This window comes from Streptomyces sp. NPDC048290 (genome assembly GCF_040652095.1).
Classification (GTDB): Bacteria; Actinomycetota; Actinomycetes; order Streptomycetales; family Streptomycetaceae; genus Streptomyces.
In genome coordinates this window covers 14274-71057 of sequence record NZ_JBEZLM010000032.1, presented here as the reverse complement: position 1 = coordinate 71057, position 56784 = coordinate 14274, and the positions used below count along the sequence as shown (strand labels likewise).

Genomic DNA, 56784 nt, shown 5'->3' with positions numbered 1-56784 from the left:
CGTTCCAGGGCACCACGGCCGCGACCACGCCGACCGGTTCCCGCCGCACCAGGATGCGGCCGAGCACCCCGGCGCGGGCCTCCTCGTGGGGGAAGCCGCGGGCGACGGTGATCGCCGTGTCCCAGACCATCATCGCGCCGAGCGCCTGCGCGAGGACGCTCCAGGAGTACGGGGAGCCGTTCTCGGACGAGATCACCCGGGCGATCTCGTCATGGCGGGCGGCGATGCCGTCCTTGATCCGGCCGACGACCTCGATCCGCTCGTCCAGGGTCAGCCGGGGCCAGGGGCCCTCGTCGAAGGCGCGCCGGGCCGCCGCGACCGCCCGGTCCACGTCCGCCGCCGAGGCGTGCGGCACCCGCCCGATGACCTGCTCGGTGTGCGGGGAGACCACCTCGATGACGTCCTCGCCGTGCGGATCGGTCAACTCCCCGCCGATGTACAGCTGTCGGTACTCCACTGGCCCGGTCCCGGTCATGCCGACCGCCTCCCCGGGGCCGTCCGCCGACCCCACCTGAGAACCTGAGAACCTGAACATCAGAACCTGACGCTCTGTCAGATCACTGACTACGAAGACTGATACCAGCAAGCCCGGCAGGAGTCCACGGGCAGGGACGCGGTGGAGCGACCCGGCCCGGTCGCCCGCCGCCCGGCGGACCACATGATGGATGACCGGGGCTCCCATAGGAACCCGTTCTAGTTATAGTGGCCGGAACGCGGCGATGGGGGAGTCATGGCGCAGACGCACGATCACGGCGGCGGCGTCCGCTCCCTCCAGGTCCCCATCCCGGACAACCCCCTCGGCCACACCCTCGTCTACGTGGTGGACACCGACCGCGGCCCGGTGCTGATCGACACCGGCTGGGACGACCCGGCGTCCTGGGACACCCTCACCGACGGGCTGATCGCCTGCGGCACCGCCGTGTCCGAGATCCACGGGATCGTCGTCACCCACCACCACCCCGACCACCACGGACTGTCCGGCCGGGTGCGCGAGGCGTCCGGCGCCTGGATCGCGCTGCACGAGGCGGACACGGCCGTGGTCCGCCGCACCCGCACCGCCCGCCCCGAGCAGTGGTTCACGTACATGGCGGCCAAGCTCGCCGCGGCCGGTGCCCCCGAGGAGCACATCGCCCCGCTGCGCACCCCGTACACCCGCCGCCCCTACTCCCCCGCGCTCCCGGACCGGCCGATCGTGCCCGGTGAACTCCTCGATCTGCCGGGGCGGCGGCTGCGCGCGGTCTGGACGCCCGGCCACACCCCCGGCCATGTCTGTCTGCATCTGGAGGAGGAGCACCCCGCCCGGCTCCCCGGCCACGGCCGGCTCTTCTCCGGCGACCATCTGCTGCCCGGGATCACCCCGCACATCGGGCTGTACGAGGACCCTGCCGACCCCACGCCCACCGACCCGCTCGGCGACTACCTGGCCTCCCTGGAACGGGTCGCCGCCCTCGCGCCCGCCGAGATCCTCCCGGCCCACCAGCACGCCTTCACCGACCCCGGCGACCGGGTCCGCGCACTGCTCGACCACCACGAGACACGGCTGCGCGAGCTGCTCGCCCTGCTCGCCGAGCCGCTCACCGCCTGGCAGCTGGCCACCCGGATGACCTGGAACCGGCCCTGGGACCGCATCCCCTACGCCTCCCGCACCATCGCCGTCTCCGAGGCGGAGGCCCATCTGCGGCGGCTGGTGAAGCAGGGCCGCGCGGAGCCGGTGACGGGCAGCGACCCGGTGACGTATGTCGCGGTGTGAGGCGGGATGGGCCGTTCGGGGCGCCCGGTAGAGTGAGCGGGTCGTCAACACATCCGCACCACATCCGTACGCGAGGAAGCCGGTCGGCATCCACCGCCGACCCGCGACCGTACGAGCCCCCCGCCGGGCTCCCCGCCGGACCGCCTCCTACGGACTCCCCGCAGGAAAGGGCATCCGCCGATCATGTTCGTCCGCCGCAGTGCCGCGGTCGTCGCCGCCGCCGTCGGGATCGGCGCCGTCGCCGCCCCGCTCGCCCAGGCCGCCGATCCGACGCCGTCCCCCTCCGTGACCGTCCCGGAGGGGCTGTACGGCACGGCCGACCCGACCTACGACGGGGTCTGGCGGCAGTCGCTCGCCCTGCTCGCCCAGCGGTCGGTGGGTGTGACCCCGGCCGGACAGGCCCAGGACTGGCTGGCCCGGCAGCAGTGCGAGAACGGCGGCTTCGCCGCCTTCCGCCCCGACCCCCGGGTGAACTGCGACCCCAAGACCGCGCTCGACTCCAACAGCACGGCCGCCGCCGTCCAGGCCCTCGCCGCGCTCGACGGGTACGAGGCCGCCACCGGCAAGGCCGTCGGCTGGCTGAAGTCCGTGCAGAACCCGGACGGCGGCTGGGGCTACACCCCCGGCGGGCCCAGCGACACCAACTCCACGGGACTGGTGATCGGCGCGCTGGCCGCCACCGGGCAGCAGCCCGCCGAGGTCCGCAAGAACGGCGAGTCCCCCTACGACGCCCTCCTCGCCCTGAGCGTCCCCTGCACCGCGGACGGCGGCGGCGCCTTCGCCTACCAGCCCGAGAAGAACGGCGACCTGGTCGCCAACGCCGACGCCACCGCGGCCGGGGTGCTGGGCGCGCTCGGCGCCGGACTCAACGCGAACACCGGCACCCCGGGCGGCCCGGCCGCGGCCGAGTGCGCCGACGCCACCAGCCCCGCGCAGGCCGCCGCCAACGGCACCGCCTGGCTGACCGCCGCCCTCGCCGGGAACGACGACCACCTCGTCTCCAGCCTGCCGGGCGCCGAGGACCAGCCGGACTACGGCAACACCGCCGACGCCGTGGTCGCGCTCGCCGCGCGGGGCGAGCAGAAGCAGGCCCGCGCCTCCATGGGCTGGCTGGAGGCCAACGCCGCCGACTGGGCGAAGCAGTCCGGCCCCGCCGCCTACGCCCAGCTCGTGCTGGCCGCGCACGCGGCGGGCGACGACCCCCGGGAGTTCGGCGCCACGAACCTGATCAACCAGCTCAACGCCACCGGCCCGGTGCCGGAGTCCATCGAGGACCTCGTCGACAAGCGGCTGGTGGAGAAGGACACCACGGCCGCGAAGGACGAGGACTCCCCGTTCGGCGTGTGGTGGTACGTCGGGGTCTTCGGTGTCGTCGGCGTCGGCATCGGCTTCCTGGTCAGCGGCCGTCGCCGGGGCGGCGGGCAGTGACGCTCCGCGGGCTGCCCGTCCTGCTCCTCGCGGCCGTGGTGCTGGCCCTCACCGGCCTGGCGGGCCCGGCCCACGCCACCGGCTACCGCTACTGGTCCTTCTGGGAGCGCGCGGGCGGACAGTGGAGCTACGCCGACCGGGGTCCGTCGCTGGCCCGCCCCGCCGACGGTGCCGTCCAGGGCTTCCGGTTCGCGGTGAGCGAGAACTCCCAGGACGCCGCCAAGCCGCGCGGCGATGCCTCCTTCGCGGGCATCTGCGCCGGGACCGAGCCGCGTCCGGACACCAAGCGGGTCGCCCTCGTCCTCGACTTCGGCACCCGCCCGGACGCCCCCTCCGGCGAGACCCCGCCCGCACCTCGGACGGCCTGCGCCCAGGTCGCCCCGGACGCCACCACGGCCGAGGCGCTCGCCGCCGTCGCCAAGCCACTGCGCTACGACTCCAACGCGCTGCTGTGCGCGATCGCCGGGTACCCGGCGAAGGGCTGCGGCGAACAGGTCGCGGCGGGCGCGGCCGACCAGGCCCCCCACGGCCCGAACGCCTCCGACGCCTCCGGCGACAGCGGCCCGGCGCTGGGCGTCTGGGCGGGCGCGGCGGCGGTCCTCGCCCTGGGCGGCGCGGCGGTGTGGCAGACCCGGCGCCGACGACGTGCGTGAGCGGAGCGACGGTCCCGGGGCGGACGACGTGCGTGACCAGGACGGCCGTACCGGCGCGGACGACGTACGTCACCAGGACCGCCGTACCGGCGCTGACGACGTGCGCCGCAGAGACCGCCGCCCCCGCGCAGGGGCGACCGTGCGACCCGCGACGGTGGCGCCGCACGCCTCCGTCCATCCCGGCGCCTGGTGGCTGTGGTCGCTGGCGCTGGGCGTCGCCGCCACCCGTACCACCAATCCGCTGCTGCTGGCCCTGCTGATCGCGGTCTCCGCGTATGTCGTGGCGGTCCGTCGCCCGGACGCCCCCTGGGCCCGCTCCTACGGCGCCTTCCTGAAGCTGGCGCTGGTCGTCGTCGCCGTACGGCTCCTCTTCGCGGTGCTGCTCGGCAGTCCGCTGCCCGGTACGCAGGTGCTGCTCACGCTGCCCGAGGTGCCGCTGCCCGACTGGGCGCAGGGCATCCGGCTCGGCGGCGAGGTGACCCTGGAGTCGCTGCTCGCCGCGTTCTACGACGGACTGCGGCTGGCGGCCATGCTGATCTGCGTCGGCGCGGCGAACGCGCTGGCGAACCCGTCCCGGCTCCTGAAGTCCCTGCCGGGCGCGCTGTACGAGATGGGCGTGGCGGTCGTCGTCGCCCTCACCTTCGCCCCGCATCTGATCGCCGACGTCCGGCGGCTGCGCGCGGCGCGCCGGCTGCGGGGCCGACCGGACCGGGGCGTCCGGGGTCTCGCCCAGGTCGGGCTGCCGGTGCTGGAGGGCGCCCTGGAGCGGTCGGTGGCGCTGGCCGCCGCGATGGACGCACGGGGCTACGGCCGCACCGCCGAGGTCGCGCCCGCCGTGCGCCGGACCACCGCCGCGCTCACCCTCGCCGGGCTCCTCGGAGTCTGCGCCGGGACGTACGGGCTGCTCACCGCGGCGGGCGGCACCTACGGGCTGCCGGTGCTGCTGCTGGGGCTGGCCGCCGCGGTGGCCGGGCTGTGGCTCGGCGGGAAGCGCTCGCCCCGCACCCGCTACCGCCCCGACCGCTGGGACCGGCGCGCCTGGCTGGTGACCGCGTCGGGGGCGGCGGTCGCCGCCGCGCTGGTGGCCGCGGGCGCGCTGGACCCGGCGGCGCTGAGCCCCTCGGTCATCCCGCCGGTCGCGCCCGAGCTGCCGGTGTGGCCGGCCGCGGCGATCCTGCTGGGGCTGGTACCGGCGTTCGCGACCCCGCCGCCGAGCCCGCCCGTTTCCTCGAAGGAGCCGTCATGATCCGCTTCGACGATGTCTCCGTGGTGTACGCGGGGGCGTCCGGACCGGCCGTCCAGGGCATCGACTTCACGGTGCCGGAGGGCGAACTCGTGCTGCTCGCGGGCCCGTCCGGGGTCGGCAAGTCGACGGTGCTGGGCGCGGTCGGCGGTCTCGTCCCGCACTTCACCGGCGGGACCCTGCGCGGCCGGGTCACGGTGGCGGGCCGGGACACCCGCACCCACAAGCCGCGCGAACTGGCGGACGTGGTCGGCACGGTGGGCCAGGACCCGCTGGCGCACTTCGTCACCGACACCGTCGAGGACGAGCTGGCGTACGGCATGGAGTCGCTCGGGGTCGCCCCGGACGTGATGCGCCGCCGGGTCGAGGAGACCCTCGATCTGCTGGGCCTGACCGAGCTGCGGCACCGCGCCCTCGCCACGCTCTCCGGTGGACAGCGGCAGCGGGTCGCCATCGGGTCCGTGCTCACCCCGCACCCCCGGGTGCTGGTGCTGGACGAGCCGACGTCCGCGCTGGACCCGGCGGCGGCCGAGGAGGTCCTCGCCGTCCTCCAGCGTCTGGTGCACGACCTGGGGACGACCGTGCTGCTGGCAGAACACCGGCTGGAACGGGTGGTGCAGTACGCCGACCAGGTCGTACTGCTCCCGGCGCCGGGCGCGGCGCCGGTGCGGGGCACCCCGGCCGAGGTGATGGCCGTGTCGCCGGTGTTCCCGCCGGTGGTGGAGCTGGGGCGGCTGGCGGGCTGGTCGCCGCTGCCGCTGACGATCCGCGACGCGCGGCGCCGGGCGGGGACGGACGGGGGGCTGCGGGAACGGCTGGCGGACCGGGCGCCGAGGCCGGTGAAGGACTCGCCCGGCGACTCCGGTGTGCTCGCCGAGGTCCGTGCCCTCTCCGTCCGGCGGGACCGCGTCCCCGCCCTGCGCGCGGTCGATCTGACCGTGCGGCCCGGCGAGACGGTCGCGCTGATGGGCCGCAACGGCGCCGGGAAGTCGACGCTGCTGTCCGCGCTGGTCGGGCTGGTGCCGCCCGCGTCGGGCGCGGTGCTGGTCGGGGGCGTGGTCCCGGCGAAGACACCGCCGCGCGAACTGGTCCGCCGGGTCGGTCTGGTCCCGCAGGAGCCGCGGGACCTGCTGTACGCGGACACGGTCGCCGGGGAGTGCGTGGCGGCGGACCGGGACGCCGGGGCGGCGGCGGGCACCTGCCGGGCGCTGGTGACGGAGCTGCTCCCGGGCGTCGGGGACGGCGTCCATCCGCGTGATCTCTCCGAGGGCCAGCGGCTCGCGCTCGCGCTGGCCGTCGTGCTGACCGCCCGGCCGCCGCTGCTCCTGCTGGACGAGCCGACGCGCGGACTGGACTACGCGGCGAAGGCCCGGCTGGTGGCGCGGTTGCGGGCGCTGGCGGCCGGGGGGCACGCGATCGTGCTGGCCACGCATGATGTGGAGCTGGCGGCGGAGCTGGCGCACCGGGTGGTGCTGCTGGCGGACGGCGAGGTGATCGCCGACGGTCCGACCGCCGAGGTGGTGGTGTCGTCGCCGTCGTTCGCGCCGCAGGTGGCGAAGGTGCTGGCGCCGGGGCGCTGGCTGACCGTGACGCAGGTACGGGAGGCCCTCGCGTGAGCGGCGGTGCGCCGATGGCGCAGACACAGGTGCAGGCACAGGTACAGGCACAGGCGCGGGCCGTCCGGCTGGGCCCCCGCTCGGTGCTGGCGCTGCTGCTGGTGAGCGCGGTCGGGGTGGCGGCGCTGGGCTGGCCGTTCCTGGCGCCGCCGGAGTCGAGCGTGGCCGCGCACGCGCAGGACGCGCCCTGGCTGTTCGCGGGGCTGCTGGTGCTGCTGGTGGCGGTGGTCGGGGCGACGATCTCGGAGTCCGGGCTCGGTCCCAAGGCGGTGGCGATGGTCGGGGTGCTGGCGGCGGCGGGCGCGGCGCTGCGGCCGATCGGTGCCGGGACGGCCGGGATCGAGCCGATGTTCTTCCTGATGGTGCTGAGCGGGCGGGTGCTGGGGCCGGGGTTCGGCTTCGTGCTGGGCTCGCTGACCATGTTCGCGTCGGCGCTGCTGACCGGCGGGGTGGGGCCGTGGCTGCCGTTCCAGATGCTGTCGATGGGCTGGTTCGCGATGGGCGCGGGCCTGCTGCCGGGCCCGGACCGGCTCCGGGGCCGGGGCGAACTGCTGCTGCTGGCCGGTTACGGCTTCGTGGGGGCGTTCGCGTACGGGACGGCCATGAATCTGGCGGGCTGGCCGTTCATGGGCGAGAACAGCACGTCGATCGCGTTCGACGCGGACGCGCCGGTGGCGGTGAATCTGGCCCGTTTCACGGCGTACTGCCTGGCCACCTCGCTGGGCTGGGATCTGGGGCGGGCGCTGGTGACGGTGGTGCTGACGTGTCTGCTGGGCCCGGCGGTGCTGCGGGCGCTACGGCGGGCGACACGGAGGGCGGCGTTCGAGGCGCCAGTCGCCTTCGAGGCGGCCTCGCGGTGAGGCCGGTCGCTTTCGAGACGCCCGCGCGGTGAGGCGCCGGTCACCTCGGACGCACCTCGCTGGGCTGGGATCTGGGGCGGGCGCTGGTGACGGTGGTGCTGACGTGTCTGCTGGGCCCGGCGGTGCTGCGGGCGCTACGGCGGGCGACACGGAGGGCGGCGTTCGAGGCGCCAGTCGCCTTCGAGGCGGCCTCGCGGTGAGGCCGGTCGCTTTCGAGACGCCCGCGCGGTGAGGCGCCGGTCACCTCGGACGCACCCGCACGGTGAGCCGCCGTGCGCCACGGGTGACGGGGACGGGTGCCCGGCGGTGAAGCACCCCACGTGACCGGGGTCACCCACGATCCCGCTTCGTAGCCCCGAAGGCTGTCATGCACGCGCCTTTACCCCCTCCGACCTGCGGTTTGAGACCCAGGTCACACCACACCAGGTACCCCCTTATGCGACCACAACTAGTAAAAGGGGTCATTGCGGTCGTATCGCAAGCCTGCTTCTGTGGACGACGTCGCAAGGCGCCGATGTGCCCCCAGGGGCCCGGCGCCGAGCCATGCCCCCGCCGCGCACCACGCGGTCGGCAGGGCGGGCCGCGACCCACCGTCCCCGAAGAAAAGGTTCACTGTGTCCGTCTCGCTCATCCGCCGTATCGCGTCCCCCAAGAAGGCCGTCACCGCCGCCGCCCTGGCCGCCACCGCCGCGGGTCTGGCGTTCACCGCCGCCCCCGCCCAGGCCGCGCCCATGGCGTCGCCCGCCTCGGCCCAGGCGATCGCGCAGCAGATGATCCCGAACTCCGAGCACTACACCGCCTTCTCCAACATCGTCCAGCGCGAGAGCGGCTGGAACGTGACCGCGACCAACGCCTCCTCCGGCGCCTACGGCCTGGTCCAGGCCCTCCCGGCGTCCAAGATGGCCTCGGCCGGTTCCGACTGGAAGACCAACCCCGCCACCCAGATCGAGTGGGGCATCGACTACATGAACTCGCGCTACGGCAGCCCCGTCGGCGCGTGGAACTTCTGGCAGGCGAACGGCTGGTACTGAGCCGTCCCCCTCAGCCCACCTGGCTGACCGCGTACGAAGGCGGCGGCCCCGGACGATCTCCGGGACCGCCGCCTTCGGCGTACCCGGGGTCCGTCCGCCTCAGGCGGTGACGGCCAGCAGCGGGAGCTGGACCAGCAGATACGCGGCGGGCGCGAGCGCTACGGCGGTCAGCAGGGCACGCACCCGCTCCTCGCCCCGGCGCGCCAGACCAAGCGTCACTCCGGCGAGCACGGCGAGACAGCCCCACGCCTGGGCGGCGTAGCCCAGTTCCCAGGCGAAGTACATGGCCTCCATGCCGAAGACGCCGCCGAGCGCGCCGAGCCCCAGGGTCCGCCGCCGTACGCTCTCCCCGGTCCGCCACCAGTGCCCGGCCACCCCGAACAGCGGCCCGCCGATCACCGCCATCACCGCCCACAGCAGGGGGTAGGCGAGCGCGCCGACGCCGTCGCGGCCGAGCGCGGCATACCCGTAGTACCCGGCGACCAGCCCGAGCGCGGCGACACCTCCGGCGACGGCGGCGGCCCGGACGGTCACCCGGGGCGCGAGCGCGGCGGCGACCCCGAAGGCGGGGAGGCACCAGACGGCGCCGGAGTTGGCGACCTGGTTCCAGGCGCCCGGCAGCCATCCCTGGGCCAGATTGGTCAGCACGCCGAGGAGCAGCCCCACAAGGAGCGCGACCCCGGTCCGCACGGCGGCGGCACGCATCCGGCTCCCCCTTCTCCCCGGTCTTCTCCGGCCCACGACCCGACAGACGCCGACTATACACAGAAGCTATACACAGGAGTTATACACGCCGAACATAGCTCAGCCGTACCCGGCACCGCGGGCTCCGCCGTACCCGGCGCCGAAGGCCCTCCCATGCTCCACTGATCCCATGCCCGAGGAGATCGAGAAGCCCGCCGTCTCCCGACGCGACCGGCGAGAGGCGCACCGCCTCCGGCTGACCTACGTCCTGCTCCTCCTGACCGTGAGCAGCGGCATGGTAGACGCGATCAGCTACCTAGCCCTCGAACATGTCTTCACCGCCAATATGACCGGCAATGTGGTGGTGCTCGGCTTCGCGACCGCGGGCGCCGACGGCTTCTCGGTGACGCACACCCTGACCTCGATCGTCCTGTTCCTGGTGGGCGCGGTAGGCGGCGGCCGGCTGGCGGGCAGGCTGGCCCGGCACGCGCGGGGCACCTGGGCCAGGATCGCGCTGGCCATCGAGGCGGCGCTGCTGCTGGCGTCGGCGGTGGTGGCGTTCACCGTGCCGCCCGGCAACCCGGCGTTCCCGTTCGTCCTGCTGGCGGTCACCGCGCTGGCGATGGGCCTGCGCAACGCGACGGTCCGCAAGCTGGGGGTGCCCGGGATCAGTACGACGACGGTGGTGACGACGACCCTGACGGCCCTGGTCTCGGAGTCACCGCTCGGCGGCGGCACCGGCGATCACGGGGCGCTGCGCGCGGCGGCGGTGGTCGCCCTGTTCTGCGGCGCGCTGCTGGGCGCGTGGCTGGTCCTGAACCATGGTCTGGGGGTCCCGCTGCTGGTGGTGGCGGTACTGGCGGCGCTGCTGGCGGCCCTGTCCTCGGGCCGCGACTGAGAACACCTCCGGACGGGCGGGAACGGGCCGACGGCGCCGGGAGGCCGTCGGCCCGAGCAACGGACGGGACGAGCGCCGTCAGACGGCGCTGACCCGCAGCTCCTTCACCCCGTTGATCCAGGCGGACCGCAGCCGCCGGGGATCGCCGACCATCCGGAGCCCCGGCATGGCGTCGGCGACGGCGTTGAAGATGAGGTCGATCTCCAGCACGGCGAGCGACTTGCCCAGACAGTAATGGGGCCCGCCGCCCCCGAACCCGAGATGGGGATTAGGATCACGGGTGATGTCGAAGCGCTGGGGCTCGCTGAAGACCTCCGGATCATGGTTGGCGGAGGCGTAGAAGATCCCGACCCGCTGGCCCTTCCTGATCCGCTTGCCGCCCAGTTCGGTGTCCTCGGTGGCGGTGCGCTGGAAGGAGACGACGGGGGTGGCCCAGCGGACGATCTCCTCGGCGGTGGTGGAAGGCCGCTCGCGCTTGAACAGCTCCCACTGCTCGGGGTGGGTGAGGAAGGCGTGCATCCCGTGGGTGATGGCGTTGCGGGTGGTCTCGTTCCCGGCGACGGCGAGCAGGAGCACGAAGAACCCGAACTCGTCGGAGGCGAGATTGCCCTCGTCCTCGGCGGCGACCAAGGTGCTGACGATGTCCTGGGCCGGACACTGCTTGCGATCGGCGGCCATGTTCATGGCGTAGGCGAGGATCTCGGCGGCGGACTCGGTGCCGACCTCCTCGGTGATGGCGTACTCGGGATCGTCGTAGGCGATCATCTTGTTGGACCAGTCGAAGATCTTGGACCGGTCCTCCTGCGGTACGCCGATCAGCTCGGCGATGGCCTGGAGGGGCAGTTCGCAGGCCACTTCGGTGACGAAGTCGAAGGGCCCGGAGCGGGCGAGGGCGCCCCGCACGATGGAGTGGGCGCGGTCGCGGAGCCGCCGCTCCAGCGTGCGGATGGCCCGGGGAGTGAACCCGCGCTGCACGATCTGCCGTACCCGGGTGTGCTCGGGCGGGTCCATGTTGAGCATGATCAGCCGCTGGGCGTCGATCGCGGCCCGCTCGATGCGCTCGTTGAACCGGATGATCGCGGTATTGACGGAGGACGAGAAGATCTCCGGATGCGTGGAAACGTACTTGACGTCGGCGTGCCGGGTGACGGCCCAGTACCCGTCGTCCTGGAACCCGGCCACGTTGCCGGACTGGGCGACCCAGCGCACCGGCTCGGCCTGGCGCAGCACGGCGAACTCGGGCAGGGGCAGGCGCTGGTGCAGCACATCGGGGTCGGTGAAGTCGAACCCTTCGGGCAGCGGATCGGGAAGCGCGGGACATGACATGGCAGCTCAGCTCCAGCCGCTCGCGTTGACGGTCACATCCGATGGCCATATCTGACGGTCCATCAGTCATCGAGTTGCGGTGAACGTAGTAACGAGTTCTACAAGTGGCAAGACCCATGACCCGCCGACTTGAACCCGTGCACGACCCTTGCGGTGATGGACATCACGTCAGCAGACTGCACAGCAGAACTAGAACGCGTACTAGTTCTGCGTGGCGGGCGGGCCGGGACTCCCGCGCCGCGCGGGTACCGGAGGAGAGGACCACCCCCATGGCCGCCGAACCCGTGATAGTCGAAGCCGTACGCACTCCGATCGGCAAGCGCGGCGGAGCGCTCGCCAACCTGCATCCCGCCTACCTCCTGGGCGAGACCTACCGGGAACTCCTGGGCCGCACCGCGATCCCCGCCGACTGCGTGGAGCAGATCATCGGCGGTACGGTCACCCACGCCGGCGAGCAGTCGATGAACCCCGCGCGCACGGCGTGGCTGACGATGGGCCTGCCGTACGAGACGGCGGCGACGACGGTGGACTGCCAGTGCGGTTCGTCGCAGCAGGCGTCGCACATGACGGCGAACCTGATCGCGGCGGGCGTGATCGACGTCGGGATCAGCTGCGGAGTGGAGGCCATGTCAAGGGTCCCGCTCGGCTCAGGCTCGAAACACGGCCCCGGGAAGCCCTTCCCCGACGAATGGAACGTCGACCTCCCCAACCAGTTCGAGGCGGCGGAACGCATAGCCCGCCACCGGAACCTGACCCGAGCGGACGTGGACGCCCTCGGCCTCCTCTCCCAGCGAAGGGCGGCGACGGCCTGGGCGGAGGAACGCTTCAAACGCGAGACCTTCGCCGTCCAGGTGCCGACGACGGAGGAGGAGCAGCACGCGGGCCAGGGCATGTGGCGCCTGGTGGACCGCGACGAGGGCCTACGGGACACGTCCCCGGAGGCCCTCGCGGGCCTGAAGCCGGTGATGCCGAAGGCGGTCCACACGGCGGGCAACTCGTCCCAGATCAGCGATGGCGCGGCGGCGATCATGTGGGCGTCGAAACGGATGGCCCGCGCGCTGAAGCTGAAGCCGAGGGCGAGGATCGTGGCCCAGGCCCTGGTGGGCTCGGACCCCCACTACCACCTGGACGGCCCCATCGACGCGACCCGCGCGGTCCTGGGCAAGTCAGGCATGACCCTGAAGGACATCGACCTGATCGAGATCAACGAGGCGTTCGCGTCAGTGGTGCTGAGCTGGTCACGGGTCTTCGACCAGACGTTGGAGAAGGTGAACGTGAACGGCGGCGCGATAGCGCTGGGCCACCCGGTCGGCGCGACGGGCGCCCGCCTGATCACAACCGCCCTTCACGAACTGGAGCGGACGGACAAGGAATTCGCGCTGGTGACGATGTGCGCGGGGGGTGGGCTGGCGACGGGCACGATCATTCAGCGCTTGTAGCACCGGCCCAGGAGAGGAAACGGGAGAAGGCGGCGGGACCGAGGGTGAGAACCGGTCCCGCCGGGGTCTTGGAGTCGCGGACGGCGATGGCGGGGGTGGGGCAGGGGGTGTCGGCGACTTCTAGGCAGTTGCCGCCCTGGTCACTGCTGTACGACGATTTCCACCAGCCGAGTTGCCCGAGCGGCGCACATTCGACGCACTCGCCACCCTGGTCACCGCTGAACGAGGACTTCCGCCAAGCGAGTTGCCCGAGAGGGGCGCACTCGACGCACGAGCCACCCTGGTCACCGCTGTAGCTGGACTTACGCCAGGTACTGCCTTCCATAGCGGTCCTCCATCACGAGCCCTTATCCGACTGCCGCGCTGGACGCCCAACCCACGAAAGCAGAGAAGACAGCGGGCCGAAAGCCAAGTACCGGCCCGTCAGGCGCCTTGGAGTCGCGAACAGCGATGATTGGGGTGACGCAAGGGGTATCGGCGACCTCTACGCAGTCGCCACCCTGGTCACCGCTGAACGAGGATTTACGCCAGGTGAGTTGCCCGAGCGGCGTGCACTCGACGCACGAGCCGCCCGTGTCTCCGCTGTAGCTGGACTTACGCCAGTTGCTGCTCTCCATAGCGGTCCTCCATCACGGATCGGATCAGCTCCGCCGAGTCCTCGATGGACAGGGCGGCGGCTCGCAGATGATCGTAACGGAGCGATCGGGACTCAACTGCGTCTGGATTGGCCGTTGGATGCCCTGTCTCGTAGTCCTCGCTGTAGACGATGGTCGGGTCGGTGGCAAAGCGGAAGATGTCGAATGAGCCCAGCAGTCCCGCGTGAATACCCGTGTCGAACGGCAGTATCTGGATGTTCACGCGAGGATTCCGCTCGAAGGACAACAGCTTCAGCAGTTGCTCTCGCATGACGTTCGCGCCGCTGACCTTGTGGTACAGCACGGCCTCGCCGAACACGGCCCAAAACACCGGGGGCTGGACCTTCTGGAAGACGCGCTGTCGAGCCAGGCGAGCGGCCGTCCGATTGTTCAGATCGTCGTCCTCCACGGCACCGAGCACCGCCCGAGCGTATGCGTCAGTCTGTAGGAGTCCATGCACCAACTGCGGCTGGAACAAACAGATCTCCCTGGCCCGCGCCTCAAGCTCGGCCACCTCCCGGAACCAGGCCGGAAGCTGACTACGCATCACCAGATCCACGAGCCTCGAAAGTGCCCCGCCCGTCCCCAGCGCCGCATCCACCCGCTCGCTGAACTGCGCGGTCGGCAGCTTCTTCGCCGTCTCGATCTGGCAGATCAGCGACGCGGTGTAATTGACGATGTCACCGAGTTGCTGCTGAGTGAGCCCGGCGGCTTCCCGATACCGGCGTAACTCGTAGCCGTAGTAGTCGAGCGGCGAGGCGCCCGGGTCGAGGATGTTGATGCGCGTCACGTCCAGCTCCTCTCACAGACCCAACCCGACCCACAGGGTGACGGGTTAATTCCAGTGAGTAGTCAGCGTAGCGACGCCGTCGCGAGCCTGGATGTGTGAACGCAAACTTCCCCCACCAGTACCGCATGAGCCTCACCGTCGCCGCGCACTCGGCCCGTCACATCCGCCGCATCATCCGGACGCTGCTCAAGGACTGGGGCATGGACGACCTGACCGACGCCACGCAGACGGCGACGACGGAGCTGATCTCGAACGTCGTACGCCACGTCCCCGACCACCACTGCACCGTACGGATCGCCCGCCACGAGACCGGCACCCGCGTGGAGGTGACGGACATGTCGTCCGCCGTCCCCGCCCCTCCCCGGACCCCTTCCCCGGACTCGGAACGGGGAAGGGGGTTGTTGCTGGTGGAGGCGGTGGCGGACAAGTGGGGCGTGGACAAGGTGCCCGGCGGTGGGAAGACGGTGTGGTTCGAGTGCCACCAGCGGACAGACCGCCCCTGACTCCTCAGCCCTCCCCGTCCATCCCGTCCCGGACGAGCACGCGCGCGACCTCCGCCCGCCCCTCGGACAGCTCGACGGCGATACGGCGCTCACGGTCGGCGTCCGGGAGGACCGTGGCGGGGACGGGCGTGGACCGCCGCAGCAGTTGGAGCCGCAGATGGGTCGGCGGGTGGGTGGAGTCCACGGCGTGGCCGCGCCGCGCACCGACCCGGCGGCGGCGCTCGTACTCGTGGCCGGGGATCTCGTCCATGCGGGCGGCGAGTTCCTCCCAGAGCCCGGCGCCGAGGTCCTTGTCACGCCCGGCCCGGCGGCCCCGCAAGCGGCGGCTGCTGATCTCACGACGCAGGGTGGTCCCGATGGACTCGGTGACGAGAAGCCGCTCCATCGCCCCGACGGCGGCATCGGAGGAACCGGCCCGCGCGGCGGCGGCGTCGGCGAGGTACTCGGCGCGCTGGGAGGCGCGCAGGGAGAGCAGGTCGAAGAGGTGCAGCAGGCAGATGACGAGGAAGCAGGGGACGGACAGCACGGCCCGGACGAGGAAGTCGAGCCAGCCGAGGCCGAGCGGCACGGGCCGGAGGTAGGAGTACCAGAGGATCAGGGACCGCTCCGCGGAGCCGACGACGACTCCTCGCCGGGTGTCGTTGTTGACGAAGTGCCCGAGTTCATGGCCGAGAATGGCGATCCGCTGGGGCACGGTGAGGGACTCCCAGAGCGGGAGCCCGAGGACGAGCATCCGCCGCCGGAGCCCGAGGGGAACGACACTCGCGTTGATGTCGGCGTCCAGGACGACGACATCGACACCCCGTGTCCCCACGGCCCGCCCGACCTCGTCGATCAGCGCGTACAGCGTGGGCGCGTCCGCCCGCTTCAGCACCACCGCGTCCTCGGGCACCCGCCCGAACCGGGGCCGCATGGACCAGGCGACGGCCAGCAGCAGGACCCCGCCGACCACGCCCCCGACCCCCCGTACGCCGACGAGCAGCCAGACCCCGCTGGCCGCGATGGCGAGCGTCACCGCGTGCACGACGAGCGCGAACCCGAGGGCCAGCACCCCGAACCCGTCCAGCCGGGCCCGCTCACCGCCCCCGGCGGCCATCTCGTCCAGCAGCCTCTCCCCGTACCGCCGCGCGAGCCGCCGCCGTACCCGCTCGACCCTCCCGTACCGCTCCTCGGTGTGCTCCGGATCGACATTCCACTCACACCCGGCACACCACACCGTGAACCGGGGATCGCCCTCGACCCCGGCCCCGCACTCAGGACACACCTGCCCGACCGCCATACCCCACCCCATCCGAACATGTGCGACCCGACGTGCACATGGCGAACTTATATAGCCCATGGGCGGTACATTCCGCATGTCCATTGCAACCAGATGAAGGACGAACGTGGGGACGCCTCGACCACAGCCCACCGCCCGCCACGCGACGAAGTCCCTCCTCCTGTTCCTCATCCCGTTCCTCCTCACGGCGGCGGCCTGCACGACGGCCCGTCCCGCCCCGATCGCCGCCCCCTCGCCCCCGACCACCCCTTCGACACTCCCCAGCGTCACCGCCACCGCCCCCGAACTGGACGCGGTACTGGGGGAGGAACTGGCCGGCCGCCGAGCCGGGACCAGCGGGAACGCCAGCGTGGACTACGCGGGCGGAGAACACGGCAAGGCCCTCATCGTGGCCGTGAGCTGCGCGGGCACCGGCACGATCGAGGTCACCCTGCCGGTCGCCGAGGCGTCCTTCCCCCTGAGGTGCGGCCACACCGAACCAGCCACCACCTACAACCAGTTCACGACACCGACGACCCACAGGCCCGGCACGGTGTCGGTGACCGCCCCGAAAACGGTCACCTGGGCCGTGACGATCGGCCGCGGCGAGCCGACACCACCGGAGCCGCCCTCACCATGACTCCGGCCACTGCCCCCCACCACACGTCAGCCGCAGCACCGCCGCGACGGCGAAGACCACCGGGACCGCGTACCACCACCCCTTGCGCAGCCACCCCGCCTTGACGAAGGCGAGGGTGAGCGCGGCCATGACGGCGGCGACGGCGAGGACGAGACCGGAGGCGAACTGGGAGTGCGCCACGGTCTCGCTGTCCCAGGGTCCGGCGGGCTCGGCCATGTACGCGAGGTAGAGGAAGTAGAGGGCCGGGACATGCCCGAGGGTGAGAACGGTCCCGCAGACGCGGCTCACCGCAGTGCCTCCCTGGCGTCGTCGAGATTACGGTCGAAGCCGCGACCGTCCCGCGAAATCCGCGAGCGTCCTGAAGTCCTCGTCCCGCAGGCCGATGCGGGGATTGACATGGTGGAGCAATGCCGGGCCCGGATGGTGGGTCGTCGTGAACGTGTGGTCGGCCGCGGACTGCTCGTCGTCCACCCAGGCGAACGGGCGGCCCGCCGCGTACGTGAGCAGTGGCTCGGACTTCCAGTGCACGCCGTCGGGGCGCTCGCGGAACAGGGCCACGCCGAAGTCGACGTACGGGAGGGTGGGCAGGCCGAGTATCGGGGCTATCCAGCGGTTGGCCAGGTTCATCCAGGTCGTGGCCCAGATCAGGTCGTAGTCGAGCGCCAGTAGTGCGGGGCCGTGGGCGGGGTTGAGCCAGACCCGTAGCGGGCGGGAGCCCCCGTTCTGGTGGGGGACCCGGATCGTGGTGTAGCCCTCCGGGCGTCGCTCGGGTTTTGCCGCGTAGGGGTTCAGGGGGCCGTCGACGTCGAGGAAGAGCAGGGGGCGGCGTCGCGCGGGTCCGTCCATCGGCTCCTCCTCGTCCCCGGGCCGGGGTTACTGTGCCCGGCCCGCCTTCACCATCGTCTCCGGTGTGCTCTCCGGTTGCTGTGCCGCAGCCGAGACCGTCCGCGCCCGAGGCCCCTGCACCAGCCACACCAGCCCGAAGCCGCCCGCCACCACCAGTGCGCCGCCCGCCGCGTCCAGGACCCAGTGGTTGCCCGTCGCCACGATCGCCGCGGCTGTCAGGAGGGGGTGCAGGAGGCCCAGGGCCTTCATCCAGAGTTTCGGGGCCACGACCGCGATCGCCACGCCGCACCACAGGGACCAGCCGAAGTGCAGGGACGGCATCGCCGCGTACTGGTTGGTGAGGGACGTCAGCGTGCCGTAGTCCGGCTGGGAGAAGTCCTGGACGCCATGGACCGTGTCGATGATGCCGAGGCCCGGCATCAGACGGGGCGGGGCCAGGGGGTAGGCCCAGAAGCCGATGAGGGCGAGGAGGGTCGTGATGCCCAGGGTGGAGCGGGCCCAGCGGTAGTCGACGGGGCGGCGCCAGTACAGGACCGCCAGGACCGTCAGGGGGACCGCGAAGTGGAAGGACGTGTAGTAGAAGTCGAAGAAGCCGCGCAGCCAGTCGAGTTTCACCACCGCGTGGTTGACGGTGTGCTCGATGTCCAGGCCCACCGCGCGTTCCAGGTCCAGGATCTGCCAGCCGTGCGCCTCGGCGCGCTCCCGGCCGCCGGATATCGTGCCGCCGGTCGCCGCGAGGCGGACCTGCTGGTAGGCCGCGTATGTGACGCGGATGAGGAGGAGTTCCAGGAGGAGGTTGGGGCGGGTCAGGACCCGTTTGAGGAAGGGGAGGAGCGGGACGCGGGCGAAGCGGGACGGGACCGGTCGCGCGTACTGGGTGGGGACCGGCGACCGGTAGTAGGGGGAGGTGCGGGAGAGGAACGGGACGACCGTCGCCGCCGCCAGCGCCGCCAGCAGGACCAGGTTGTCCCGCAGTGGATGCAGCGCCTCCATGTTCGGCAGCATCATCTTCGCCGGGAGGGTCATCACGAGGATCACCGCGACCGGCCAGACATAGCGGTCAGAGGCCCGCTTGCCGACCCGGCCCACCACCGCGAGCAGCAGCCACAGCAGCTGGTGCTGCCAGCTCATCGGGGCGACCGCGATGGCCGTACAGCCCGTGATCGCCACCGCCAGCAGCAGCTGTCCGTCGCGCGCGTAGCGCACCGCCCGGCGCAGGCCGACGGCGACGACCGCCGCGCCCAGCAGCAGGAACAGGGCTATCTCCAGCGGGCCGCTCAGACCCAGCCGCAGCAGCGCGCCGTGCAGCGACTGGTTGGCCAGGTCGTCGGCCGCGCCGCCGAGTCCGGTGCCCGCGAGGTGATGGACCCAGTAGGTGAAGGAGTCGTGCGGCATCGCCGCCCAGGCCAGCGCCGTCAGCCCGGCGAACGCGCCACCCGTGGTGACCGCCGCGCGCTTGCGGCCGGTGAACCAGAGCAGCGGCGCGAACAGCAGCACGGTCGGCTGGAGCGCCGCCGCCACTCCGATCAGCAGGCCGCTCGCCCGCTCACCGCGCACCACGAAGCAGCCCAGCAGCACCAGCAGGACCGGGATGATGCTGGTCTGGCCCAGCCAGAGCGTGTTGCGCACCGGGAGCGACAGCATCAGCAGACAGATCGCGACCGGCGCCGCGAACTGTGCCGCCCGCCGCCCCACCGGCTGCGGCAGCGCCCGCGCGGCGACCAGCCCGAGCACCGCCACCAGCAGCAGCGAACCCAGCGTCCAGCCCCAGCCGAGGGCCTGCTCGGCGGCGCGGGTGAGCGGCTTGAGGACCAGCCCGCCGAACGGTGTGCCGGTGAAGCGGGAGGTGTCGTAGAGGGAGCCCTCGACGTGCAGCACACCGTTGGGGCCGACCCAGGTCTCCAGGTCGGTGAGCCGCTCGCCGCGCGGGGTGCCGAGCACGACCGCCATCTGCCGTACGGCGAGAATCGCGGCCACGATCCACAGCCCGAGCCGCGCCAGCCTCAGCCGCGCCCCCGCCTCCCCCACGGCCGCCGCCCCGAACCCCTCCGCCGGTCGCCCGCTGTGCTCCGCATTCGCCACGCCTCGTCGGCCTCCCGCCCCGTCCGCCCCGCACGTCGTGTGCGCGGGATCTCCCTTGATGAACCCTGTGATGAACCCTGTGAGGTCCACCCTGTGGTGGACCCTGTGCGGTCCACACCGCCCCGGAGAGAGACGCAGGCTACCCCTGATTCACCTGACGTCCGCTCGTCTTTTGTCCGGATGACGATACTGGCGCCGGGGTTCGCTCTCTCCGGCGGGAAGGGGCGCAGCTCACACCGACGCGCGGCAGCGGCAGGGGGGCGGCACGCGGGCGGTCCCGGCGGACCGATAGCGGACACTGAGCACTGACAGTTCAGCAGAGAGTGACGAGAGGGAACCATCGCATGAGCGACACGCAGACCACCTGGGACGCCGTGGACGACTACTTCGCCGCCCGCCTCGCCCCCGTCGACGAGACCCTCGCCGCCACCGTCCGGGACAGCGACGCCGCCGGGCTCCCGCCGATCGCCGTCTCCGCGCCCCAGGGCAAGCTGCTCCAGTTGCTCGCCCAGATCCAGGGCGCCCGGACGATCCTGGAGATCGGCACGCTCGGCGGCTACAGCACCATCTGGCTGGGCCGGGCCCTGCCCTCCGACGGACGGCTGGTCACCCTGGAGTACAGCGCCCACCACGCCGAGGTCGCCCTGCGCAACCTCGCCCGCGCGGGCCTCGGCGACCTGGTCGACGTCCGGGTCGGCGCGGCCCTGGACACCCTGCCCCGGCTCGCCGACGAGAACCCGCCCCCGTTCGACCTGGTCTTCATCGACGCCGACAAGGTCAACAACCCGCACTATCTGGAGTGGGCCCTGAAGCTGACCCGCGCGGGCAGCCTGATCGTCCTCGACAACGTCGTACGCGGTGGCCGGGTCGCCGACGCCGACAGCACCGACGACGGCGTCCGCGGCACCCGCGCCGCGATCGACCTGATCGCCGAGCACCCGCGGCTGACGGGGACGGCGATCCAGACGGTCGGCACGAAGGGGTACGACGGGTTCGCGCTCGCCCGGGTGAGCTGACCCATGGGGTGGGAGGCGGCGGGGCCCGTCAGCTCTCGTGGTAGAAGCCCACGTTCACGCTGCGCGCGGCCGTCCGGTCCTGGATGACCATCTCGCCGTTGCCGCCCCGGGGCAGCGTCACCGAACCGCCGTAGACCAGGGGCTGCGCGTACTCCCCGACGATCAGCCGGACCTCCGAGGACGGCTCCGCCTGGGAACCGCGCAGCCAGGTCACCTGCCACGCCCCCTCGGGGCCGCACAGGAACTCCAGATGCACCCGGGAGACGAACAGCCAGTCCTCCGGCGACACCAGCCGGCACACCGACGCGTCCCGTCCCACCCGCAGGACCGCCCCCGGCTCGCTGGGCGCGTCGGCCATCTGCATACCGGCCGTGGCACCCGAGTCGGCCCCGGCGACGGTGGCCATGGTGAGTTCGAGCACGTGCGCTCCCCCTGAATGCGGCTCGACCGGCCCGCCGAACGGCCCGGTACGAGGAAACTGCGTGTGCGGCGGTCCCGTTGACCGGCCGACGCCGCATGATAAATCGCCCGGCCGGACGGCGTCCGGCACACTGGGTTCATGACCGAGCGAAAGCCCCCTGGAGTCAGCTTCGAGTCCTGGACCGACCAGCAGATCCGCGCGGCCGAGTCCCGCGGCGACTTCGCCCGGCTCGCGGGCGCGGGCAAGCCCCTGCCGAGCGAGGTCGAGGCGCCGTACGACGAACTGTGGTGGATCAAGCGCAAGATGGCCCGCGAGGGCCTCGCCGTCCTGCCGCCCGCGCTCGCCCTGCGCAAGGAGGCGGAGGACGCCCTGACCGCCGCGCTCACGGCCCCCTCCGAGTACCGCGCCCGGAAGATCCTCGACGACATCAACGGCAAGATCCGCACCATGATGTTCCGCCCGCCGCCCGGCCCTCCGCTGGGGATGAAGCCGTACGACGTGGAGGACGTGCTGCGGCGCCGCCGGGAGCGGACCGGGGAGCAGTAGGCCGACGGTTCCTGCGGTTCCTGCGGTTCCTGCGGTTCCTGGGGGCGGTCAGGCGAAGTGGTCCCGTTCCGGCCCCTCCCCGGGCTGTTCGCTGCGCGCCCCGCACAGTTCCTCGTTGAGTTCCTTCACCAGGTGGACCAGGTCGGTGGGGCGGTCCGGGCCCCACCAGTCGCCGAGGAGGTCGGTGAGGGACGCCTCGCGGGCCGCGGAGAGGCGCTCGGCGACCCGCTCGCCCTCGGGGGTGAGCAGCAGGTCCAGGCCCTGGCGGTCGGCGAGGCGGCGGGTCTCGATCTGCCGGGCGGCCTCCAGGACCACGGTCAGCGGGACCGGGCCGCGCTCGGCGAGGCGCCCGGGTTCGACGGAGCCGTACCGTTTCATCCGCAGCAGCATCCAGCTCGCGGCGGGCTGGAGGTCGTAGCCCGCCCGTGCGGTGATGTCCCGGTAGATCTCCCGGCGGCCCTCGCGGGTGCCCAGCACCGACAGGGCGCGGCACACCTCGTCGTACGAGGAGCGCTCGACGGGGTTGCTGGCGAGGGTCTGGGTGACGTCCGGGGCGGTGACGCTGGCGCGCAGCCGGTCCTCCTTCAGGAACCAGGACAGCACGAAGCCGAGCAACGCGACCGGGGCCGCGTAGAGGAACACATCGGTGATGGACGAGGCGTAGGCGTGCAGCGCGGCGGGGCGCAGGGCGGCGGGGAGTTCGGCCAGCACCCGCGGGTCGCCCTTCAGGGCGCCGACGGAGACACCGGGCGGCAGCGGGACGCCCCGGAAGGCGTCGGTGAGGCGTTCGGTGAGCCGCGCGGCGAAGATCGCGCCGAACACCGCGACGCCGAACGAGGCGCCGATCGAGCGGAAGAAGGTGGCGCCGGAGGTGGCGACGCCGAGATCCTCGTAGGCGACCGCGTTCTGCACGATCAGCACCAGGACCTGCATGACCAGGCCGAGTCCCAGGCCGAAGACGAAGAAGTAGACGCTCATCAGGCCGGTCGGGCTGTTCTCGTCGAGCTGATGCAGAAGCAGCAGCCCGAGGGCGGTGATTCCGGTCCCGGCGACCGGGAAGACCTTCCAGCGGCCGGTGCGGCTGACGATCTGCCCGGAGGCGGTGGACGCGAGCAGCAGCCCGACCACCATGGGCAGCAGATGCACCCCGGACAGGGTGGGCGTGACGCCCTGGACGACCTGGAGGAAGGTCGGCAGATAGGTCATCGCGCCGAACATGGCGAACCCGACGATGAAGCTGATGACAGCGGCGAGCGTGAAGGTCCGGATACGGAACAGCTTGGGCGGCAGTACGGGTTCGGCGGCCCGCCGCTCCACCGCCACGAACACCACCGCGAGCAGCACCCCGGCCACCGCGAGGCCGATGATCTGCGGGGAGCCCCACGGCCAGGTGGTGCCGCCGAGCGAGGCGACCAGCACCAGGCAGACGGCGACGACGGCGATCAGGAACGTACCGAGGTAGTCGATGACGTGCTTCTGCCGTTTGCGCGGGAGATGCAGCACGGTCGCGATCACGATCAGGGCGACGATCCCGATGGGCAGATTGATGTAGAAGACCCAGCGCCAGCTCAGATGCTCGGTGAACACCCCGCCGAGCAGCGGTCCGAGGACGCTGGAGGCGCCGAAGACGGCACCGAAGAGCCCCTGGTAGCGCCCGCGTTCCCGGGGGGAGACCAGGTCCCCGACGATCGCCATCGACAGCACCATCAGCCCGCCGCCGCCGAGGCCCTGGAGGGCGCGGAAGCCGATCAGCATGGGCATGTTCCGGGCCAGTCCGCACAGCGCCGAGCCGATCAGGAAGATCACGATCGCGATCTGGAACAGCCGCTTCCGTCCGTACTGGTCGCCGAGTTTGCCCCACAGCGGGGTCGCGGCGGTGGACGCCAGCAGATAGGCGGTGACCACCCAGGAGAGATGGTCGAGGCCGCCGAGGTCGCTGACGATGGTGGGCAGCGCGGTGGAGACGATGGTCTGGTCGAGCGCGGCGAGCAGCATCCCGAGGAGCAGTGCGCCGATGGAGACCAGCACGCTCCGGGACACCTGTCCGTCCCCGTCCACCGGCGCCGGGACGGTCCCCTCGGTGCCGGTCACTCCCTGCGCATCGCCGGCCATCCGACCTCCCGGGCTCCCGCCGACCGTCGTGTCCCACTCGTTACCCCCTCCATCGTGGTCGGTGTGGAGGGTTATGGCCTGTCGAGTCCGTTTGGAATGTGTGATTCCGCCATTGATCCAAGACCTTGCGGGAATCCACCTCCACGAGATCTGCATAATTCGTGAAGTCCGATGGGGAGGGAACACGTGGCCGACACGGAGGGCCGGGGAGACCGGGAGGACCGGGAGGGCAGGGGCGACCGGGAGGACCGGGAAGTCCAGGAGGGCTCCGCGGTGCCGACCGAGCCTGTCGCGAGGGACACGGCGGACGACTCGGGGGTCGTGGTGGACGCGGGGCCCGTGGCGCCCCTGGTGTCCGAGAGCACCGGTGCCGCTCCGCAGGAGCGTCGCTGTCCCGAGTGCGGCGCCGGACGGGGGCCGGACAACACCCCGTCGTGCGCCTGTGGCCCCCTCGCCTCCGACGCCCTCCGCGACGCCCGTACGGCGGAACAGGCCGCGGCGGAGGACTTCGACCCGCTGCGCATCCGGCCCTACATCGACCTCACCGGCACCGCGCCCGCACCGCCCCGGCAGGGCCCCGCCGCCGACCCCGACGCCACGATGGCGCTGCGGACGGTGGCGGTGCCCCTCCCGCGCCCGGGACACGTGGAGGCGTTCGAGGCCGACGCACCCGAGACCCCGGCACCTCCCCCGGCGCCACCCGCACGGCGGTCCCGGCGCCGCAAGGGGCTGCTGATCGCGGCGGGCGGCGCCGCGGTGAGCGTGCTCGCCGCGGCCGGGTTCGCGAGCGGACTGCTCTCGTACGACAAGCCCTCCCGGGACACCGCGATGCCGGACGAGATACGGGAGGCCGTGCCGGACGCGCGGACGACCACGCCCTCCCGGACACCGGGCCCGCGCTCGGCGCCACCGCCGTCCGCCGTGGAGTCCCCGTCGGCGTCCGCCTCGTCCAGCCCATCGCCGTCCGCGTCCGCGTCCCCGTCCGCGTCGGACACGGACCCGGCCCCCACGCCCAGCGCCGACCCGACGTCCAGCCCGACACCGACCACGACGACCACACCGGACGACGATCAGCTCGGCGGCGACGGGGGCGACGACGGCGATCCCGTGGCGGTGCTCCGCCGGGGCGACCGGGGCCCCGAGGTCACCGAACTCCAGCAGCGCCTGGCCCAACTGCGGCTCTACAACGGCCGGGTGGACGACCACTTCGGCCGGGACCTGGAGAACGCGGTGTCCACGTACCAATGGGCCCGGGGCGTCCGGGCGACCGAGTGGGGCGTGTACGACGCGGCGACCCGGGAGTCACTGGAAGGGGAGACGTCGGAACCGTAGCCTCCGGCGAGAGCGGTCGGCTCCGGCAGGAACCGGCGCCTCCGGCGGGAACCCGTGGCCTCCGGCGGGAGCGGCAGCCCCGGTCCTCGCCCGGACACACCCCCTACCCCACCGCCACCTGCACCCATCCCCCGCCGACCGCGGTCACCCGCACGCCCCGCAGGTCCGGCACCACCACATCAGGTCCGTAGCGGCCCGCCCGGGGGCCGACGCCCACCACCCGCATCCCCGCGGCGCGCCCCGCCTCGATACCGGCGGACGAGTCCTCGAAGACCACGCAGTCGCCGGGCGCGGCCCCCAGTTCCGCCGCGCCCTTCAGAAAGCCCTCGGGGTCCGGCTTGCTCGCGCCGACCGACTCCGCGGTCACCCGGATCTCCGGCAGCGGCAGCCCCGCCGCCGCCATCCGCGCGGTGGACAGCGCCACGTCCGCCGAGGTGACCAGGGCGTGCGGCAGCCCGGCCAGCGACGCCATGAACTCCGGCGCGCCCGGGACCGGCACGACCCCGTCCAGATCGGCGGTCTCCTCGGCCAGCAGCCGCGCGTTGTCCGCGAGGTTGTGCTCCGTCGGCCGGTCGGGCAGCAGCAGGGCCATCGAGGTGTGGCCCTGTCTGCCGTGCACCACCTGCATCACCTCGTCGCCGTCCAGGCCCTGCCCCTCGGCCCAGCGGCGCCAGACGCGTTCCACGACGGCATCGGAGTTCACCAGCGTGCCGTCCATGTCGAGCAGCAGGGCGCGGGCGGTCAGCAGGGTCGGCGAGGCGGGGTCGGTGGCGGGCATCGGCAGCTCCAAGCGCGGGACGGAGAGGGCGCGGGGACAGAGAAAGGCGGCCCCGCCCGCCGGTCAGGGAAAACGGGCGGAGCCACTTTGTTTCTATACGGTACAAAACAAATCCGGCATCCCGCCAGTGCCCCGGAAGAATCGAACGGAGACTTCACTCACCGTTCAACCGGGTCAGCCCGGCCGACCCGGCCGGTGAGGTCCGCTCAGCCGACCCGCCCGACCCGGCCTCACCCCGCCACCGCCTCCCACAGGCTCCAGATCCCCAGCGCCGCCATGACCAGCGCCGCCACCCGGGTGATCAGCCGCAGCGGCACCCGCTTCATCAGCGCCTTGCCGCCCACGATGCCGAGCCCGGCCACCGCCCACAGCGCCAGTACCGCGCCGAGGCCCACGGAGAGCGGGTCGTCGTACCGGGCGGCGAGGTTCGCCGTCATGATCTGGGTGAGGTCGCCGAACTCGGCGACCAGGATGAGCATGAATCCGGCGCCGGACACCTTCCAGAAGGACTGGTCCTCGGGCTTGCGGACCTCCTCCTCGCCGTCGTCCTTCTTCCACAGCAGCATCGCGGCGCCACCGAGGAAGAGCACACCGGTGATCGCCGAGACGAGTTGCTGGGGGAGCAGGGTCAGGACGCTGCCCGCCGCCACGGCGAGCGCCACATGGACGGCGAACGCCGCCGCCACCCCGACGAAGACGTACGACGCCTTGTAGCGGGTGCCGAGGACCAGCCCGGCGAGCGCGGTCTTGTCGGGGAGTTCCGCGAGGAAGACGACGCCGAAGACGACGGCCGTCACGGTCAAGCTGATCAAGGGTTCCTCAATCGGTCGGGGCCACCCCACCGAGAGTGCGTCACCTCACGCGCAAGACACCTCGGCACGGCAGCACACGCGGAGCCCGTGCCGTACGGCACGGGTGTGCACTGCTTGCCGAAGGTCTCGCTGGCGGATCACGGCCGGGTGGGCCGGGTCCCGCCTCCGGGCGCCGGCTCGGCCCTCACGGGCTGAGCAGTATGTCGACGGTCCGGCGAAGAGCTACTCCCCTTCTGCGCCGTCCATCGTACGCGACGGCTTCCCGGCCGCCCGGGTGACGAACGCCACGCCGGGCGGGACGGCGGACCCCGGACCAGGGAGCGGCGGACCGACCTCCGTCGCCGTACCAGCGGCGACACGCGCGAACCCCCGTCACCGGTGCCCCGCAGCGGCGCGCCCGGCCCCCGCTCCGCGCACCGGGGCGCGTCCGTGGCCCCCGGAAAGTTCCCCGTGAATCTTGTCGTGTCATGCCCGCGTCACTAGCTTCTCACCGGACGAACACCCGTACGCAACACCGCCCCGACAGCATTCCCTCGCCCGAACGCCACCACCCCCACATTCCCAGGGAGTTCGCATGCCCAGGCTCTACGCGCGTCGACTGCTCAGCACCGTCGCCGCGGCCACCGCCCTGATCTCCGGCGCGGCGCTGTTCAACGCCCCCACCGCCGCCGCCGCGCTGCCCACCCCGGTCAGCGCCGCCACCGCCCGCACCTACCTCGCCTCCCTCACCGTGGCCACCGAGAACCGCACCGGCTACAACCGGGACCTCTTCCCGCACTGGATCACCCAGTCCGGCACCTGCAACACCCGCGAGACCGTCCTCAAGCGCGACGGCTCCAACGTCGTCACCGACTCCGCCTGCGCCGCCACCAGCGGCAGCTGGTACTCGCCCTACGACGGGGCCACCTGGTCCGCCGCCTCCGACGTCGACATCGACCACCTGGTGCCGCTCGCCGAGGCGTGGGACTCGGGCGCCGGTTCCTGGACCACCGCCCGCCGCCAGTCCTTCGCCAACGACCTCACCCGCCCGCAGCTCATCGCCGTCACCGACAATGTGAACCAGGCCAAGGGCGACCAGGACCCGGCCACCTGGATGCCGTCCCGCACCGCCTACCGCTGCACCTATGTGCGCGCCTGGGTCCAGGTGAAGTACTACTACGGCCTGTCCGTGGACACCGCCGAGAAGTCCGCGCTCACCAGCTATCTGAACGCCTGCTGACCCCACCCGGCCCTTTTGTGGCGCGGAACCTCCCCGCCGGCCCCGGTCGTTCCGTACCGTACGGGGCGACCGACGAGAAGGCGGCGATGACGTGGCGGAACTGCGCCTGGGACCACTGCTGAGGTACGCCGACGGCACCTCGGCGACCGTGTGGGTCGAATCGAGCCGTCCGTGCACCGCCGAGGTGCGCTGCGCGGACGGCTCCTCGGGTGCCTCCCGCACCTTCCAGATCGCGGGCCACCACTACGCGCTGATCCCGGTGACCGGTCTGACGCCGGGCACGACGACGCCGTACGAGGTGTTCCTCGACGGGGGCCGGGTGTGGCCGCTGCCCGGCTCGCCCTTCCCGCCGTCCGCCGTGCGCACCCCGGCCGCCGGGGACACCGTGCGGGTGGCGTTCGGGTCCTGTCGCTGGGCCGCGCCGCCGGTCGGCGAGGCGGACCCGGTCGGTCCTGACGCGCTGGACACGCTGGCCTCCCGGATCGCCGCCGACCCGGCCGCCGACCGTCCGGACGTGCTGCTGCTCCTCGGCGACCAGGTGTACGCCGACGAGACCTCCCCGGCCACCCGCCGGTGGCTGGCCGCCCGCCGCGAGCTGACCGACCCGCCGGGCGACGAGGTCGCGGACTACGAGGAGTACACCCGGCTCTACTACGAGTCCTGGCTCGACCCGGAGGTGCGCTGGCTGCTGTCCACCGTGCCGTCCTGCATGATCTTCGACGACCACGATGTGATCGACGACTGGAACACCTCCGCCGCCTGGCTCGCCGACATGCGCGCCACGAGCTGGTGGCGGGAGCGGCTGCTGAGCGGGCTGATGTCGTACTGGGTCCATCAGCATCTCGGCAACCTCTCCCCCGCCGAACTCGCCCACGACCCGCTCTACGACTCCGTGTGCGCCACCCCCGACGGCACGGACGCGCTGCGCGCCTTCGCCGCCGAGGCGGACGCCGATCCGGCCGCCGTGCGCTGGAGCTACCGGCGCGACTTCGGCCGGGTCCGGCTGCTGATGGTCGACACCCGCGCCGCCCGGGTGCTGGACGAGGAGCACCGCGCGATGCTCGACCCCGGCGAGGCGGACTGGCTGCGCGCCCAGACACGGGACGGGCGGGGGTCGTACGACCATCTCCTGATCGGCACCTCCCTGCCCTGGCTGCTGCCGCATCTGGTGCACGACGCCGAGGGGTGGAACGCGGCGCTGTGCCGGGGCGACAAGGGCCCGCGCTGGGCGCGGTTCGGGGAGAAGGTGCGGCGGGCGGCGGATCTGGAGCACTGGGCGGCGTTCCCGGCGTCGTTCGAGGCGCTGGCCGCGCTGATCGCCGAGGCGGGCTCGGGTCCGGACGCCCCGGCGACGGTGTGTGTGCTCTCCGGCGATGTCCACCACGCCTATGTCGCCGAGCCGGAGTGGCCGCGGGGCGCCGGGCCGGACGCGCGGGTGCTCCAGCTGACCTGTTCGCCGGTGCACAACTCCATCCCGCTGTCGATCCGGGTCGGGTTCCGTTTCGGGTGGAGCCGGTTCGCCCGGGTCCTCGGGCGGCGGTTCGCCGGTCATGGCGGTATCCCGCGCCCGTCGATCGACTGGCGCAAGACGGGCGGCCCGTGGTTCGGCAATCAGCTGATGACGCTGACCCTGCGCGGCCGGGCGGCGGCCCTGCGCCTCGACCAGGCCAAGGAGGGCGAGGGGAGCGGGAGTACGGCCCGGCTGGTCACCGTGCAGGAGTCGGTGCTCACGGAGCGCTGACGGCGGGCGTTCGCCAACGGTGACGTGTGGGGCGCGCGTTGGCTTCAGTGACGAGCGACGGCATGATGAGGCGGTCCGTCCGCTTCCGGTGGTCGTACGCATCACCCCTGGTACGCACCGCCCTTGCTCCACTGCGCCCCATACGCCCGGGAGTCATTCTTTTGTCTATCGCGAACGCGGAGCCGTCCCCCACGTCACCGACCCCGGCGTCCGCCGCCTCCCCCGTTCCCTCGCTCTCCGTCGCCCTGGTGGGGGCGGGTCCGCGCGGCACGAGTGTGCTGGAGCGGCTGTGCGCCTCCGCGCCGGAACTCCTGCCGCCCGGCACCGGGCTGACGGTCCATGTGATCGACCCCGCGCCGCCCGGCGCCGGACGCGTCTGGCGGACCGGACAGTCCGGGGAGCTGCTGATGAACACCGTGGCCTCCCAGGTGACCCTGTTCACCGACGACAGCGTGGACTGCTCGGGCCCGGTCCGCCCCGGCCCCAGCCTCCATGAGTGGGCGGCGGGCGCCCTGGGCCCGGACGCGTACCCGACCCGCGCCCAGTACGGCCGCTATCTGGAGTGGGTGTTCGCCCGCACGGTCCGCGAGGCCCCGGCGGGCGTACGGGTCGAGACCCACGCGGCACGGGCGGTACGGCTGGACGACGACCCAGGCGCCGGTGGCGGCCAGTCGCTGACCCTGGACGACGGGCGGGTGCTGACCGGGCTGAGCGCGGTCGTGCTGGCCCAGGGCCATCTCCCGGCCACCCCGACCGACGAGGAGCGGCAGCAGACGGCGTACGCCCGTGAGCACGGGCTGTGCCATGTCCCGCCCGCCAACCCGGCCGATGTCGACCTGTCCCCGCTGGCCCCCGGAGAACCGGTTCTGCTGCGCGGGCTCGGGCTGAACTTCTTCGACCACACCGCCCTGCTCACCACCGGCCGCGGCGGCCGTTTCGTCCGCGAGGGCACCGGACTGCGCTACCTCCCCTCGGGTCGCGAGCCACGGCTGTACGCCGGTTCCCGGCGCGGAGTGCCGTACCAGGCGCGCGGCGACAACGAGAAGGGCCCGTACGGGCGCCACCGCCCGCGCGTGCTCACCCCGGAGGCCGTCTCGGGCCTGCGCAAGCGCGCCGACTCCGGGGACCCGCCGGACTTCCTCGCCGAGATATGGCCGCTGATCGCGAAGGAGGTGGAGACGGTCTACTACGGGACGCTGCTCGCGGACGGCGGCGACGAGTTCACCGAGCGGTGGCTCGGTGTCCCCCACGGCGACCCGGAGGAGGCGCGGCTGCTGGACGCGTTCGGGGTGGCCGAGGGCGCCCGGTGGTCCTGGGAGCGGATCTCCCGGCCGTACGCGGGCCGGCGGTTCACGGACCGGGGGCAGTGGCGGGCGTGGCTGCTCGGGCGGCTCCGCGCGGACGCCGCCGAGGCCGCGCGGGGCAATGTGCGCGGACCGCTGAAGGCCGCTCTGGACGTGCTGCGCGATCTGCGCAACGAGATACGGCTCGTGGTCGATCACGGCGGGCTCGGCGGCGCCTCCCGCCGCGACCATCTCGACCGCTGGTACACCCCGCTCAACGCCTTTCTGTCCATCGGCCCGCCCCGGCGCCGGATCGAGGAGCTGGCGGCGCTGGTGGCGGCGGGGGTGGTGGAGGTGCTGGGTCCGCGGCTTGAGGTGCGGTGCGCGGACGGGGCGTGGCTGGCCCGCTCCCCCGACGTCCCGGGCTCCGAAGTGCGGGTGACCTCGCTGGTGGAGGCGCGGCTGCCGGAGCCGGAGCTGCGCCGCACCGCCGACCCGCTGCTCGCCGGGCTGCTGGGCACGGGACAGTGCCGTACCCATGTGGTGGACGGCTACGAGACGGGTGGCCTGGATGTGACGGAGCGGCCGTACCGGCTGCTGGACCGGCGGGGCGCGGCCCATCCCCGGCGGTTCGCGTTCGGGGTGCCGACGGAGGGCGTGCACTGGGTGACGGCGGCGGGGGCGCGACCGGGCGTGGACTCGGTGACGCTGTCCGACGCGGACGCGGTGGCGCGGGCGGTGCTGCGGGCGGCGGTGACGGATGCGGCGGTGGCGGATGCGCCGGTGACGGTCCAGGAGGGCGGGCGGGTGGTGTCCGCCGGTGGGGGTGCGCGGGTGGCGCCTCGCCCATGACGGCGGGCGGGTGGCGCCTCGCCCGTGAGGTGCGGCGAGGCGCGTTCCGCGCGCGGGACCGCTCAGGCCGTGCCCGTCACCCAGCCGAACGGCACCGTGAAGCAGCCCACCCGGGTGCCGTGGTTGCCGGGCTGGGAGTGCACGATCACGGAGGCCGCGTCACCGCGCCGGAAGCCCCAGTCGTGGTGGGCGCGGGAGCCGCCGGAGCCGGAGCGGTCGGCGGTGAAGTCGAGCCAGACCTCGTTGTCGGGGTTGGCGTCGGCGGGGTCGTCGGACGGTACGTGCTGGTAGTGGCCGCCCGCCGCGGTCGGGTCGGTCCCGCACGGCTTGCGGTGCACATGGACGCCGTAGTCATGGCCGGGCTTCATGCCCTTGACCTGGAGCTTGACGGTCGTCGCCCCGTTCGGCGCGGTGTCCTGCGCCACCTCGATCCAGGCCCCGGCGGGCACCAGCTCGGTGTCGTACGTCAGCGCCGCCGACGGAACGAGGGCGGACGGCGGCGCGAAGTGGGCGGCGGTACGCATGACATAGCCCTGCTCACCGCCGGAGGCGGAGGGTGCTGAGGGTGCTGAGGGTGCTGAGGGTGCTGAGGGTGTGGACGGCTGGTGCGCGCCGGCGCCGTACGCGCTGCCCGCGCCCGTGATCAGCATCGCCGCGGCGACGGCGCCGGCACTCATCCCTGAGAACATGATCGGTACTTTCCTTGCCTTCGGCCCATCTCCGGGCGGTCCCCCCAGTGTTCCCTGTCCCTACCGTTGCTACGGGAGGCGCGAGCCGCCCGCCCGTCGGGGCGGGGCAGGTGGGTGAACGAAATGTGCCGAACACCCGAGCCCCCCGTGAATCTCCCGTCACACCCCCGGCGTACGCTGTATGGCTGTCAAGGCCGCTCCTGCCGTTCCCTCGCGACACCGCGGCACGGTCCGGTCCACGGGGGGAGACTCGGGGAGTCCGGTTGTTCGAAAGTGTGGGGGCGCTGGCCGCCAGCCCCTGGATCTACGTGCTGGTGGCGCTCTCGGTGCTGCTGGACGTGTTCCTGCCGGTGCTGCCCAGCGGGGTGCTGGTCATCATGGCGGCGACGGCCGCCGCAGCCGGGTGCGGGGCGGCGGGCGACGACGTGTCGGCGTACGCGCCCTCGGTGCTGGGGCTCACCCTGTGCGCCACCACGGCGTCCGTCCTCGGCGATCTCGCCCTCTACCGGCTGGCCCGGCGCGGCGGCGAACGGCTGGACCGGGCCATCGCCCGCTCCCGGCGGCTGACCACCGCGACGGAACGGCTGGGCCTCGCCCTCTCGCGCGGTGGCGGTGCGCTGGTGGTGCTGGCGCGGTTCGCGCCCGCCGGGCGGTCGGCGGTGTCGTTGATCGCCGGGGCCGCGCATCGCCGGGTCCGTGACTTCCTGCCGTGGTCCGCGCTGGCGGGCCTGTCCTGGGCGACATACAGCGTGGCCCTCGGCTACTTCGGCGCGCAGTGGCTCGGCGCGACCTGGCTGGCGACGGGGGTGTCGGTGCTGGCGCTGTTCGGCGCGGGCGGGGTCGCCGGGTTCCTGATGCGCCGGGGGCCGGAGGCACGGGCGAGCGAGGCGGGCTGAGGGGGCGGGCGGGCCGGGTCCGGTTTCGGGTTCCGAGTCCGTGTCGGGGTTCGGGTGCCTGTCCGGTTCCGGGCCCCTGTCCGGGTCCGGCGGGGCTATGCCGCCGGGGTGGGGGCCGTGGCCACCGACTTCGTGGCCGTACCGCCGCGGATCTCCAGGCCGTCCAGCAGGTCCGCCGTGGCCTGGGCTATCGCTTCGACGGCGGCGTCGAACACCTCCTGGTTGTGCGCGGCGGGCGCCCGGAAGCCGGACACCTTGCGCACGTACTGGAGGGCGGCGGCCCTGATCTCGTCTTCCGTCGCCTCTTCGGGCAACGCGGGCGGGCGGAGGGTCTTGATGCTGCGGCACATGCCCCCAGTGTCCCGCCCCGGCCGCCCCGGCGCACGGAACCTGCGATGATCCCCCGCGAGGCGGCCACCGGCAACCGGGGCCGACCGGCGAGAGGGGCACAGCCATGGCAAGGGAGCCGCAGGAACGGTCGGAGGGCGTGGGGACGGTCGCCGTCCTCGGACCCGGTGGGGTCGGCGGGCTGCTCGCCGCGCTGCTGGCGCGGGCCGGGCACCGGGTGATCTGTCTGGCCGGGGAGGAGACCGCGCGGGCCCTGCGCACCACGGGCCTCCAGGTCCGCAGCGCCCTCTTCGGCGACTTCGCGGTCCGGGTCGAGACCGACACCGTGCTGCGCGCACCGGTCGACGCCTGTCTGATCACCGTCAAGCACACCGCGCTGGACGCCTCGCTGACCCGGGTGCCGCCGGGGTCCGTGGGCGACGCGCTGCTGGTGCCCTTCCTCAACGGGGTCGAGCATCCCGCCGTGCTGCGCGCCCGCTACCGGCCCGACCGGGTCGCCCCGGCCGCGATCCGCGTGGAGTCGACCCGGACCGCGCCCGGCGAGATCGTCCACGGCAGCCCGTTCGCCGAGATCGATCTGACCGGCACCGGGGTGCCCCGCGCCCGGCTGGACGCCCTGGCCGCCGCGCTGACCGCCGCGGGCCCCGTCACCCGGGTCCTGGCCGACGAGACGGCGGCACTGTGGGCGAAGCTGTCGTTCCTGGCGCCGCTCGCCCTGCTCACCACCCGCCACCGGGTGCCGGTGGGCGAGATCCGCGCCCGCCACCGCGCCGAGCTGACCGCGCTGGTCGCCGAGACCGTCGCCGTCAGCCGGGCCTGCGGCGGCCCCGGCGACCCGGCCGCGACGCTGGCCCGCTACGACTCCTTCCCGGCGGCCACGAAGTCCTCGATGCAGCGCGACGCCGAGGCGGGCCGTCCGCTGGAGCTGGACGCCATCGGCGGCGCCCTGCTCCGGGCCGCCGCCCGGCACGGCATCCCCGTACCGGTGGCGTCCCGCCTGGTCGAGGAGTTGGAGGGGCGGAGGCGCTGACGCCTCACTCACCTCACCCGCCTCACCCATCTCACCCGCCCCACCTCCACTAGAACACTCATTCGACACACCCGTTCGAGCGAAGCCCGAGAAGAGGCTCGCTTCGCAAATTCGAACAGGCGTACCATTACCGCGTGGCGACGACCTATGACTTCCCTAGCGACCTTCTCGCCGGTCAGGAGGAGCTGCACCAGGTCCGGGCCGAGCTGTCGGCCCTGCTCAAGCGGCTGCCCTGGTCGGTGGAGCCTCTCGACGGCTTCAGCGACGACACCGGCTGGCGGCGGATAGAACGCCCCGCCAGCCCCGGCTGGAGCCCCGACGACCAGGCGGAGATCGACAAGCTCCGGCGCCGCGAGCACGAACTCGCCGTCTTCGTCACCACCCACCGCTACTGGTCCGCCTTCACCGGCTCCGACCAGGTGGACGCCCGGATGCAGCTGAAGCACGCGCACGGTCCGTCATGACCCGCGGCGGCGTACCGTCCGCCGTCCGCCGACCCGAGCGGGCGATCCTCGGCCCGGCGAGCGGATGCGCCGAACCGGCAACCACCGGGGACGACACCATCGTCCTCAAGGTATGCCGCCACGGACCTCCGCACCGTCCGCCGCCCCGCCCCTCTGGCCGCACTGCGGGCACGGCGCCGGTCCGCACGACCCGGTCGGGTGCCGCGGCATCCACCTCCCCGGCAGTACCGTCTGCCTCGCGCACGCGACCGCGGGCGAGCGGCGGACCTACCTGGCCGGTCTGACTCCTGGTGCGGCGGTCGACCACAGCGGTACCCCCTTCACCGAGGACCTGCTCCACAGCCTCCTCGCCCCCCTGCGCGACAGCGCCACGGGGAAGGTCCACCTCGGCCGCGCTTCGTTCGAGTCGGCGGTCTTCGAGGGCCCCGCGTCGTTCACGTCGGCGGTCTTCGAGGGACACGCCTCTTTCGACGGGGCAACCTTCAAGAACCGCGTCGACTTCAATGATTCCGCCGTCAAGGGATCGATTTCCTTCAATTCGACGGTCTTCGAGGCGGAGGCCGATTTCTACGTCGTGACATTCGACGACCTGGCATCCTTCCGTGCGACCACCTTTTACGATTCCGTATCGTTCGCGAAGTCGGTCTTCAGGGACGACAGCGATTTCAGCGGGGCCCGGTTCGAGGTCGGCGGCAAGTTCGGATGGGTGACCTTCATGGGCACCGCCTACTTCCGGGCCGCGACCTTCGGAGGAGAACCCAGGTTCGAGCGGACCACATTCGAGGATGACGCCTGGTTCGCGGAAGCAGTCTTCGAGGGCACCGCCACGTTCAAACGGAGCACCTTCCAAGGCAGCGTCAGCTTCGAATCAGCGACATTCAAGACGGACGCCTGCTTCCTTTTGTCGACCTTTCAAGACACCGTCACCATCGGCCCCCTGACATGCGTCGGCCGCGTCGTACTCTCCGAATCGACCTTCAACGGTCCAGCAACCCTGCGGCTCGCCGCGATACGGGTGGAATGCCACCGAACCCGCTGGGCGTCGACCGCCGAAATCCGCTTACGCTACGCCACGGTCGATCTCGCGGGGGCCGTCTTCGAATACCCGCTCACCATCGCGTCGGAGCCGACGCCCTTCGTCGGATCCGACGGGCGACCCGCCGATGAGGAGGCCCTGGCGGCTGCGCCCCGTTCCGATGTCCGGCTCGCGTCGCTGCGCGGTGTGGACGCGGCCCACCTCGTCCTCGCGGATGTCGACCTCTCGGGCTGTCTGTTCACCGGAGCCGTGCATCTCGACCAGCTACGTCTGGAAGGCACCTGCACGTTCGCCGCCGCGCCGCACGACCTGTACTGGAGACACTGGTCCCCCGCGTGGTTCGCTCCCCGCGGCACGCTGGCGGAGGAGCATCACTGGCGGGCGGGTCAGCCGGCGGCCGTCCGGGAGTGGAATCCGGCGGTGTTCGGCGCCGCTCATGTCGGTCCGGCGCAATTGGCACCGGTGTACCGGGCGTTGCGCAAGGCGCACGAGGACGCGAAGAACGAGCCGGGGGCCGCGGACTTCTACTACGGCGAGATGGAGATGCGGCGCCACGACAGGGCTCGCTCATCGCGTGCGGAGCGGAGCCTGTTGCACGGCTACTGGCTCCTCTCCGGATACGGTCTGCGCGCCTCCCGGGCACTGGGCTGGCTGGCCGTCTCCGCTTTCCTCACGATTCTCCTGCTGATGGGCTTCGGCATTCCCCAGCACGCTCCCCGGGAGGAGGCGACGGGTACCGCTCCGCCCACCGGAGGCACGGTCCGGCTGGAGATCAGCAGACAGGACCCCCCGAATCCCACCGGCGCCCGCTTCACCGGCGAGCGTTTCGAGAGGGCCCTCAACGCCACCTTGAATTCGGTGGTGTTCCGCTCCTCGGGTCAGGAACTGACCACGGCGGGTGGATATATAGAGATGGCGTCCCGGGTCGTCGAACCGGTGCTGCTGGGTCTCGCGATCCTCGCCATGCGCAATCGGATCAGACGGTGAACGCGATGAAGGCAATGAAGGCGATGAACGCGGTGAACGCGGTGACGGCGGTGACGGCGGTGCGCTGATCGCCTCCGGGAAGTCGGTCTCCCTCTCGACCAGACACGAAGGCCCCTCACCGATCTCGGTGAGGGGCCTTCGTGTCTGGTTCGACCTGGTGGGCGCGGACGGTTTCGAACCGCCGACATCCTGCTTGTAAGGCAGGCGCTCTACCCCTGAGCTACGCACCCAGGACGAGTCGACAGCCTACATGGCCCCCGGCGGTGCCCGGCAATCCCGTTTCGGCCCCGCCGGGGCCCCGACCGGGGGATACCCCCACCTTCGATCCGGGAGCGGGCCGGATGCCCGCGCGGCGGCGGAGTCCCTACGGTCGAGGTGGCGTCGGGGACAGGCCCTCGGCAGCGGGCGTCCCGGCCCGGAGCAGCAGGGGGAGAGATCTGTATGACTCGTTCCGTTTCCAGCCGTACGACGGTGGGGCGCACGGCCGCCGGGCGCAGCGGGCTGGTGCGTACGGCCGTCGCGGTCGCCGCCGTCGTCGTCGCGGCGGCGGGTCTCACCGCGTGCGCGTCGGCCGCCGACGACCCGGACCCCGAGCAGCGGTCCTTCGCGCTCACCGGCCGCACCCTCACCGTCGACTCCGACGACTCGGGGCTGGAGATCGTCGCGAGCCCGGAGACGAAGCCGGGGTCCATCGAGGTCACCCGCTGGTTCGACGGCTCGGTCATGATCGGCGAGGAGCCCAAGGTCACCTGGTCCATGAAGGACGACCGGCTCACCCTGCGGACGCACTGCTCCGGCTTCGGCGCCGACTGCTCCGCCCGGCACAAGGTCGAGGTCCCCCGGGGCGTCGCCGTCAAGGTCGAGGACGGCGACGGCGCCGTCCGGGCCAGCGGCTTCGAGGACCCCCTCGACATCCGCACCGGCGACGGCGATGTCCGGGTCTCGGACACCAGCGGCGCGCTCACCGTGCGCACCGGCGACGGACGGGTCCGTATCACCGACTCCACCGGCCCCGCCGAGCTGCGCACCGGCGACGGCGACATCGATGCCGAGCTGGACTCCCGCCAGGTCACCACCCGCACCGGCGACGGCAGTGTCCGGCTGACGCTCGGGGTCGTCCCCGACCGGGTCGAGACCCGCTCCGGCGACGGCAATGTCACCGTCACCCTGCCCCGCGCCGGATACCGGGTGACCACCGAGACCGGCGACGGCGGCGTCGACGTGTCCGTCCCCCGCGACGACTCCAGCGCCCATGTGATCACCGTCCGCACCGGCGACGGCAAAGTGACCCTGCGCACCGCGAACTAACCGGCCCGTGTGTTCGTCCTTAACCGGTGGGAGAATGAACCGGGCAGGGCGGACGACAGCACGGGAGAGGGATGTGACGGCGACACCGACTCAGCCGTATTCGCCGTTGGCCGCACGCCCCGATCCGCCCCGCGCCGGGCGCCTGGCGTTGCGTGACGCCCTCACCCTGGTCTCCCTGCCGCTGATCGCGGCGCTGGCGCTGCCCGCCTCCTTCGCGGGCGGCGGCACCCGGCGCTGGTTCGGCGGCCGGGCCGAGAGCCAGCGCGCCGAGGCCCAGGCGGCGAAGGACGACGCCGCCGCCGCGTTCTACGAACTCGACACCGCCCAGCGCGATCTGCGGATCTCGATCGAGACCATCGCCGCCGTCGACGACTCCCCCGCCGCCCGGCGGGCCGCCGCCGACTTCGAGGCGCTCGGCCATCGCATCGACGAGGCCAGCCACCAGTACATCGGCGCGGTCGACGCCCATGACCTCGACCGCGACGACCTGGAGGCGTCCGCCGCGAGCCGGGCCCGTACGGAGCTGACCCGGGCCAAGGACGAACTGACCCGCGTCAAGCGCGACCTCGACCGGTTCGCCGACGGTCTCGGGCCGCTGCTCGGCAAGGCCGAGACCCAGCTCGCCCGGCTCGCCCCCGCCGTGGAGCGCGCCCGGCAGTCCCTGCTCGCCGCCTCCCAGGCGCTGGACGCCGCGCGCGCTGCGGGACTGCGCGCCGACGACCTCGCCGCCCGGCTCGCCGCCCTCGCCCCCGAGCTGACCAAGCTCAACCAGGGCGCCGGGCAGCACGGTGTGCCGCAGACCCTGGAGCGGGCCGAGCGGGTGGCCCGGGAGGCCGGGGCGATCGGCGCGGAGGCCGGGCGGCTGCCCGAGCGGGCCGCCGAGATCGACCACCGTCTGGTCTCCCTGCGCACCCGCGCCCAGGCCCTGACCACCCGCGCCGGACAGGTCGAGCCCGTGCTGAGCGAGTTGCGGCGCCGGTTCACCGCCGCCTGCTGGCAGGACCTCCAGCGGGTCCCCGACCTCGCCGAGGACAATGTCCGCCAGGCCGAGCAGAAGCTCAGGGAGGCGCAGACCGCCCGGGACGCCCAGCGCTGGCCGGACGCCACCGCGCTGCTCTCCACCGTCCGCGCCCTGCTGAACACCACCGACGAGGCCGTCTCCGCCGCCGGGGACCGGCTGCGGCGGCTCAACGCCGTGCAGAAGGACCCGCAGGCCGAGATCGAACGCACCCGGTTCGCGATCCGGGACGCCCAGCGGCTGGCCATGGCGGGCCGCCACACCCCGGACCCGCGCCACGCCCGCCCGCTGGACGACGCCGTGGCCCGGCTGGAGCGGGCGATCACCACGCTGGAGGGCCGCCACCCCGACTACTGGCACTTCCTCACCGAGACGGAGGCGGTCCGGCAGAGCGTGACCCGGGTGGTCTCCCAGATCCGCGAGGAGCGCGGCGCGGGCTCCGGCCCCTGAGCAGCCCGACTCTCGCCCGTTGCCGTTGCCGTTGCCGTTGCCCCCGCCGCGTGCCGGGCGGATGCTGGGGAGGAGAGCACGTACGGCCTCCCCAGCGCTCAAGGAGGCGGGCCATGGCCACACAGGCGCTCCACCCGGGAACCCGGCGGCGTATCCGGCTCGACGAGCATCTCCCCGTCGACCACCGTCTGAGCACGGTGTACCGCGTCGGCGCGGGGCTCATGGGGCTGGCGCTGCTGGCCTTCGGCATCCTCGGGCTGACCCACCACATCGGCTTCTTCGACACCGGCGGCGACCAGGTTCTCGGGCTGAATTCCAACGGCGCCCTGAGCGTGCTGTCCATCTGCGTCGGGCTGCTGCTCTTCGTCGGCATGGTGATCGGCGGCAACTTCGCCTCCACCCTGAACATGACCCTGGGCGTCCTGTTCATCCTGAACGGCTTCCTGAACCTGGGGCTCCTCCAGACCGACTACAACTTCCTCGCCTTCAAGATCCAGAACGTGCTGTTCAGCTTCGTGGTCGGGCTGCTCCTGATGACCTTCGGCATGTACGGGCGGGTGGGCTCCGCGCTGCCGCACGACAATCCGTACTGGCGGGCGCGCCATCCCGAGCACGCCGCCGCCGAGTCCGCCGCCCAGGAGGAACGGACCCGCGCACCCGCCCCGCCGCCAGGGGACGCCAGTTAGTCTGGGGCCATGCCTCGCTACGAGTACCGCTGCCGTACCTGCGGCGACACCTTCGAACTGAGCCGCCCGATGGCCCGCTCCGCCGACCCGGCCGCCTGTCCGTCCGGCCATGACGACACGGTGAAGCTGCTGTCCACGGTGTCCGTCGGCGGCACCGCCGCCGCGGGTCCGGCCCCCAGCGCGGGGGGCGGTGGCGGAGGCTGCTGCGGCGGGGGCTGTTGCGGCTGACCCCTGAGGGCCGGGCCGCCCGCCCGTCGCCCTCAGGTTTCTTCAGCTTCGGATTTCTACTGTGATGGGTATGACAGCCATCGCAGCGCACAGCGCGGCGCAGACGACGGTCATGGCCGCGGAGGCCGGCGCCGCGCCCCAGTGGATCACTGACCTCATGGACGCCCTCGGGGCGCCGGGGGCGGGCCTTCTCGTGGCCCTGGAGAACCTGTTCCCGCCGCTGCCCAGCGAGGTGATCCTGCCGCTGGCCGGTTTCGCCGCCAGCACGGGCCAGATGAACCTGTACGCGGCCCTGCTGTGGACCACGGTGGGCTCGGTGGTCGGGGCGCTCGCGCTGTACGGCGTCGGGGCGCTGCTGGGCCGGGACCGTACCGTCGCGCTGGCCGGGCGGCTGCCGCTGGTGAGGGTGTCGGACATCGAGCGGACCGAGGCGTGGTTCGCCCGGCACGGCACGAAGGCCGTGTTCTTCGGGCGGATGATCCCCGTCTTTCGCAGTCTGATCTCGGTCCCGGCCGGGGTGGAGCGGATGCCGCTGCCGGTGTTCCTGGGGCTGACGACGCTGGGCAGCGCGATCTGGAACACCGTGTTCGTGCTCGCGGGCTATCTGCTGGGCGAGAACTGGGCCGAGGTGACCACGGTCGTCTCCACGTACTCGAAGGTGGTGCTGGCCGCCGCCGTGCTCGCGGTGGTGGGCTTCGCCGTGCTGCGGCTGATGCGCCCGGGGCGCGGCACCCGGCGCAGGAGCGGCGGGCGCGGGACGCGCGGCCGGGACCCGGACAGACGGGACGCGGAGTGCCCGGCGGGGGTGCCGGTGTCCGCGGGACCGGTGCTGTCCCGCGAGCGGCCTTAGCGCCCCCGCCGGGCCCGGCTACGGGTGCTCGTCGGCCGTCCGCAGGAACTCGCGCAGGATGCGCTCCCCGGCCAGCACTCCCCGTTCCGGCAGGGCGTCGACGGTGGGCGCGGTCCAGCCGCTGTCGGCCAGCTCGCCGTGGCCGGGGCGCCAGCCGTGGTCGGCGGCGAGCAGCAGATCGGCGTCGAGCAGGGAGTCCCCGGCGGCCAGGACGAGGTCGGCGCCGGTGCGGCGGGCGATCTCACGTACGGCGGCGCTCTTGGTCAGCGGCTTGGGGACGGCGTAGATCTTGCGGCCCTGGAGGGAGACGGTCCAGCCGCGGTTCTCGGCCCAGACGGCGAGTTCCTTCACCCAGTCCTCGGGCAGCAGGTCGCGTTCTACGACGAGATAGGCGAAAAGGTCGTCGGCGACCCGGTGCTTGCGGACCCAGGCGGGGTCGGCGGAGGTCTCCAGATGGGCGCGGACCTCGGAGAGCGGGGCGCACTCGGCGGCGAGCCGGGCCATGACCCCGCTGTGCCAGGCGGCGTCGGGGACGCCGTCGACGAGGAGATGGCCGCCGTTGGCACAGACCGCGAACCGGGGGGCGGGACCGGGGAGGTTGATCCGCTCGTACTGCTTGCGGGTGCGGGTGGTGGTCGGGACGAAGACCGCGTGGTCGGCGAGGTCGGTGAGGAGCCCGGCGGCGGTCTCGGTCAGATAGGACAGCGGCTTGCTCTCATGGACCTCGACGCACAGCAGCCGGGGCGCGCGGGCGTCCGGCATCGTCAGGGCGAGAGCGGCGGACGAATAGATGAGGGTTCGGTCGAGGTCGCTCGCCACGAGCACCGGCATCAGAGCGTTACCGCCTTTCCGTCGGCGCCGGTCGCGCCGCGTGTGTACTGGGGATGGATGAGGCCCACACAGGTGTAGGGCAGGCCGGTGACCTCCTCGACGGGGACCCCGCGCTGCTCGGCGAGCAGCCGGACGTGGTCGAGGTCGGGTCCCGCGCCGACGCGGGCGAGGATCTTCCACGGCACCCGGCGCAGCAGCACCCGGGTGGTCTCGCCGACACCGGGTTTGACCAGGTTGACGTCGTGGATGCCGTACTCCTCGCTGATCCGTTCGACGGCGGCCCAGCCCTCCCAGGTGGGGGTGCGGTCGCCGGACAGCAGGTCCTTGACGGCGGCGTCCACCGGGTCGGTGAGGTCGGGGAAGCGGGCGGTGATGGTGTCGAGGAAGACGTTGGAGAGGTCGGCTCCGGCGAGTTCGCGGTAGAACTTCGCGCCGTGGAAGTCGTCGGGTCCGACCAGGTCGGCGCGGAGCACCGTACGGGATATCAGGCCGGAGACGGTGGAGTTGAGGCAGGCGGAGGGGATGAGGAAGTCCTCGCGGGTGCCGTAGGTGCGCACACAGGAGCCGGGGTCGGCAAGTACGGCGATCTCCGGGTCGAAGCCGCTGACCCCATGGTCCTGCTCGAACTGGCGTACGGCGGCGGTGAGTTCGCGGGTGATGGCGCCCTTGCCGGTCCAGCCGTCGACGAAGACCACGTCGGCGGGGTCGTGCCGGTCGGCGAGCCAGCGCAGGGCGTTGGCGTCGATACCGCGGCCCCGGACGATGGAGACGGCGTAGTGCGGCAGGTCGAGGCCGTGGCGGTGCTGCGCCCAGCGGCGCATCAGGACGCCGACGGGGGTTCCGGCGCGGGCCAGCGAGACCAGCACCGGGCGCGGGGAGCGCTCGGCGAGCACGGTCTCGGTGACGACCCCGACGGCCTGCGCGATCCGGGTGGCGGAGGTGTCCAGGGCGGAGTGGAAGAGCCGCTGGTAGGCGTCGCTGGGCTGGTACTCCACCGGCAGCGACTCCGCGTAGTGGGCGCCGCCGCTCTGGATGGCCTCCTCACGCTCCTCGGTGGGGGCCTCCAGGGTGACGTCGGAGAGGTCCTGGAGCAGCCAGCCCACCTCGTCGGGGGCGTAGGAGGAGAAGGCGGGGCCGCGGAGGGGCTCGGGCAACATGCTGGATCTGGCTCCGGGAAGGGCGGGCACGTACAGGGGCTCGGGGACATGGCTGGGCACGACCGCGAGCAGGACGTGCGGGGTGTGGTCGGCGAGCCGGGCGAGCAGGCCGTCGGGGGCGTGCAGGGCCGGGGTGTCGGCGGTGGAGTCGACGACGGAGATCACGGCGTCGAAGCCCGCCCCGGCCACGTTGTAGGCGTAGCGGTCGCCGGGGCCGTCGGCGGGGTCGTCGTGGGCCGGGAAGACGAGGCGGCTGCGGATGGCGTAGCCGGGGTCGTCCACGGCGAGGACGGGTGAGCGGGTGGTGGTGGAGAAGCGGAGGTCGGTGCCGGGGAGCAGCTGTTCGAGTTCCCGGGCGAGCCGCAGCGGGGCGTAGATCAGCTCTTCGGTGCCGAGGACCAGGACGCGCCGGGCGTCCGGGGGCAGGGCTTCGGCGAGCCGGGCGCCCATGGCGGGCAGGGCGGCCTCCAGACGGCGGCGGTGGGCCGGGGTGAAGCCATGCCGCCCGCCGTCGGGGAGTCCCGCGGGCCAGTGCAGCTCGACCCGGGCGAGGCTGCCGGGGCGCGGCGCGGGGGCCGGGACGGGGGCCGGGGCTGGGGCGCCCTCGTGGCGGGCGACGAGGGCCCGGCCGCGCTCCAGTACGCCGTCGGGCAGCTCGACCGTGCCACGGGCGGCGGCGACCAGGTCGACGCGGGCGCCGATCTCCCGCGCGAACTCGGTGAGCCGGTGCTGGTCGGCCGGGGAGCGCAGATCCACCAGGGCGACGACGACATAGCGGTCGCGGGGGTAGCGCTCGTGCAGGGAGCGGATGGTGTTGAGGACGGTGTTGCCGGTGGAGAACTCGTCGTCGACGAGGACCAGCGGTCCGTCACCGGCCAGCAGCGCCTGGTCCTCGGGGAGCAGCAGATGCGAGGTGGCGTGGGAGTGGGACTCCTCGAAGCCCCCGGCGGGGGCGACACCGGGCACCGGGCGGCGGGTGGAGTGCAGACAGGGCGCGGTGCCGAGGCCGTCGGCGACGGAGTGGCCGAGTCCGGTGGCGGTCTCGGCGTAGCCGAGGACCACGGCGGCGGCGCTGAGGTCGTCGCCGAGCAGGGCGCGGACCCGGCGGCCGAGGGCGAGGCCGTACCCGTGGACCACGGCCGGCGACTGCGGGACATGCTTGCCGAGCACATTGGAGACGAGCAGATGGGCGCGCTTCGGGTTACGCCGCAGCGCCAGCCCGAGCAGCCGCGGAAGCTGCTCGTCACCACGCAGCACGACCCCGAGCCGCTGGGCGACCCAGGTACCGGACCAGACGGCGGGGGCGGTGGCGGAGGCGGCGGGGAGGGGCGGGGCGGCGACGGGGGCGGGGTCTGCCGGGTTGCGGTCGCCGGGGGTGGGGTCCGCCGGGGCGCCACCGGGCGTGCGGTCCACCGGGCGGCCGACGCCGGGGGCAGGGCCCGCCAGACCGGCGCCAGAGGTGCCGTCCGCCGGGCCAGCACCGGGCGTACCGTCCACCGGACGGCCGACGCCGGAGGTGCCCTCCACCCGGCCGCCACCGGACCTGTGCCCCGCCGAACCGTCACCGGAGGCACGGTCCGCCGAGTGGCCCACGCCGGAGACAGGACCCGCCAGACCGGCGCCAGAGGTGCCGTCCGCCGGGCCAGCACCGGGCGTACCGTCCGCCGCACGGCCGACGCTGGAAGTGCCCTCCACCCGGCCGCCACCAGACCTGTGCCCCGCCGAACCGCCACCAGAGGCACGGTCCGCCGAGTGACCCACGCCAGAGGCAGGGCCCGCCAGACCGGCGCCAGAGGTGCCGTCCACCGGGCCGTCACCGGACGTACCGTCCGCCGGACGGCCGTCACCGGAGCCGTGCTCCACCGGGCCGTCACCGGACGTACCGTCCGCCAGGCGGCGGCCCTCACCGGACCCGGCCGCGCGCTGGCGTGCCGCCGGGTGGGGGCCGTCGGGGTGGGGTGGCGGGGCCGGGGTGTCGTGCCCGCTGTTCGGTGCCGTGTTCATGCGTCCCTTGGGAGATAGACGGGGCCGGTCAGGTGGGTATGCCGGCGGCCAGCAGTTCGACGAAGCCGATGTCCTCGTTGGCGACTCCGAACGCCTCGGCGCGCAGCAGGGTGCGCTCGGCCCAGGCGCGGTGCGGCTTCACCTCGTTCATCTTGTTGGTGTAGGCGGAGCGCATGACTCCGCCGCCGCCGCGCTCGGGGCGCAGGATGTCCTGGGCGTCGCTGTACTCCTCGTGGCTGACCACGGACAGCGCGTGCACGGGCAGGACGTGCGAGGGGTGGATGCAGGTCTTGCCGAGCAGGCCGTTGGCCTGGTCGAGGGCGATCTCGCGCAGCAGCCCGTCCATGGCGTGCTCGATGAGGGCGGCGCGGAGTTCGTCGGCCTGGCCTTCGAGGAAGGGACTGCGCCGCAGCTGGGGCTTGAACATACGTTCCTGCACCCGGAAGTACTCCCACACCGGGCCGGTGACGGTGAAGCCGGTGCCGTCGGCGCGGCCCAGCATGTTCACCACGTCGGCGATCACGGAGGCGACGACCTGGACGTCGTAGGCGGTCATGTCGGGGCCGCGGCGCAGTCCGTAGGAGGAGCAGAAGTCGGTGACGCCGAGGCGGAGCGCGAGGACCCGGTCGCGGTACTTGTCGACCGCGCGGAAGATGCCCTCCAGGGTCTCGACGCGGGTCTCCCGGTAGAGCAGCTCGGGCGACTCCAGGACCGGCATCGCGAAGAGCCGGCGCCCGCTGGCCGCCTCGGCACCGGCGAGGGCCTCCAGGAAGGGGATACCGCGCTCCTCGGTGAACTTCGGCAGTACGAATCCGGACAGCACCGCGGCGGCCGGACCGAGCCGCCGGACCAGGTCGGGGATCTGGCCGGGGGTGCGGACCCGGATGAAGAGCAGCGGCGGGTCACCGGCGCGGGGGTCGTCCCCGGCCAGGGTCCGGAGCTGGCGTACGAGGTTCTCCTCGGCGTCCTTGACGTCCGCGTCGTCGATCGAGTCCTCCAGGCACAGGACCATGGAGACGACCCCGCGACCAGCCTGTTTGGCGATGTCGTCGGCGAGCCGGGGCCGGGTGGCGGGCGAGTAGAGCGTGGCACCGAGGGCCGCGGCGAGCAGCCGCGCCGGGGAGTCGGCGGTGAAACCGCTCGGCTCCCGGTAGAACAGGCGCCGCCGTACCTCAGGGGCGATTTGCCCGAAATGACGCATGAATCTCCCCCGCGGAGTCGGAATGGGCTGGTAGATCACGAACAGGTGGCCGGTAATAGTACGTAGGAGTCCATGTCTGGGGTTCCCGTCGGGCATGAATTTCAGGTAACTCGGTCATGCACTCCCCCTTCCATGGTGCATCCGCCACGGCCGTGGTCGCATCGGACCCGCATTGTCGTGATCAGGACCGAGAGGGCAGGATGACCGCATGACGCACGCCATGCAGAAGGGGTCGAACGTCCCGCTGGAAGCCACGACGGTGCGCGCCGTGCTGCGCTGGACGCCTGGGCAGGGGGTCCCGGACGTCGATGCCTCGGCACTGCTCCTCGGCCCCGACGGCCGGGTGCGCTCCGACGAGGACTTCGTCTTCTACAACCAGCCCCGGCACCCCTCCGGGAAGGTCTGGCGCCTCGGCAAGAAACGGGTCGCCGAGAGCCTCACGGACACCATCCAGACAGATCTGTCCGGTGTCGAGCCCAGTGTCGGCCGGGTTCTGCTGGTCGCATCGGCGGACGGGGTGACCTTCGCCCACGTACACTCCCTGCGCATTCTGCTGTACGACGCGGGAGCGCCGGACGCGGAGCCGGTGGCGTACTTCGATGTCAGGCCGACGACCGGCGAGGAGACCGCGCTGATCTGCGGCGAGCTGTACCGGCGGGGCGACGGCTGGAAGTTCCGCGCACTGGGCGAGGGCTACTCCAACGGCCTGCGCGGCCTGGCGACGGACTTCGGCATCTCGGTGGACGAGTCGGAGGCAGGCGTCACCCGCCACCCGGAACCATCCTTCCCCCCGGCCCAGCCGGCATACGGCTACCCCCAGCCGACAACGGCCCCGGCGACAGCCCCGTCCTACGGCTACCCCCAACCAACCCCAGACTTCCGCCTACCCCCCCAGGGCCCCCAGTTCCTCCCGCGGTAGCCCCGCTCCCCCCCTCAGGGGCGCGGGGAACCGCGCACGTCAGTTTCAGTCAGGGGCGAGTGGTCCAGTGCGGGTGCATCGTGGCTGGTCGCGCAGTTCCTCCCCCAGAGGGGGCACCCCCAGCGCCCCTGAAGACATTCGGCTACGCCTCCGTCTTCGACTTGTACCCCCGCCCCCACTGCAACCCCCACCCGTACAACCGATCCAGCTCCCCCTGAAACCCGTACACGAACTTCACCTCACGCCGCACCATCAACTCCCCCTTCACATTCTCGATCATCACCACCGCACAGGACCGAGCCTGGGGATGCCGCTCATCGAGCCCGATCTCGATCCGCGGCCCATTGCTGGGATAGAGCGTGACGATCGCATGGGTCCGGTCGAACGCCGGCGTCTGGTCATAGATGTAGACGAACACCAGCACCCGCTTGATCTCGTCCCGGTGATCCAGATTGACGTAGATCGTCTCGCCGGACGCCGACCCGAACCGGTCGTCCCCGCTGAGCTTGACGTACGGCGGCCCGTTCAGATCCCCGAGCAGACCCCCCAGCGGCTGCACCACGCCCTTGGACCCGTCCTGTAGCTCATAAAGACACCCCAGGTCGAGGTCCACGTTCACCATGCTCTGGCTGTGCCCCATGACCTCCGGCGGCTTGAGCGCCTTGAAGGGATGGCGCAGCAGACTCTCCCGCTGCGGCCCCCTGAGGTCGGAGGTCCGCATCCGCCAGTTGAGATTGATCCGCAGATTGCCGCTCGCGGCGCCCTGCTTGTTCAGCGACACCTGCGCGTACCGCTTGGTCAGCTCGATCGAGTTGGTCGCCGCGCTCCCCGAGTCGAACTCGGTGTCCCGGCCACGCCAGAACCGGTCCAGCAGACCCATCCCGCCCCCACCCCACCTCTCCCGAAGGACAACTCGTCCCGAAGGACGTCCAAGAAAAACCGTACGGGACGGCACCGGAGGCGACCTACGCCTCGCTACCGCCCCGCACAGAAGCGTTCCTCACCCGGGGAGCCGTCAACCCCCCGGGCCGCCGACCAGGTCAGACCCCGGACGACACCTCTGGCTTGTCGCCCGCCCCGGACGCCCCCTCCGCCGCGGCCAGCGCGCGGTTGCGCCGCACCGACGACCAGAACGACGCACCGATCAGCGCCACACCGATCAGACCGGTGATCAGCTCATGGATCTCGTACTGGATGGTGACCAGGAGGATGATCGCGAGCGCGCCGATCGCGTAGTGCGCCCCGTGCTCCAGGTAGACGTAGTCGTCCAGGGTGCCCTGGCGGACCAGGTACACGGTGAGCGAACGGACGTACATCGCTCCGATGCCCAGGCCCAGCGCCATCAGCACGATGTCGTTGGTGATGGCGAAGGCGCCGATCACCCCGTCGAAGGAGAAGGACGCGTCCAGGACCTCCAGGTACAGGAACATGAAGAAGGCGGCGCGGCCGGCCAGCAGGATCACCGGCTTGCCGGTGCGCTTGGCCTTCTCCTCCTCCTCGTGCTCACGCTCCTCCTCTTCCTCCAGCTTGTCCTCGAAGTAGCCGGAGAGACCGCCGACGATCATGTAGGTGATCAGACCGGCGACCCCGGAGAGCAAGACGGTCTCCGCCTTGTCCGCCGGGCCCGCGTGCAGATGCGCGTTGGTGGCGAACGTCATGGCGGTGATCAGCAGGATGATCAGGGCGACACAGACGGAGAGCATGTCGACCTTGCCGAGCTTGGCGAGCGGGCGCTCCAGCCAGGCCAGCCACTTGATCTCCCGGTCCTCGAAGATGAAGTCCAGGAAGATCATCAGCAGGAACATGCCACCGAACGCGGCGATCGCCGGGTGGGCGTCGGTGACCAGCTCCTGGTACCGGTCCTTGTCGGTGAGCGCGAGGTCCACGGCCTCGATCGGGCCCAGCTGGGCACTGATCGCGACGATGACGACAGGGAAGACCAGCCGCATACCGAACACGGCGATCAGAATGCCGATGGTGAGGAAGATGCGCTGCCAGAAGGCATTCATCTTCTTCAGAATTCCGGCATTTACCACCGCATTGTCGAAAGACAGCGAAATCTCAAGAATGGAGAGGATCGCGACAAGCCCGAACGCGGTCCACCCTCCGTAGAAGATCGCCACGACAAGGCCGGCCGCGGTGACCGCGAACGACCAGCCGAAGGTTTTCAGAACCACTGGCTACCCAATCCCTTGTGTACGGGCTGAACGGGTCTCCCCCACGCCGTACCCGGCTTTACGAAACATTGACCCCAAAGTCTAGAGCGATCCCCCGGAGCCCCGACGCGTACCCCTGGCCAACTGCACGGAACTTCCATTCGCCCTGGTAGCGATATACCTCGCCGAAGATCATGGCCGTCTCGGTGGAGGCGTCCTCGCTCAGGTCGTACCGCGCCAGTTCCTGTCCGTCGGCCTGGTTGACCACCCGGATGAAGGCGTTGCTGACCTGTCCGAAGGTCTGGCCGCGCTCATCGGCCAGATGGATGGAGACCGGGAAGACGATCTTGTCCGCGTGGGCCGGGACCTTGGCCAGATCGATCAGCAGGGACTCGTCGTCGCCGTCGCCCTCACCGGTGAGGTTGTCACCGGTGTGCTCCACCGAGCCGTCCGGGCTCTGGAGCTGGTTGTAGAAGATGAACCACTCGTCCCCCAGCACCCGCCCGCTGCTGCACACCAGCGCGCTGGCGTCCAGGTCGAAGGGGGCTCCGGTGGTGGAACGCGCGTCCCAGCCGAGCCCGACCATCACATGGGTCAGGTTCGGTGCGGCTTTGGAGAGGGAGACATTGCCCCCCTTGGCGAGCGTGACGCCCATGATGCTGATCCTCCCCTGGTCGTGCTTCTTTGGTTGTCCTGCGCGTCCGGCGCCGGGCGGAAACCGCCCGGCGCCGGACAGGTCGGCGCCCTGGCCGGGCACCGGTCAGACGTTCACCCCGAAGTCCTGCGCGATACCGCGCAGGCCCGACGCGTAGCCCTGGCCGATGGCGCGGAACTTCCACTCCGCGCCGTGCCGGTACAGCTCGCCGAAGACCATGGCCGTCTCCGTGGAGGCGTCCTCACTGAGGTCGTAGCGGGCGATCTCGGCGCCGCCGGCCTGGTTCACCACGCGGATGAACGCGTTGCGGACCTGGCCGAAGGACTGCTGGCGGTTCTCGGCGTCGTAGATGGAGACCGGGAAGACGATCTTCTCGATCTCCAGGGGGACGCCCGCCAGGTTGACCTTGATCTGCTCGTCGTCGCCCTCGCCCTCACCGGTGAGGTTGTCACCGGTGTGCTCCACCGAGCCGTCGGGGCTCTTCAGGTTGTTGAAGAAGATGAAGTGCTGGTCGTTGGCGACCTTGCCGGTGTTGTTCAGCAGCAGCGCGCTCGCGTCGAGGTCGAAGTCCGTGCCGGTCGTGGTCCGCACGTCCCAGCCCAGACCGATGATGACCGCGGTCAGGCCCGGGGCCTCCTTGGTCAGCGATACGTTGCCGCCCTTGCTGAGGCTGACTCCCACGAGTCCCTCCATTGTCTCCCGGGGCGGGAAGCCCCGTCGTGCGTCGGTAACGGATCAAACGAGTCGATCCTAGTGAGCGGTTCCCGTGGGCCGCAGGCCCTGGGTCCTAACAATCAGAGCGCGTCGAGAGCGCTCACGTACGCGTCGAGGTCGCGGGCGTCCGGCAGACCGTTGACGATCGTCCAGCGCACCACGCCCTCCTTGTCGATCACGAACGTGCCGCGCAGCGCGCAGCCCTTCGTCTCGTCGAACACTCCGTAGGCGCGGGAGGTCTCGCCGTGCGGCCAGAAGTCGCTGAGCAGCGGGTACTCCAGGCCCTCCTGCTCGGCGAAGACCCGCAGGGTGTGGATGGAGTCGTTGGAGACGGCGAGCACCTGGGTGTCGCGGTCGGCGAACCTCGGCAGGTTGTCGCGGACCTCGCACAGCTCGCCGGTGCACACCCCGGTGAAGGCGAACGGGTAGAACAGCAGGACGACGTTCTTCTCACCGCGGAAGTCGGCCAGCCGGACGGTGGCGCCGTGGTTGTCCTTCAGTTCGAATTCGGGGGCCTTGTCGCCGACCTGGATCGCCATCGGTCGTCCCTTCGGTGGAGCTGCTGGGCGGTACGGACGACCTCCACCCTACGCAGCCGGTCACCGCAACGGCCGGACGGGCCGAGCAGGGCTGCTCGGCCCGTCCGGTGGGCTGTGCGGTGCGACGCGGCCGGCTACCGCTTGGACTTCGCGGCCTTGGGGGTCGCCAGCCGCGACCCGCTCCAGTCCTTGCCGACGCTCACGCTCTTCGCGGCGGTCAGCCCCGCCGTGGTCGCGGCTTCCGAGATGTCGCTCGGCTCGACATAACCGTCCCGGCCGGTCTTCGGCGTCAGCAGCAGGATGGTGCCGCCCTCCTCGATGTACGTGGTGGCGTCCACCAGCGCATCGGTCAGGTCGCCGTCGTCGTCGCGGAACCAGAGCACCACGGCGTCGGCCACGTCGTCGTAGTCCTCGTCGACGAGTTCGCTGCCGATCGTCTCCTCCAGGGCCTCACGAAGCTCCTGGTCGACGTCGTCGTCGTAGCCGATCTCCTGGACCACCTGTCCGGGCTGGAAACCCAGCCTGGCGGCAGGGTTGGTCCGCTCCTCCGCGTGGTCCGCGGTCGCGCTCACGGGTTGCCTCCTGATCATGTCTTTGGGTATGTCTCAGCCACGCGCGTGCGCGAAGCATTGGCCGTAGTCCACACGGGCGGGGCGGATCGCGCAAGTACCCGGCGTTTCAGACCGCCGAAACGGTGACGATCCGGGCCGTGTCCCCGCAACTCCTGGCACCTCGTCCTCGGGGAACGTGGCGCACACCACACCCTTCTGCCCCGTTTGGGCGTTTGGGAACCCTCTGACCGTACGACACTCGCATGAGTCTGCCCTACCGGCGGGGGTATCGGAGTGGGCCGGTTACCTCACGGTAGAGATGACGTTTACGCCCCCGAGGTACACGATGGGGAGCGGCGCAGGCACAGCGTGGAACGGGCGCGACGGCCCCCTCGTCCCCGGTGGCGCCCACCGGGGACCGTCCCGGCACCCTCCGACAGGTAAGGAACAGCGTGGCTTCCGGACCCGATCGCAACCCGATCATCATTGGCGGCCTTCCGAGTCAGGTTCCTGACTTCGACCCCGAGGAGACCCAGGAATGGCTGGACTCCCTGGACGCCGCCATCGACGAGCGCGGCCGGGAGCGGGCCCGCTACCTCATGCTGCGGCTGATCGAACGGGCCCGTGAGAAGCGGGTCGCCGTGCCCGAGATGCGCAGCACGGACTATGTGAACACCATCGCGACCAAGGACGAGCCGTTCTTCCCCGGCAACGAGGAGATCGAGCGCAAGATCCTGAACGCGACCCGGTGGAACGCGGCGGTGATGGTCTCCCGCGCCCAGCGCCCCGGGATCGGCGTCGGCGGCCATATCGCCACCTTCGCCTCCTCCGCCTCGCTCTACGACGTGGGCTTCAACCACTTCTTCCGGGGCAAGGACGAGGGCGACGGCGGTGACCAGGTCTTCTTCCAGGGACACGCCTCGCCGGGCATCTACGCCCGCGCGTTCCTGCTGGACCGGCTGACCGAACGGCATCTGGACGGTTTCCGGCAGGAGAAGTCCAAGGCGCCCTACGGGCTGTCGTCGTATCCGCATCCGCGGCTGATGCCGGACTTCTGGGAGTTCCCGACCGTCTCCATGGGGCTCGGCCCGATCGGCGCGATCTACCAGGCGCGGATGAACCGCTATCTGCACGCCCGGGAGATCGCCGACACGTCGAAGTCGCACGTCTGGGCGTTCCTCGGGGACGGCGAGATGGACGAGCCGGAGTCGCTGGGCCAGCTCACCATCGCCGCCCGGGAGCACCTGGACAATCTGACCTTCGTGGTGAACTGCAACCTCCAGCGCCTGGACGGGCCGGTGCGGGGCAACGGCAAGGTGATCCAGGAGCTGGAGTCGGTCTTCCGGGGCGCCGGCTGGAATGTGATCAAGCTGGTCTGGGACCGCTCCTGGGACCCGCTGCTGGCCCAGGACCGCGACGGGGTGCTGGTCAACCGGATGAACACCACGCCGGACGGCCAGTTCCAGACGTACGCGACCGAGACCGGGGCGTACATCCGTGACCACTTCTTCGGGGACGACCACCGGCTGCGGGCGATGGTGCAGGGGATGTCCGACGACCAGATCCTGCATCTGGGGCGCGGTGGCCATGACCACCGGAAGATCTTCGCGGCGTTCTCGGCGGCCAAGGCGCACAGGGGCCAGCCGACGGTGATCCTGGCGAAGACGATCAAGGGCTGGACGCTGGGCCCGAACTTCGAGGGCCGCAACGCCACCCACCAGATGAAGAAGCTGACGGTCGACGACCTCAAGGGCTTCCGCGACCGGCTGCACCTGCCGATCTCCGACCGGGAGCTGGAGAGCGGTGCGCCACCGTACTACCACCCGGGCCGGGAGTCGGCGGAGATCCAGTACATGCACGACCGGCGCAGCTCGCTCGGCGGCTATGTGCCGACCCGGGTGGTCCGCTCGCAGCCGCTCACACTCCCGGACGACAAGACGTACGCGAGTGTGAAGAAGGGCTCTGGTCACCAGCAGATCGCGACGACCATGGCGTTCGTCCGACTGCTGAAGGATCTCATGCGGGACAAAGAGATCGGCCGCCGGTTCGTACTGATCGCGCCGGACGAGTACCGCACCTTCGGCATGGACTCCTTCTTCCCGAGTGCGAAGATCTACAACCCGCTCGGGCAGCAGTACGAGTCGGTCGACCGGGATCTGCTGCTCGCCTACAAGGAGTCGCCGACCGGTCAGATGCTGCACGACGGCATCTCGGAGGCGGGCTGCACGGCATCGCTGATCGCGGCGGGCTCCTCGTACGCCACCCATGGCGAGCCGCTGATCCCGGTGTACGTCTTCTACTCGATGTTCGGTTTCCAGCGGACCGGCGACCAGTTCTGGCAGATGGCCGATCAGCTGGCGCGCGGTTTCGTGCTGGGCGCGACCGCCGGACGGACGACCCTGACCGGTGAGGGGCTCCAGCACGCGGACGGCCACTCCCAGCTGCTGGCGTCCAGCAACCCGGGCTGTGTGGCGTACGACCCGGCGTTCTCGTACGAGATCGCGCACATCGTGCAGGACGGGCTGCGCCGGATGTACGGCGGGAGCGCCGAGCATCCGCACGGCGAGGACGTCTTCTACTACCTGACCGTCTACAACGAGCCGATCCAGCACCCGGCGGAGCCGGCGGACGTGGACGTGGAGGGCATCCTCAAGGGCGTGCACCGGATCAGCCCCGGCACGGCGGGCGCGGTCCCGGCGCAGATCATGGCGTCGGGCGTGGCCGTCCCGTGGGCGCTGGAGGCACAGCGCGTGCTGGCCGAGGAGTGGAACGTACGGGCCGACGTCTGGTCCGCGACCTCCTGGAACGAGCTGCGGCGCGAGGCGGTGGCCTGCGAGGAGCACAATCTGCTGCGGCCCGAGGAGGAGCAGCGGGTGCCGTGGGTGACCCGGAAGCTGAGCGGCGCGGAGGGGCCGTTCGTGGCGGTGTCCGACTGGATGCGGTCGGTGCCGGACCAGATCGCCCGCTGGGTGCCGGGGCGGTACCAGTCGCTGGGCGCGGACGGGTTCGGCTTCGCCGACACCCGGGGCGCGGCCCGCCGCTTCTTCCACATCGACGCCCAGTCGATCGTGCTCGCGGTGCTGACCGAGCTGGCGCGGGACGGCAAGGTCGACCGGTCGGCGCTGAAGCAGGCCATCGACCGCTATCAGCTGCTGGACGTGACGGCGGCGGACCCGGGCGCGGCGGGCGGCGACGCATAGCGCGGCACACCGGGTGTGCGTGAGGGCGGTGGGGAGATTCCCACCGCCCTCTGCCCATCTCCCCTTCACACTTTCCTTACGATGCCCGGCATGGACGCCATACATGAGGTGCAGCGGCAGTCGGCGCGGGCCCGCTGGGAGGAGCGCAGCCAGCGACCCCTGCTGGCCCTGGCGTTGGTGTTCGCGGTCGCCTACGCCGTCCCCATAGTCGAGGAGTCCGCGAGCCCGGAGCTGACCCGGGCGTGTCTGACCGCCGAGTGGGTGGTGTGGGGCGCCTTCGCGGTGGACTATCTGGTGCGGCTGGTGCTCAGCGAGGACCGCCGGGAGTTCGTCCGGCGGCACTGGCTGGACCTGCTGGCGGTGCTGCTGCCGCTGATCCAGCCGCTGAGGCTGCTGCGGGTCGTCTCCACACTGCTGCTGGTCGGCCGACGGGCCCGGATGGCGTCCCAGATACAGCTGACCACCTATGTGGCGGGCTCGGTGGTGGGGCTGCTGATGTTCGGCTCACTGGCCGTGCTGTCGGTGGAACGGGAGTCCCCGGACGGCAACATCAAGACGCTGGGCGACGCGGTGTGGTGGTCGTTCACCACGATGACCACCGTGGGGTACGGCGACCACGCGCCGACGACCGGGGTGGGGCGGCTGCTCGCGGTGGGGCTGATGCTGTCCGGCATCGCGCTGCTCGGTGTCGTCACCGCGAACATCGCGGCCTGGTTCATCGCCCGGTTCGACCGTGACGACGTGGTGGAACGCCGCCAGACGGAGGCGATCGTGGCGCTCACCGAGGAGGTACGGGCGCTGCGGGCGGAGGTGGCGGCGCTGTCGGCGGGGCGGGGGGAGCGGGGGCCGGGGGGCATGGGGGGCGAACAGGTGCCGGGGCCCAGAGGCGAACAGGTCCCGGGGCCTCGGGCTGAGCAGGTCTCGGCGCCGAGGGCTGAGCAGGTGCCGGGGCCGAGGGCCGAGCAGGTCTCGGGACCGAGGGCTGAGCAGGTGCCGGGGCCGAGGGCCGAGCAGGTCTCGGGACCGAGGGCTGAGCAGGTGCCGGGGCCGAGGGCCGAGCAGGTCTCGGGACG

53 protein-coding genes, 1 tRNA gene and 1 pseudogene (1 of these 55 cut by a window edge) are annotated in these 56784 nt (G+C 72.1%); 29 read left to right on the top strand and 26 right to left on the bottom strand.

Annotation, left to right across the window (positions count from 1 at the left end; all coding sequences use genetic code 11):
- Window positions 1–475 carry the start of an aldehyde dehydrogenase gene (locus tag AB0D49_RS37055; protein WP_362766987.1) on the bottom strand. Its footprint begins 989 nt before the window's first position, so only the first 475 of its 1464 coding nucleotides appear in the window; the start codon lies at window positions 473–475; its stop codon lies beyond the left edge, outside the window.
- A 255-nt stretch (window positions 476–730) separates the two neighbouring features.
- Here AB0D49_RS37055 and AB0D49_RS37050 point away from each other — a divergent pair, with 255 nt between their 5' ends.
- The 7 genes from AB0D49_RS37050 to AB0D49_RS37020 all read left to right on the top strand — a co-directional run bounded on the left by AB0D49_RS37050 (window position 731) and on the right by AB0D49_RS37020 (window position 8581).
- Complete coding sequence (locus AB0D49_RS37050) at window positions 731–1750, top strand: MBL fold metallo-hydrolase (RefSeq protein WP_362766986.1); 1020 nt, start codon at window positions 731–733, stop codon at window positions 1748–1750.
- A 183-nt stretch (window positions 1751–1933) separates the two neighbouring features.
- Complete coding sequence (locus AB0D49_RS37045; protein WP_362766984.1) at window positions 1934–3178, top strand: prenyltransferase/squalene oxidase repeat-containing protein; 1245 nt, start codon at window positions 1934–1936, stop codon at window positions 3176–3178.
- Window positions 3175–3831 carry an SCO2322 family protein gene (locus AB0D49_RS37040; RefSeq protein WP_362766981.1) on the top strand — a complete coding sequence of 219 codons (657 nt, stop codon included), beginning with the start codon at window positions 3175–3177 and terminating at the stop codon, window positions 3829–3831. The genes AB0D49_RS37045 and AB0D49_RS37040 overlap by 4 nt, the downstream gene beginning before the upstream one ends.
- 139 nt (window positions 3832–3970) lie before the next feature.
- Window positions 3971–5077, top strand: a complete 1107-nt coding sequence (locus AB0D49_RS37035) for an energy-coupling factor transporter transmembrane component T (protein WP_362767026.1) — start codon at window positions 3971–3973, stop codon at window positions 5075–5077.
- Window positions 5074–6690, top strand: coding sequence for an ATP-binding cassette domain-containing protein (locus tag AB0D49_RS37030; RefSeq protein ID WP_362766978.1), 1617 nt, complete (start codon window positions 5074–5076; stop codon window positions 6688–6690). Before AB0D49_RS37035 ends, AB0D49_RS37030 begins: the two co-directional genes overlap by 4 nt.
- Window positions 6691–6704: 14 nt before the next feature.
- A complete protein-coding gene (locus tag AB0D49_RS37025) occupies window positions 6705–7550 on the top strand; it encodes an ECF transporter S component (protein ID WP_362766975.1) in 846 nt (281 codons plus the stop codon).
- A 614-nt stretch (window positions 7551–8164) separates the two neighbouring features.
- The gene (locus AB0D49_RS37020) at window positions 8165–8581 is read left to right on the top strand and encodes a transglycosylase SLT domain-containing protein (protein WP_362766972.1); all 417 of its coding nucleotides are present in this window, start codon (window positions 8165–8167) and stop codon (window positions 8579–8581) included.
- A 99-nt stretch (window positions 8582–8680) separates the two neighbouring features.
- On the opposite strand, the gene AB0D49_RS37015 is transcribed toward AB0D49_RS37020, so the two are convergent.
- On the bottom strand, window positions 8681–9286 hold the full coding sequence (locus AB0D49_RS37015) for a DUF6518 family protein (protein ID WP_362766969.1): 606 nt from the start codon (window positions 9284–9286) through the stop codon (window positions 8681–8683).
- A gap of 169 nt (window positions 9287–9455) precedes the next feature.
- Between AB0D49_RS37015 and AB0D49_RS37010 the strand changes: the two genes are divergently transcribed.
- A complete protein-coding gene (locus AB0D49_RS37010) occupies window positions 9456–10163 on the top strand; it encodes a YoaK family protein (protein WP_362766966.1) in 708 nt (235 codons plus the stop codon).
- A gap of 78 nt (window positions 10164–10241) precedes the next feature.
- On the opposite strand, the gene AB0D49_RS37005 is transcribed toward AB0D49_RS37010, so the two are convergent.
- The gene (locus tag AB0D49_RS37005; protein ID WP_362766963.1) at window positions 10242–11489 is read right to left on the bottom strand and encodes a cytochrome P450; all 1248 of its coding nucleotides are present in this window, start codon (window positions 11487–11489) and stop codon (window positions 10242–10244) included.
- Window positions 11490–11758: 269 nt separating this feature from the next.
- On the opposite strand from AB0D49_RS37005, the gene AB0D49_RS37000 reads away from it, so the two are divergent.
- Entirely contained in the window at window positions 11759–12928 is a 1170-nt protein-coding gene (locus AB0D49_RS37000) for a steroid 3-ketoacyl-CoA thiolase (RefSeq protein WP_362766960.1), read from the top strand.
- On the opposite strand, the gene AB0D49_RS36995 is transcribed toward AB0D49_RS37000, so the two are convergent.
- The 3 genes from AB0D49_RS36995 to AB0D49_RS36985 are packed head-to-tail and all read right to left on the bottom strand — an operon-like array spanning window position 12912 to window position 14353.
- Window positions 12912–13253: a DUF397 domain-containing protein gene (locus AB0D49_RS36995; protein WP_362766957.1), complete on the bottom strand. Its 342-nt coding sequence runs from the start codon at window positions 13251–13253 to the stop codon at window positions 12912–12914. The two genes, AB0D49_RS37000 and AB0D49_RS36995, sit on opposite strands and share 17 nt — an antisense overlap.
- Window positions 13254–13275: 22 nt before the next feature.
- Window positions 13276–13545, bottom strand: coding sequence for a DUF397 domain-containing protein (locus tag AB0D49_RS36990; protein WP_362766954.1), 270 nt, complete (start codon window positions 13543–13545; stop codon window positions 13276–13278).
- Window positions 13523–14353, bottom strand: coding sequence for a helix-turn-helix transcriptional regulator (locus AB0D49_RS36985; protein ID WP_362766951.1), 831 nt, complete (start codon window positions 14351–14353; stop codon window positions 13523–13525). Before AB0D49_RS36985 ends, AB0D49_RS36990 begins: the two co-directional genes overlap by 23 nt.
- 95 nt (window positions 14354–14448) lie before the next feature.
- Between AB0D49_RS36985 and AB0D49_RS36980 the strand changes: the two genes are divergently transcribed.
- Complete coding sequence (locus AB0D49_RS36980; RefSeq protein ID WP_362766948.1) at window positions 14449–14856, top strand: ATP-binding protein; 408 nt, start codon at window positions 14449–14451, stop codon at window positions 14854–14856.
- A 4-nt stretch (window positions 14857–14860) separates the two neighbouring features.
- On the opposite strand, the gene AB0D49_RS36975 is transcribed toward AB0D49_RS36980, so the two are convergent.
- Entirely contained in the window at window positions 14861–16135 is a 1275-nt protein-coding gene (locus tag AB0D49_RS36975; protein ID WP_362766945.1) for a M48 family metallopeptidase, read from the bottom strand.
- A gap of 106 nt (window positions 16136–16241) precedes the next feature.
- On the opposite strand from AB0D49_RS36975, the gene AB0D49_RS36970 reads away from it, so the two are divergent.
- On the top strand, window positions 16242–16754 hold the full coding sequence (locus tag AB0D49_RS36970; protein WP_362766942.1) for a hypothetical protein: 513 nt from the start codon (window positions 16242–16244) through the stop codon (window positions 16752–16754).
- Here the strand turns inward: AB0D49_RS36970 and AB0D49_RS36965 are convergent.
- Genes AB0D49_RS36965 through AB0D49_RS36955 form a run of 3 tightly spaced genes read right to left on the bottom strand, consistent with a single transcriptional unit; the run spans window position 16746 to window position 19682 of the window.
- Window positions 16746–17042, bottom strand: coding sequence for a hypothetical protein (locus tag AB0D49_RS36965; RefSeq protein ID WP_362766939.1), 297 nt, complete (start codon window positions 17040–17042; stop codon window positions 16746–16748). The two genes, AB0D49_RS36970 and AB0D49_RS36965, sit on opposite strands and share 9 nt — an antisense overlap.
- 27 nt (window positions 17043–17069) lie before the next feature.
- Complete coding sequence (locus AB0D49_RS36960) at window positions 17070–17600, bottom strand: hypothetical protein (RefSeq protein ID WP_362766937.1); 531 nt, start codon at window positions 17598–17600, stop codon at window positions 17070–17072.
- Between the two features lie 27 nt (window positions 17601–17627).
- A complete protein-coding gene (locus AB0D49_RS36955; RefSeq protein WP_362766934.1) occupies window positions 17628–19682 on the bottom strand; it encodes a bifunctional glycosyltransferase 87/phosphatase PAP2 family protein in 2055 nt (684 codons plus the stop codon).
- 344 nt (window positions 19683–20026) lie between these two features.
- On the opposite strand from AB0D49_RS36955, the gene AB0D49_RS36950 reads away from it, so the two are divergent.
- On the top strand, window positions 20027–20698 hold the full coding sequence (locus tag AB0D49_RS36950; RefSeq protein ID WP_362766931.1) for an O-methyltransferase: 672 nt from the start codon (window positions 20027–20029) through the stop codon (window positions 20696–20698).
- Window positions 20699–20726: 28 nt separating this feature from the next.
- Here the strand turns inward: AB0D49_RS36950 and AB0D49_RS36945 are convergent, their stop codons facing one another.
- On the bottom strand, window positions 20727–21119 hold the full coding sequence (locus tag AB0D49_RS36945) for a hypothetical protein (protein ID WP_362766928.1): 393 nt from the start codon (window positions 21117–21119) through the stop codon (window positions 20727–20729).
- A 138-nt stretch (window positions 21120–21257) separates the two neighbouring features.
- On the opposite strand from AB0D49_RS36945, the gene AB0D49_RS36940 reads away from it, so the two are divergent.
- On the top strand, window positions 21258–21665 hold the full coding sequence (locus AB0D49_RS36940) for a DUF1992 domain-containing protein (protein ID WP_362766926.1): 408 nt from the start codon (window positions 21258–21260) through the stop codon (window positions 21663–21665).
- 48 nt (window positions 21666–21713) lie between these two features.
- Here the strand turns inward: AB0D49_RS36940 and AB0D49_RS36935 are convergent, their stop codons facing one another.
- Window positions 21714–23777, bottom strand: coding sequence for an MDR family MFS transporter (locus AB0D49_RS36935; protein ID WP_362766923.1), 2064 nt, complete (start codon window positions 23775–23777; stop codon window positions 21714–21716).
- Window positions 23778–23963: 186 nt separating this feature from the next.
- On the opposite strand from AB0D49_RS36935, the gene AB0D49_RS36930 reads away from it, so the two are divergent.
- Window positions 23964–25109: a peptidoglycan-binding protein gene (locus AB0D49_RS36930; protein WP_362766920.1), complete on the top strand. Its 1146-nt coding sequence runs from the start codon at window positions 23964–23966 to the stop codon at window positions 25107–25109.
- 103 nt (window positions 25110–25212) lie between these two features.
- Here the strand turns inward: AB0D49_RS36930 and AB0D49_RS36925 are convergent, their stop codons facing one another.
- Both AB0D49_RS36925 and AB0D49_RS36920 read right to left on the bottom strand, forming a co-directional pair.
- Window positions 25213–25887 (bottom strand): HAD-IA family hydrolase, encoded by a 675-nt coding sequence (locus AB0D49_RS36925; protein WP_362766917.1) that lies wholly within the window; start codon window positions 25885–25887, stop codon window positions 25213–25215.
- A gap of 230 nt (window positions 25888–26117) precedes the next feature.
- Window positions 26118–26699 carry a TMEM165/GDT1 family protein gene (locus tag AB0D49_RS36920; RefSeq protein ID WP_362766914.1) on the bottom strand — a complete coding sequence of 194 codons (582 nt, stop codon included), beginning with the start codon at window positions 26697–26699 and terminating at the stop codon, window positions 26118–26120.
- 574 nt (window positions 26700–27273) lie between these two features.
- Between AB0D49_RS36920 and AB0D49_RS36915 the strand changes: the two genes are divergently transcribed.
- The 3 genes from AB0D49_RS36915 to AB0D49_RS36905 all read left to right on the top strand — a co-directional run bounded on the left by AB0D49_RS36915 (window position 27274) and on the right by AB0D49_RS36905 (window position 31794).
- On the top strand, window positions 27274–27918 hold the full coding sequence (locus tag AB0D49_RS36915) for an HNH endonuclease family protein (RefSeq protein ID WP_362766911.1): 645 nt from the start codon (window positions 27274–27276) through the stop codon (window positions 27916–27918).
- Window positions 27919–28009: 91 nt separating this feature from the next.
- Entirely contained in the window at window positions 28010–29659 is a 1650-nt protein-coding gene (locus tag AB0D49_RS36910) for an alkaline phosphatase D family protein (protein ID WP_362766908.1), read from the top strand.
- 248 nt (window positions 29660–29907) lie between these two features.
- A complete protein-coding gene (locus tag AB0D49_RS36905) occupies window positions 29908–31794 on the top strand; it encodes an FAD/NAD(P)-binding protein (RefSeq protein ID WP_362767023.1) in 1887 nt (628 codons plus the stop codon).
- Between the two features lie 62 nt (window positions 31795–31856).
- On the opposite strand, the gene AB0D49_RS36900 is transcribed toward AB0D49_RS36905, so the two are convergent.
- Window positions 31857–32471, bottom strand: coding sequence for a superoxide dismutase family protein (locus AB0D49_RS36900; RefSeq protein ID WP_362766905.1), 615 nt, complete (start codon window positions 32469–32471; stop codon window positions 31857–31859).
- Between the two features lie 275 nt (window positions 32472–32746).
- Between AB0D49_RS36900 and AB0D49_RS36895 the strand changes: the two genes are divergently transcribed.
- Window positions 32747–33379, top strand: coding sequence for a VTT domain-containing protein (locus tag AB0D49_RS36895; protein ID WP_362766901.1), 633 nt, complete (start codon window positions 32747–32749; stop codon window positions 33377–33379).
- A gap of 95 nt (window positions 33380–33474) precedes the next feature.
- On the opposite strand, the gene AB0D49_RS36890 is transcribed toward AB0D49_RS36895, so the two are convergent.
- Window positions 33475–33729: a DUF2277 domain-containing protein gene (locus tag AB0D49_RS36890; protein ID WP_362766898.1), complete on the bottom strand. Its 255-nt coding sequence runs from the start codon at window positions 33727–33729 to the stop codon at window positions 33475–33477.
- A gap of 104 nt (window positions 33730–33833) precedes the next feature.
- Between AB0D49_RS36890 and AB0D49_RS36885 the strand changes: the two genes are divergently transcribed.
- From AB0D49_RS36885 to AB0D49_RS36875, 3 genes are all read left to right on the top strand, one after another.
- The gene (locus AB0D49_RS36885; protein WP_362766895.1) at window positions 33834–34757 is read left to right on the top strand and encodes a 2-dehydropantoate 2-reductase; all 924 of its coding nucleotides are present in this window, start codon (window positions 33834–33836) and stop codon (window positions 34755–34757) included.
- 134 nt (window positions 34758–34891) lie between these two features.
- Window positions 34892–35221: a hypothetical protein gene (locus tag AB0D49_RS36880; protein ID WP_362766892.1), complete on the top strand. Its 330-nt coding sequence runs from the start codon at window positions 34892–34894 to the stop codon at window positions 35219–35221.
- 112 nt (window positions 35222–35333) lie between these two features.
- Window positions 35334–37244 (top strand): pentapeptide repeat-containing protein, encoded by a 1911-nt coding sequence (locus AB0D49_RS36875; RefSeq protein ID WP_362766890.1) that lies wholly within the window; start codon window positions 35334–35336, stop codon window positions 37242–37244.
- Between the two features lie 155 nt (window positions 37245–37399).
- On the opposite strand, the gene AB0D49_RS36870 is transcribed toward AB0D49_RS36875, so the two are convergent.
- Window positions 37400–37474: transfer RNA gene (locus tag AB0D49_RS36870), tRNA-Val, on the bottom strand.
- Between the two features lie 211 nt (window positions 37475–37685).
- Here AB0D49_RS36870 and AB0D49_RS36865 point away from each other — a divergent pair.
- From AB0D49_RS36865 to AB0D49_RS36845, 5 genes are all read left to right on the top strand, one after another.
- On the top strand, window positions 37686–38552 hold the full coding sequence (locus AB0D49_RS36865; RefSeq protein ID WP_362766887.1) for a DUF4097 family beta strand repeat-containing protein: 867 nt from the start codon (window positions 37686–37688) through the stop codon (window positions 38550–38552).
- 73 nt (window positions 38553–38625) lie between these two features.
- Window positions 38626–40020, top strand: coding sequence for a hypothetical protein (locus AB0D49_RS36860; RefSeq protein WP_362766884.1), 1395 nt, complete (start codon window positions 38626–38628; stop codon window positions 40018–40020).
- A 113-nt stretch (window positions 40021–40133) separates the two neighbouring features.
- Complete coding sequence (locus AB0D49_RS36855) at window positions 40134–40706, top strand: DUF4383 domain-containing protein (protein WP_362766881.1); 573 nt, start codon at window positions 40134–40136, stop codon at window positions 40704–40706.
- A 9-nt stretch (window positions 40707–40715) separates the two neighbouring features.
- Window positions 40716–40934, top strand: coding sequence for a zinc ribbon domain-containing protein (locus AB0D49_RS36850; protein ID WP_362766878.1), 219 nt, complete (start codon window positions 40716–40718; stop codon window positions 40932–40934).
- A gap of 70 nt (window positions 40935–41004) precedes the next feature.
- The gene (locus AB0D49_RS36845) at window positions 41005–41784 is read left to right on the top strand and encodes a DedA family protein (protein WP_362766875.1); all 780 of its coding nucleotides are present in this window, start codon (window positions 41005–41007) and stop codon (window positions 41782–41784) included.
- Window positions 41785–41802: 18 nt separating this feature from the next.
- On the opposite strand, the gene AB0D49_RS36840 is transcribed toward AB0D49_RS36845, so the two are convergent.
- The 3 genes from AB0D49_RS36840 to AB0D49_RS36830 all read right to left on the bottom strand — a co-directional run bounded on the left by AB0D49_RS36840 (window position 41803) and on the right by AB0D49_RS36830 (window position 46977).
- Entirely contained in the window at window positions 41803–42615 is an 813-nt protein-coding gene (locus AB0D49_RS36840; RefSeq protein WP_362766873.1) for an HAD family hydrolase, read from the bottom strand.
- On the bottom strand, window positions 42615–45029 hold the full coding sequence (locus AB0D49_RS36835; RefSeq protein ID WP_362767020.1) for a phosphoribosyltransferase: 2415 nt from the start codon (window positions 45027–45029) through the stop codon (window positions 42615–42617). The genes AB0D49_RS36840 and AB0D49_RS36835 overlap by 1 nt, the downstream gene beginning before the upstream one ends.
- A gap of 775 nt (window positions 45030–45804) precedes the next feature.
- Entirely contained in the window at window positions 45805–46977 is a 1173-nt protein-coding gene (locus tag AB0D49_RS36830) for an HpcH/HpaI aldolase/citrate lyase family protein (protein WP_362766870.1), read from the bottom strand.
- 208 nt (window positions 46978–47185) lie between these two features.
- On the opposite strand from AB0D49_RS36830, the gene AB0D49_RS36825 reads away from it, so the two are divergent.
- Window positions 47186–47896: a TerD family protein gene (locus tag AB0D49_RS36825; RefSeq protein WP_362766868.1), complete on the top strand. Its 711-nt coding sequence runs from the start codon at window positions 47186–47188 to the stop codon at window positions 47894–47896.
- Window positions 47897–48038: 142 nt separating this feature from the next.
- Here AB0D49_RS36825 and AB0D49_RS36820 read toward each other — a convergent pair whose 3' ends face one another.
- From AB0D49_RS36820 to AB0D49_RS36795, 6 genes are all read right to left on the bottom strand, one after another.
- Window positions 48039–48776: a Tellurium resistance gene (locus AB0D49_RS36820; RefSeq protein ID WP_362766865.1), complete on the bottom strand. Its 738-nt coding sequence runs from the start codon at window positions 48774–48776 to the stop codon at window positions 48039–48041.
- A gap of 160 nt (window positions 48777–48936) precedes the next feature.
- Window positions 48937–50073, bottom strand: coding sequence for a DUF475 domain-containing protein (locus AB0D49_RS36815; RefSeq protein ID WP_362766862.1), 1137 nt, complete (start codon window positions 50071–50073; stop codon window positions 48937–48939).
- 58 nt (window positions 50074–50131) lie between these two features.
- On the bottom strand, window positions 50132–50707 hold the full coding sequence (locus AB0D49_RS36810) for a TerD family protein (RefSeq protein WP_362766860.1): 576 nt from the start codon (window positions 50705–50707) through the stop codon (window positions 50132–50134).
- Between the two features lie 105 nt (window positions 50708–50812).
- Window positions 50813–51388 carry a TerD family protein gene (locus AB0D49_RS36805; RefSeq protein ID WP_362766857.1) on the bottom strand — a complete coding sequence of 192 codons (576 nt, stop codon included), beginning with the start codon at window positions 51386–51388 and terminating at the stop codon, window positions 50813–50815.
- A 113-nt stretch (window positions 51389–51501) separates the two neighbouring features.
- The gene (locus AB0D49_RS36800; RefSeq protein WP_362766854.1) at window positions 51502–51960 is read right to left on the bottom strand and encodes a peroxiredoxin; all 459 of its coding nucleotides are present in this window, start codon (window positions 51958–51960) and stop codon (window positions 51502–51504) included.
- Window positions 51961–52094: 134 nt separating this feature from the next.
- Window positions 52095–52532, bottom strand: a complete 438-nt coding sequence (locus AB0D49_RS36795) for a DUF3052 domain-containing protein (RefSeq protein ID WP_362766851.1) — start codon at window positions 52530–52532, stop codon at window positions 52095–52097.
- A 431-nt stretch (window positions 52533–52963) separates the two neighbouring features.
- Between AB0D49_RS36795 and aceE the strand changes: the two genes are divergently transcribed.
- Window positions 52964–55711: a pyruvate dehydrogenase (acetyl-transferring), homodimeric type gene (gene aceE, locus AB0D49_RS36790; protein WP_362766848.1), complete on the top strand. Its 2748-nt coding sequence runs from the start codon at window positions 52964–52966 to the stop codon at window positions 55709–55711.
- 90 nt (window positions 55712–55801) lie between these two features.
- A pseudogene (locus AB0D49_RS36785) lies at window positions 55802–56536 on the top strand (ion channel); the annotation flags it as partial.
- Window positions 56537–56784 lie beyond the last annotated feature (248 nt).

Bases quoted from the DNA above. Each gene is read 5' to 3' on its own strand.
- AB0D49_RS37050 (WP_362766986.1), top strand. From the start codon at position 731: ATGGCGCAGACGCACGATCACGGCGGCGGCGTCCGCTCCCTCCAGGTC.
- AB0D49_RS37045 (WP_362766984.1), top strand. From the start codon at position 1,934: ATGTTCGTCCGCCGCAGTGCCGCGGTCGTCGCCGCCGCCGTCGGGATC.
- AB0D49_RS37030 (WP_362766978.1), top strand. From the start codon at position 5,074: ATGATCCGCTTCGACGATGTCTCCGTGGTGTACGCGGGGGCGTCCGGA.
- AB0D49_RS37025 (WP_362766975.1), top strand. From the start codon at position 6,705: ATGGCGCAGACACAGGTGCAGGCACAGGTACAGGCACAGGCGCGGGCC.
- AB0D49_RS37015 (WP_362766969.1), bottom strand. From the start codon at position 9,286: ATGCGTGCCGCCGCCGTGCGGACCGGGGTCGCGCTCCTTGTGGGGCTG.
- AB0D49_RS37010 (WP_362766966.1), top strand. From the start codon at position 9,456: ATGCCCGAGGAGATCGAGAAGCCCGCCGTCTCCCGACGCGACCGGCGA.
- AB0D49_RS37005 (WP_362766963.1), bottom strand. From the start codon at position 11,489: ATGTCATGTCCCGCGCTTCCCGATCCGCTGCCCGAAGGGTTCGACTTC.
- AB0D49_RS37000 (WP_362766960.1), top strand. From the start codon at position 11,759: ATGGCCGCCGAACCCGTGATAGTCGAAGCCGTACGCACTCCGATCGGC.
- AB0D49_RS36995 (WP_362766957.1), bottom strand. From the start codon at position 13,253: ATGGAAGGCAGTACCTGGCGTAAGTCCAGCTACAGCGGTGACCAGGGT.
- AB0D49_RS36990 (WP_362766954.1), bottom strand. From the start codon at position 13,545: ATGGAGAGCAGCAACTGGCGTAAGTCCAGCTACAGCGGAGACACGGGC.
- AB0D49_RS36975 (WP_362766945.1), bottom strand. From the start codon at position 16,135: ATGGCGGTCGGGCAGGTGTGTCCTGAGTGCGGGGCCGGGGTCGAGGGC.
- AB0D49_RS36960 (WP_362766937.1), bottom strand. From the start codon at position 17,600: ATGGACGGACCCGCGCGACGCCGCCCCCTGCTCTTCCTCGACGTCGAC.
- AB0D49_RS36950 (WP_362766931.1), top strand. From the start codon at position 20,027: ATGAGCGACACGCAGACCACCTGGGACGCCGTGGACGACTACTTCGCC.
- AB0D49_RS36940 (WP_362766926.1), top strand. From the start codon at position 21,258: ATGACCGAGCGAAAGCCCCCTGGAGTCAGCTTCGAGTCCTGGACCGAC.
- AB0D49_RS36935 (WP_362766923.1), bottom strand. From the start codon at position 23,777: ATGGCCGGCGATGCGCAGGGAGTGACCGGCACCGAGGGGACCGTCCCG.
- AB0D49_RS36925 (WP_362766917.1), bottom strand. From the start codon at position 25,887: ATGCCCGCCACCGACCCCGCCTCGCCGACCCTGCTGACCGCCCGCGCC.
- AB0D49_RS36915 (WP_362766911.1), top strand. From the start codon at position 27,274: ATGCCCAGGCTCTACGCGCGTCGACTGCTCAGCACCGTCGCCGCGGCC.
- AB0D49_RS36900 (WP_362766905.1), bottom strand. From the start codon at position 32,471: ATGAGTGCCGGCGCCGTCGCCGCGGCGATGCTGATCACGGGCGCGGGC.
- AB0D49_RS36890 (WP_362766898.1), bottom strand. From the start codon at position 33,729: ATGTGCCGCAGCATCAAGACCCTCCGCCCGCCCGCGTTGCCCGAAGAG.
- AB0D49_RS36885 (WP_362766895.1), top strand. From the start codon at position 33,834: ATGGCAAGGGAGCCGCAGGAACGGTCGGAGGGCGTGGGGACGGTCGCC.
- AB0D49_RS36875 (WP_362766890.1), top strand. From the start codon at position 35,334: ATGCCGCCACGGACCTCCGCACCGTCCGCCGCCCCGCCCCTCTGGCCG.
- AB0D49_RS36865 (WP_362766887.1), top strand. From the start codon at position 37,686: ATGACTCGTTCCGTTTCCAGCCGTACGACGGTGGGGCGCACGGCCGCC.
- AB0D49_RS36855 (WP_362766881.1), top strand. From the start codon at position 40,134: ATGGCCACACAGGCGCTCCACCCGGGAACCCGGCGGCGTATCCGGCTC.
- AB0D49_RS36850 (WP_362766878.1), top strand. From the start codon at position 40,716: ATGCCTCGCTACGAGTACCGCTGCCGTACCTGCGGCGACACCTTCGAA.
- AB0D49_RS36845 (WP_362766875.1), top strand. From the start codon at position 41,005: ATGACAGCCATCGCAGCGCACAGCGCGGCGCAGACGACGGTCATGGCC.
- AB0D49_RS36840 (WP_362766873.1), bottom strand. From the start codon at position 42,615: ATGCCGGTGCTCGTGGCGAGCGACCTCGACCGAACCCTCATCTATTCG.
- AB0D49_RS36830 (WP_362766870.1), bottom strand. From the start codon at position 46,977: ATGCGTCATTTCGGGCAAATCGCCCCTGAGGTACGGCGGCGCCTGTTC.
- AB0D49_RS36825 (WP_362766868.1), top strand. From the start codon at position 47,186: ATGACGCACGCCATGCAGAAGGGGTCGAACGTCCCGCTGGAAGCCACG.
- AB0D49_RS36820 (WP_362766865.1), bottom strand. From the start codon at position 48,776: ATGGGTCTGCTGGACCGGTTCTGGCGTGGCCGGGACACCGAGTTCGAC.
- AB0D49_RS36810 (WP_362766860.1), bottom strand. From the start codon at position 50,707: ATGGGCGTCACGCTCGCCAAGGGGGGCAATGTCTCCCTCTCCAAAGCC.
- AB0D49_RS36800 (WP_362766854.1), bottom strand. From the start codon at position 51,960: ATGGCGATCCAGGTCGGCGACAAGGCCCCCGAATTCGAACTGAAGGAC.